This window comes from Streptomyces sp. NPDC013317, assembly GCF_055563155.1.
Genome location: NZ_JBVHDX010000005.1, coordinates 170,601 through 227,078 on the forward strand (window position 1 = coordinate 170,601; position 56,478 = coordinate 227,078).

Here is a 56,478-nt window from a genome sequence, read left to right on the forward strand (position 1 = left end):
CGGGAAGACCCCGGCCGGGAAGGCGGCCGCCACGAAGGCCCCGCCGAAGAAGGAGACCGCGGCGGCCGAGAAATCCCCCGCCGCCGGCGGGACGGTCGCGAGGAAGACCGCGGCCAAGAAGACCGCAGCCAAGAAGAAGGCCGCATCCGCGGCGCACGTGAAGCAGACAGGAGCCGCGACAGTGGCAGCTAAGAAGACCGCGGGTGGCGTCACGACGGCAGACGGCGAGGCCGCGGTCCCTCCGGCACGCGCCGGTGAGCTCGCCGTACGCCCCGGTGAGGACCCCTGGACGCCCGCGGAGGTCGCGGAGGCCCGGGCCGGGCTGGAGAGCGAGGTCCTCCGCCTGCGGGCCGAGCTGCTCCACTCCCAGGAGGAGCTGACCGGCCTCATGCGGGACTCCGGGGACGGCGCGGGGGACGACCAGGCCGACACCGGCACCAAGAACATCACCCGCGAGCACGAGCTCGCCCTGGCCGCCAACGCCCGCGAGATGCTGGAACAGTCCGAGCACGCCCTGGAGCGGCTCGACGCGGGCACGTACGGCCTCTGCGAGGTGTGCGGCAAGCCGATCGGCAAGGCACGCATGCAGGCGTTCCCGCGGGCCACCCTCTGCGTCGAGGACAAGCAGAAGCAGGAGCGCCGCGGCTGACGGCCCCGAAGGGGTGTGCCGTACCCTCGTGCACAGTCAGGGCACCTAGGTTGAGGGACTCACGTGGCAGAGGCGGAGCGCATCATCGGTACGCCGGATTCAGACGCGGACGGCTCGGGCGGCGAGGCCGCCGCCCCGGTCGCGGACGAGCGGCCGAAGGGCCGGCGCAAGATCGTCGCGCTGCTGGTCGTGGCGCTCTTCGCGTATCTGCTCGACCTCGGAAGCAAGATGCTCGTGGTCGCCGAGCTGGAGGGCCATGAGCCGATCCGGGTGATCGGCGACGTGCTGAGGTTCGAGGCGATCCGGAACCCGGGCGCCGCCTTCGGCATGGGTGAGGCCTTCACGATCATCTTCACCTTCATCGCGGCCGCGGTGATCGTGGTGATCATCCGGCTCGCGCGGAAGCTGTACAGCACGTGGTGGGCGGTCGCGCTCGGTCTGCTGCTCGGCGGTGCCCTGGGCAACCTGACCGACCGGATCTTCCGCTCGCCGGGCGTCTTCGAGGGCGCGGTCGTGGACTTCATCGCGCCCGCGCACTTCGCCGTCTTCAACCTCGCGGACTCGGCGATCGTCTGCGGCGGCTTCCTGATCGTCATCCTGTCGTTCCGGGGTCTGGACCCCGACGGCACCGTCCACAAGGACTGACAAGGCATACTCGACGGGTGAGTACGAGTCCCGAGATCCGCACCCTGCCCGTTCCCGATGGCCTGGAGGGCGAGCGCGTCGACGCCGCCATCGCCCGGATGTTCGGGTTCTCCCGCACGAAGGCGGCGGAGCTGGCCGCCTCCGGCAAGGTCCAGGTCGACGGCGCCGTCGTCGGCAAGTCCGAGCGGGTCAGCGGCGGCGCGTGGCTCGAGGTCGAGATGCCCGGGGCCCCGGCTCCGGTGCAGATCGTGGCCGAGCCGGTCGAGGGCATGGAGATCATCCACGACGACGACGACATCGTCGTGATCATGAAGCCGATCGGGGTCGCCGCGCACCCGAGCCCCGGCTGGACCGGGACGACGGTCATCGGCGGCCTCGCCGCCGCCGGGTACCGCATCTCCACCTCCGGCGCCGCCGAGCGCCAGGGGATCGTGCACCGCCTCGACGTCGGTACGTCGGGCCTCATGGTCGTCGCCAAGTCCGAGCGGGCGTACACGCTGCTCAAGGCGCAGTTCAAGGAGCGGGTCGTCGACAAGCGCTACCACGCGCTGGTCCAGGGGCACCCGGACCCGATGAGCGGCACGATCGACGCCCCGATCGGGCGGCACCCCCAGCACGACTACAAGTGGGCCGTCACCGCCGAGGGCAAGCCCTCCGTGACGCACTACGACCTGATCGAGGCCTACCGCGCGGCCTCGCTGCTGGACATCAAGCTGGAGACCGGCCGTACGCACCAGATCCGCGTGCACATGTCGGCCCACCGCCACCCCTGCGTCGGCGACCTCACCTACGGCGCGGACCCGACGATGGCCAAGCGGCTCGGACTGACGCGCCAGTGGCTGCACGCCGTGCGCCTGGGCTTCGAGCACCCGTCGGACGGGCGCTGGGTCGAGTTCGAGAGCACGTACCCGGCGGACCTGCAGAACGCCCTGGACCGGATCGCGGCGGAGAGCGCGTGAGCACCGGGTACGAGGTCCGCGAGGCGATCGGCCCGGACGACCGGGAGGCCTGCTTCACGGTGCGCCGCGAGGTCTTCGTCGTCGAGCAGAACGTGCCGCAGGAGATCGAGTACGACCGTTACGACGAGACCGCCGTCCACGTCCTCGCCGTGCGCGAGGACGGGCTGCCGCTGGGGACCGGCCGGCTGCTGCACGGAGCCGACGCGCTGGGCAAGACCGGCGGGGACGCCGCGGTCGGCTCGCTCGGCCGGCTCGCCGTCTCCAAGGCCGCGCGCGGCCTCGGGGTCGGCGCGGCGCTGGTCCGCGCGATCGAGGACGCGGCGCGCGAGCGTGGCCTGACCGCCGTCGACCTGCACGCCCAGACCCATGCGCTCGGCTTCTACGAGCGGCTCGGCTACGAGGTGTACGGCCCCGAGTTCCCGGACGCGGGCATCCCGCACCGCGCGATGCGGCGGGTGCTCCAGGGGCCGTAGCAGCCTCCTGCTCCTCGCGGTCCGGTCCGGCCGGACCGGACCGATGACGGGGCGCAGGGGCACATGTGGTGGTCCGGGGTGATTCGTCCCCCGGCGTGGCAGGGTTGAGGTCCGATCATCGACCGTGCCTGCCCGCCGCCAGGCCGGAAGGGCGCCCCCGTGGACCAATTGGCCCTGCTGTTCGTGCTGTTGCTCGGCGCCGTGCTCACGGTGCCGCTCGGGGACCGGCTCGGACTGCCCGCCCCGGTGCTCATGACCGTCGTCGGAGTCGTGTTCGCGTTCCTGCCCTTCGTACCGAACGTCGACATCCCGCCCGAGTACATCCTTCCGCTCGTCCTGCCACCGCTGCTCTACGCCTCGGTCCAGCGCACCTCCTGGCGGCAGTTCGCGGCCAACCGGCGGCCCATCTTCCTGCTGGCCGTCGCCCTGGTCTTCGTCACCACGGCCGCCGTCGCCGCCACCGCGAACGCGCTCGTCCCCGGGCTGCCCCTCGCCGCCGCCGTCGCGCTCGGCGCCCTCGTCGCCCCGCCCGACCCGGTCGCCGCGACCGCCGTCGCCGGGTCGCTCGGGCTGCCGCGGCGGCTGATCTCGATCCTGGAGGGGGAGGGGCTGTTCAACGACGTCACCGCGATCGTCCTGTACCACGTGGCGATCTCGGCGGTCGTCGGCGGCAGCTTCAGCTGGGAGGGCGCGGGCCTGGAACTGGTCCTCTCCGCCGTGGTGGCCGTCGCCGTCGGGCTCGTCCTCGGCTGGCTCAGCAACAAGCTCATGGGGATCCTCGGCGAGGCCACCCTGCAGACCGGGCTCACCCTCCTCGTCCCGTTCGTCGCCTACGTCCTCGCCGAGGAGCTGCGCGGCTCCGGCGTCCTCGCCGTGCTGGTCGTCGCCCTCTACCTCGCGGAGAACGCGCTCGACGCCGACGACGTGATGGGCCGGCTCGCCGGACAGACCTTCTGGGAGATCGTCGACACCCTCGTCACCGGCATCGCCTTCGGGCTCATCGGCCTGGAGCTCCACAACGTCTTCGGTACGGCCGACAACCGGCTCGGCGAGATGCTCGGCTGGGGCGCGGTCGTGGCCGGTGTCGTGATCGGCGTACGGCTGCTGTGGCTGCTGCCCGCCACCTGGCTGGCCAAGCGGCTGCACACCCGGCGCGACTACGCCGAGCAGATCCCCGTCAGCTGGCGGGAGACCGTCGTCATGTGGTGGGCCGGAATGCGCGGAGTGGCGTCCGTGGCGCTCGCGCTCGCCATTCCGTTCCGTACGGAGGAAGGCTCGCCGTTCCCCGCGCGGGACCAGATCATCTTCATCGCCTTCTGTGTGATCATGGTCACGCTCCTGCTCCAGGGGCTCACCCTGCCCTGGCTGGTCAGGCGGCTTGGCGTGCAGGCCGACACGGACGCCGAACGGGCCCTGGAACGCGAGCTGGCACTGCGCGCGGCCAAGGCGGCCCGGCGTCGGCTGAAGCAGATCGAGGAGCTGGAGGAGCTGCCGGAGGAGGTCCAGGAGCGGCTCCAGCGCGGGGCGTTCGACATCGGGGCGCGGATCAGCCCGGAGATGGTGGACGAGGAACGGCGGGCCGCCTTCGTCGAGCGCGCCGGGCGCCTCAAGGCCGTCCAGCGGATCCAGCGGGAGATGATGTCGGCCGCCCGGCACGAGGTGCTCGCGGCGCGCAGCGAGCCGGGCGCCGATCCCGAGGTGGTGGACCGGGTGCTGCGCCAGCTGGACGTCCGCAGCATGCGCTGACCCGGACCGACCGCGCCACGGTACCGAAACCCCGGCCGCTCCCGACCTCCGCCCTCAGCTCTCGTGCTCCCCGCTCTCCCGCTCTCAACCGCGGCCGGTCCGGGTGGGCTCGCCGCCGTTGGTGTACACGGCCGGATGGTCCGCCACACGCGGCGACGGCACCGCGGACGAAGTCGCGATCCGCGGCAGGGCGTGCGGCTGCTTCTCCGCCAGCCAGGCCACGAGGCCCTCTCGTACGGTGCACCGCACCGTCCAGAGGTCGTCCGCGTCCTTGGCGGTGACCACCACCCGTACCTGGATCGTGCTGGGCGTGGTGTCGGTGACCGCCAGGCTCCAGTCCCGGCCGTCCCAGGCCCGGCACTGCGCCAGGATCTCCTCGGTCCTCAGGCGCATCGCGTCGAGGGGCGCGGAGTGGTCGAGATGGAGCAGGACCGCTCCTGTCATCTGCGCCCCGCCGCGCGACCAGTTCTCGAAGGGCTTGCCGGTGAAGTACGAGACCGGCATGGTGATCCGGCGCTCGTCCCAGGTCCGTACCGCGAGGAACGTCAGCGTGACCTCCTCGACCACGCCCCACTCGCCGTCCACGACCACGGTGTCGCCGATCCGCACCATGTCGCCGAAGGCGATCTGGAAGCCGGCGAAGAGGTTGCCGAGGGTGGACTGGGCGGCGACGCCCGCGACGATGCCGATGATGCCGGCGGAGGCCAGCATCGAGGTCCCGACGGTGCTGAGAGCGGGGAAGGTCAGCAGCGCCGCTGCCACGGCGACCACGGCGACGACCGCCGTCACGATGCGGGTGATGAGCGTGACCTGGGTGCGCACCCGGCGGACCCGGGCGGGGTCGCGGGTGGCGGAGGCGTACCGGGCGAAGGTGGCCTCGACCACGGCCGAGGCGATGTGGATGACCAGCCACGCGCCGGAGCCGATGAGGATCAGGGAGAGGATCTGGCCGATGCCCGCCGCGTGTTCCTCGACCACGCTCCACTTCGTCTGGCGGTAGCTGCCGCGCAGGAGCGAGGCGAGCAGGACCGCCTGGAGCGGTGGCCGGCAGCGGCGCAGCAGCCCCCAGAGCGGGGTCTCGCGGTGATGGGCGTCGGCCCGTCGCAGCAGCACGTCGACGGCCCAGCCGACGAGCGCCGTGAGCAGGAGCGCCCCTCCGACGACGAGGAGCGGGCGCAGCGCGGTGTCCATGTGATCGAGACCTCCGTGTCTCCGGCTCGGTGGGCCCGGCTGGCAGGATGGACCGCATGGACATCATGCTTTTCCACTCGACCTACGGCTTGCGTCCGGCGGTGGAGTCCGCGGCCGAGCGGCTGCGGTCCGCCGGGCATCAGGTTCGGGTGCCCGACCTCTTCGGGGGCCAAACCGCGGAGACGGTCGAGGAGGGGATGGAGCTCCAGAAGTCGATCGGCAAGGACGAGCTGCTGCGGCGCGCCGTCCTCGCCGCCGCGCCCTACTCGGACCGCGGTCTCGTCTACGCCGGCTTCTCCTTCGGCGCCTCGGTGGCGCAGACCCTGGCTCTGGGGGACGAGAAGGCGCGTGGTCTGCTGCTGCTCCACGGCACCTCGGACATCGCCGAGAGCGCGGCCGTCGACGACCTTCCCGTACAGCTGCACATCGCCGACCCGGACCCCTTCGAGTCGCACGACTGGCTGACGTCCTGGTACCTGCGGATGGGGAAGGCGGGCGCGGACGTGGAGGTCTACCGCTACCCGGGCGCCGGGCACCTGTTCACCGACCCGGACCTGCCGGACTGGGACGAGGCGGCGGCCGAGCGGACCTGGGCGGTCGCGCTGGCGTTCATCGAGGGCCTGTAGGACCCGGGCTTCCGGACATACGGGAAGGGTGCGGCGGGGGCTCTCCCGCCGCACCCTTCACGTCCTGAGGTGTGTCAGCCCGCGCGGTACGCGGTCCACATGCTGCCCATCCGCGTGACCTGGCCCGCGGTGAACTGGTACATGCACGCATCGTACGTGTAGTCCATGAAGTTGTGGATCGGGTCCACACCGGTCTTGTTGGCGCAGCTGTCACGCCCGGTCGGGCACTCGTAGGCCGGGCTCTTCTCGGCCGGGGTGTCGCTCACCGAGTCGCCGCTGCCACTGCAGCCGCCCTGGAACGTGTGGTAGAGCCCCAGCCAGTGGCCGACCTCGTGGGTGGCGGTGTCGCCCTCGTTGTAGTTGGCCGCGGAGCCGCCCGGCAGCGAGGAGTCGAGGACGACCACACCGTCCATGGACGGGTTGGAGTTGTACGAGGACGGGAAGGTCGCCCAGCCGAGCAGACCGCCGCCGAGCTTGGCGGTGTAGAAGTTCAGCGCGCCGGCGCCGCCCTTGCGCAGCGTCTGCTTCATCTGCTTCTCGGCCGTGGAGCCGGACGACAGGTTGTACCAGGTGGCGTTGTCCGTGTAGTCCGTCGAGGCGAGCGTGAACTGGAAGTTGGTGTTCACGTTGCCGGTGCCCTGGCCGCCGTAGGCCGCGTTGAGCACGGCCATCTGGTTGTTGATCGCGGTGGCGCTCAGCTTGCCGGTGGTGCCGCTGTGGATGACGTGGAAGTAGACCGGGATGTTCACCACGGCGGCGGTGGCGTTCATGCCGCTCGCGCGGACCGACTCCAGTCTCTTCTTCAGGTCCGCGTCCATGGCCTTGGCCTGGGCGGCGGAGAGCTCGTTGGGCTCGTGGCCGTGGCTGTCGGCGCCACGGGACTTGCGGGCGCCGGAGAGGGCCTCCGTGCCGTCCTCGCACTCCTCGGCGGAGACGCCGGCGGCGGAGGTGGTGGTGGCCGGGGCGGCCGCCGGGGCGGAGAGCGGGGCCAGGGCCAGGGTTCCGGCCATGACCGCGGTGCCGAGCAGACGACGTGACATACGCGGCGATATACGAACAAGAGCACGCACAGGTGACTCCTCGCGGGGGGTTCGTGGAGAGGGGATTCCTCGCCACCGCGGGGAGATTACGGGTCCATGTCAGAAGCTGTTGAGCATGGAACAAGCCCAATCATCCGTGGGGCAAACCGGGTTATCAGGAAGAAGAACTTTCGCCGGTTCCGAAGTTTGAGACGTGGACGTAACGAGTCAGGGGACAGAGGCGGGTGGTGTGTCCGGATTCGATCGCCCCGGACTCGCCACCCGCCGTGCTGATGTGATCTCCCGTTAACAGGAGGGATCATGGCCGAAAATCGACCCTGCGGTCATCTCATCGGACCGGCTGGTACACGCGCTCGACGCGCTGCGTTCCGTTCCGCGTCCGGTACGAGCGCGCCCACGCGGTCGTCGCGTCCGCCTTCGTCTTGTCGGAGACCGTGTAGTAGTCCATCTGGGAGTGCTCGGCCGTGACGTCCAGGACGCCGTAGCCGTGGTTGTCCATGTCCACCCACTTCACATGGCGGTTGGCGGCCTTGATCGCCCCGGCGGCCACCAGGGAGAGCGTGCCCGGCGCCACGTGGAGCAGGTCGTCGATGTTGTCCGAGGTCACCGAGGTCACCACGAACTCGGTCGCCGCCGACTGCGACAGCGGGTAGGTCGCCGCCTTCACCGGCACGTCGGTGGCCCAGGCCATGTGGATGTCGCCGGTCAGGAAGACGGTGTTCCGTACGGACCGCTGCGTCAGGTGCGCGAGCAGCTCCTTGCGGTCGTCCGTGTAGCCGTCCCACTGGTCGACGTTGATCGCGAGCCCCTCCTTCGGCAGGCCGAGGAGTTCGGCGAGCGGACCGAGGAGCTGGGCCGGCAGCGAGCCGAAGGCGACCGGCGAGATCATCACCGAGGTGCCGACCAGCTTCCAGGTGGCGTCCGAGCTCGCGAGCCCCGACTTCAGCCAGTCGAGCTGCGCGCGGCCGGTGATCGTGCGCTCCGGGTCGTCGACCGAGCCGCTGCCGATCTTGGCCTGCTGGGAGCGGAACGACCGCAGGTCGAGCAGGTGCAGATCGGCCAGCTTGCCGAAGCGCAGCCGCCGGTAGACCGTGCCCTCGGTGGAGGCGCGGACCGGCATCCACTCGAAGTACGCCTGCTTCGCGGCGGCGACCCGTGCCGCCCACTCGCCCTCGGCGCCCGGCGTGTGGTTCTCCGCGCCGCCCGACCAGGCGTCGTTGGCCACCTCGTGGTCGTCCCAGATCGCGATCACCGGGTGGGCCGCGTGCAGCGCCCGGAGGTCGGGGTCCGTCTTGTACGTGGCGTGCCGGAGGCGGTAGTCGGCGAGCGAGACGATCTCGTGCTTCGGCTCGTGCTGCCGTACGGAGTACGCGGCGTCCGGGTAGGAACCGGCCGCGTACTCGTAGATGTAGTCGCCGAGATGGAGGATCGCGTCCAGGTCCGCGCGGGCCGCGAGATGGCGGTACGCGGAGAAGTGGCCGGCCTCCCAGTTGGCGCAGGAGACCACGCCGAACCGGACGCCCGGGGTGGCGGCGTCGGTCGCCGGAGTGGTGCGGGTTCGGGCCACGGGGGAGACGGTGCCGCCCGCCGTGAAGCGGAACCAGTGGGCGGTCGCGGGGCGCAGGCCCCGGACGTCCACCTTCACCGTGTGGTCCGAGGCGGCCGTCGCGGTCGTGGTGCCGCGGGCCACGGTCCGGGCGAACTCCCGGTCCTCGGCGACCTCCCAGCCGACCGTGACGTCGGGGCCTCTGCCGGAGCCGGGAGTGGCGTCGGAGGTGGGGGTGACGCGCGTCCAGAGCAGGACGCCGTCGGGCAGCGGGTCGCCGGAGGCGACACCGTGCAGGAAGGCGGGGGCCTCGGAGCCCGCGAGCGCGGGAGAGGCGGCGCCCACCAGGACCGGGGTGGCGACGGCCGTGACGGCGGCGGCCTTCACGACGGTGCGGCGGGTGGGCGCGGAGGATATGTGTCGACTGGTCACGGGCAGTCAGATTACTGACCGGTATGCCGAACAGGCAGGCGAAATCCGGAAAGTTCGCGCACTCGTCGCCCCGAGGTCGTGATCCCTCGGACACCTCGGGACCGACCGGACGGATCGGGAGGGTCCGGATGCCCCGGGACCCCCCGGACGAACGGCGGGTCCGCGGGAGCGAACTCCCGCGGACCCGTACCGTCGGCCGTGCGGACCGGCCGTCGCCCGATGTCAGCCCTTGAGCGCCGGGGCCAGCGCCGCGTTGAACTCCTCCACCGTCAGCGGCGGGTTCTTGCTGCCCGCGACCGTCAGCGCCTTGCCGTCCATCTTCAGCGTCGGAGTGCCGGTCACCCCGCTCTTGTCGAAGGCGGCGGACATCTTCATCGCCCAGGCGTCGAAGGTGCCGCTCTCCACGTTCTTCTTGAACTCCGCGTTCCCCTTCAGCGCCGGGACCGAGTCCGCGACCTCCAGGAGGTAGGAGTCCTTGGCGAACCTGTCCTGGCTCTCCTCCGGGTGGAACTGCGTGGAGTAGAGCGCCGCCTTGTACTTCATGAACGCCTCGGGGCTCACGTTCAGCGCCGCGCCCAGCGCCGAGAGGGCGTTCTTCGAGCCCTCCCCCTGGTCGGCGTTGTCGATGAAGGTGGCGCCGACGTACTTCAGCCGGTACTTGCCGGCCTCCACGTCCTTGTCGACGGTCGAGCCGACCTGCTGCTCGAACTGCGCGCACACCGGGCAGCGCGAGTCCTCGTAGATCTCCAGGGTCTTCTTCGCGGACGGCTTGCCGACGACGACCGTCGTGCCGTCCGTGCCCTCGGTGTTCTTGGGCGCGGTGACGTTCGACGCCTCGGCCGCCGCCTCCCAGTGGGACGGCTTGTTGGCCTGGACGACGGCGTAGCCGACACCGCCGGCGACCGCCAGGACGGCGACGGCCGACACGGCGACGGTCACCTGGCGGCGGACCTTCTCCTTCTTGGCCTGGCGTTCGCGCTCGACGCGCAGCCGCTCGCGGGCGGCGGCCTTGTTGGACTGGCTGTTGCGTGCGCTCATGATCGTGATCTCCGTGAAAGTCGAAAGCCCCGGAAAGGGCGAAGAGGGGACTGCGAGGGCTCAGGCGAGGACGAAGCCCGGGCGCGGCGGTCCCCGCCGTCCGACGGAGTGCACGAGAAGGCGGGTACGACGGGACCGGCGCGGCCGGTCCAGGGGGCGCCCGCCGCGCCCACGGGCCGCTCGCGGGGTGCCGAAGAGCGCGACGACGAGCATCAGGGGGCGGAACGCGAAGGCGGCCACCGCGGAGAGCAGCCGGGCGAGCGCCCGCTCGCCGTGCCGAAGCCAGGCCGCCGCGAACAGGCCGACCGACACATGGGCGGCGAGCAGCAGCCACGGCAGGGCCGGGGCGGGGGAGCTCAGCAGGGCGGCCGCGGTCCCGCCCTCGGGGGCGGCGACGCCCGGCAGCGGGGTGCCGAGGGCGCCGCCGCACAGCACGTCCACGCCCACCGAGCGCAGCGAACCGGCGACCGGACCGCCGGACGGGCCGTAACAGACCGTCTGACCGGCGGTGAAGACCGTGTCGGCCGCCAGCTCCAGCGGGACGAGCAGCCCGGCGATCGGCCAGAAGCGCCGCTCCCGGCCGGCCAGGGCGTACGCGACGGCGAAGACGCCGACCGTGAGCAGCCCCACGGTCAGGAGGGGCAGCGGCACCTGGGACAGCAGCACGTGCGAGCCGGCGGACAGCGTCACGACCAGTGCCGTGAAGAGCGCCGCCCGCAGCCCCCTGAGCCGCGTCCCTGATATGTCCATAGCGGAGGAAGTCTGCCACGCCCGCCCGTAAGAGGCCCCTAAGGGCGAGCTGTGAGAGGGGTCGCCGAGCCGGGGACCGGCCTACAGACCCGGGATCCGGCCGTTGCGGAACAGGTCCACGAAGATCTGGTGATCCGCACGCGCGCGTGCCCCGTAGCCGTGCGCGAAGTCGACCAGCAGCTCCGCGAAGCCGTTCTCGTCGGCCGCGATCGCCGCGTCGATGGCCCGCTCGGTGGAGAACGGCACCAGGGAGTGCCCGCTGGAGTCGTCGGCCGCCGCGTGCATCGTCGCCGTCGCCCGCCCCAGGTCGGCCACGGTCGCCGCGATCTCCGCCGGGTCGTCGATGTCCGACCAGTCCAGGTCCACCGCGTACGGCGAGACCTCGGCGACCAGCTGCCCGCAGCCGTCCAGCTCCGTCCAGCCCAGCCACGGGTCGGCGTGCGCCTGCAGGGCCCGCTGGGAGATGACCGTGCGGTGGCCCTCGTGCTGGAAGTACTCCCGCACCGCCGCGTCCGTGACGTGGCGGGACACCGCCGGCGTCTGCGCCTGCTTCATGTAGATCACGACGTCGTTCTCCAGGGCGTCGCTGTTGCCCTCCAGGAGGATGTTGTACGACGGGAGACCGGCCGAGCCGATGCCGATCCCGCGCCGCCCCACGACGTCCTTGACCCGGTACGAGTCGGGGCGCGCGAGCGAGGACTCCGGCAGGGTCTCCAGATAGCCGTCGAAGGCCGCCAGGACCTTGTAGCGGGTCGCCGCGTCCAGCTCGACCGAGCCGCCGCCGGAGGAGAAGCGGCGCTCGAACTCGCGGATCTCGGTCATCGAGTCCAGGAGCCCGAAACGGGTCAGCGAGCGGGCGACACGCAGGGCGTCCAGGAGGGGGCCCTCGGCGGTGTCCAGGGTGAAGGGCGGCAGCTCGTCGTCCTTGGCGCCGGTGGCCAGGGCGTGGATCCGCTCGCGGTAGGCGGCGGCGTATATCCGGACCAGGTCCGTGATCTGCTCGTCGCTGAGCGCCTTCGTGTAGCCGATCAGGGCGAGCGAGGCGGAGAGCCGCTTCAGGTCCCAGGTGAAGGGGCCGACGTACGCCTCGTCGAAGTCGTTGACGTTGAAGATCAGCCGGCCGTTGGCGTCCATGTACGTGCCGAAGTTCTCCGCGTGCAGATCGCCGTGGATCCACACCCGGCCGGTCCGCTCGTCCAGAAACGGCCCGCCGGGCATGCCCCCGTCCGCCCGCCCGGCGTGCTCCGCCTCCAGGTCCGCGTAGAAGAGGCACGCCGTGCCGCGGTAGAAGGCGAAGGCGGAGCCGGCCATCTTCCGGAACTTCACGCGGAAGGCGGCCGGATCGGCCGCGAGGAGCTCTCCGAAGGCGGTGTCGAAGACGGTGAGGATCTGCTCACCGCGCGCGGCGGCGGTGGGCTGGGGGACCGACATCGAGGGTGCCTCCTGGTGAAAGACTGTTCATGACAATTGGGACAGGGCGTCCCTGACGTCCAACGGGCGACGGTACCGCCGAGTGCCCGCGGCCTGTCAGTCCGGAGACGTAGACTTCCACGCTGTCCCCCCAGAATTTCATCGGAGGCATGCCGTCGTGACCAAGCCGCCCTTCACGCACCTTCACGTACACACCCAGTACTCGCTGCTGGACGGTGCCGCGCGGCTCAAGGACATGTTCGAGGCGTGCAACGAGATGGGCATGACCCATATCGCCATGTCCGACCACGGCAACCTCCACGGGGCGTACGACTTCTTCCACTCGGCCAAGAAGGCCGGCGTGACGCCGATCATCGGCATCGAGGCGTACGTCGCCCCGGAGTCCCGGCGGAACAAGCGGAAGATCCAGTGGGGCCAGCCGCACCAGAAGCGGGACGACGTCTCCGGTTCGGGTGGCTACACCCACAAGACGATCTGGGCGGCGAACAGCACCGGACTGCACAACCTCTTCCGCCTCTCCTCCGACGCGTACGCCGAGGGCTGGCTCCAGAAGTGGCCCCGGATGGACAAGGAGACCATCTCCCAGTGGTCCGAGGGGCTCATCGCCTCCACCGGCTGCCCCTCCGGCGAGCTGCAGACCCGGCTGCGCCTCGGCCAGTTCGACGAGGCCCTGAAGTCCGCCTCCGAGTACCAGGACATCTTCGGCAAGGACCGGTACTTCCTGGAGCTGATGGACCACGGCATCGAGATCGAGCGGCGCGTCCGCGACGGGCTCCTGGAGATCGGCAAGAAGCTCGGCATCCCGCCGCTGGTCACCAACGACTCGCACTACACGTACGCGCACGAGGCGACCGCCCACGACGCGCTGCTGTGCATCCAGACCGGCAAGAACCTCTCCGACCCGGACCGCTTCAAGTTCGACGGCACGGGCTACTACCTGAAGTCCACGGACGAGATGTACGCCGTCGACTCCTCGGACGCCTGGCAGGAGGGCTGCCGCAACACGCTGCTCGTCGCCGAGCAGGTCAGCACCGACGGCATGTTCGTCGAGAAGAACCTCATGCCGAAGTTCGACATCCCCGAGGGGTACACCGAGGTCTCCTGGTTCCGCGAGGAGACCATGCGCGGCATGCACCGCCGCTTCCCGGACGGTATCCCCGACGACCGCATGAAGCAGGTCGAGTACGAGATGGACACCATCATCTCGATGGGCTTCCCCGGCTACTTCCTCGTCGTCGCCGACTTCATCATGTGGGCCAAGAAGCAGGGCATCGCCGTCGGCCCCGGCCGAGGCTCCGCGGCCGGCTCGATCGTCGCGTACGCCATGGGCATCACCGACCTCGACCCGATCCCGCACGGACTGATCTTCGAGCGGTTCCTCAACCCCGAGCGCGTCTCCATGCCCGATGTCGACATCGACTTCGACGAGCGCCGGCGCGTCGAGGTGATCCGGTACGTGACGGAGAAGTACGGCTCCGACAAGGTCGCCATGATCGGCACGTACGGCAAGATCAAGGCGAAGAACGCCATCAAGGACTCGGCCCGAGTCCTCGGCTACCCGTACGCCATGGGCGACCGGCTCACCAAGGCGATGCCCGCCGACGTCCTCGGCAAGGGCATCGACCTCAACGGCATCACCGACCCCTCGCACCCGCGCTACAGCGAGGCTGGCGAGATCCGGGCGATGTACGAGAACGAGCCCGACGTGAAGAAGGTCATCGACACCGCCAAGGGTGTGGAGGGCCTCGTCCGGCAGATGGGTGTGCACGCGGCCGGCGTGATCATGTCCAGCGAGCCCATCGTCGACCACGCCCCGATCTGGGTGCGGCACACGGACGGCGTGACCATCACGCAGTGGGACTACCCCCAGTGCGAGTCGCTCGGCCTGCTGAAGATGGACTTCCTGGGCCTGCGGAACCTGACCATCATGGACGACGCCGTCAAGATGGTGAAGGCCAACAAGGGGCTCGACCTCGACCTCCTCGCCCTGCCGCTGGACGACCCGAAGACCTTCGAACTGCTCCAGCGGGGTGACACCCTCGGTGTCTTCCAGTTCGACGGCGGCCCGATGCGCTCGCTGCTGCGTCTGATGAAGCCCGACAACTTCGAAGACATCTCCGCCGTGTCCGCCCTGTACCGGCCGGGCCCGATGGGCATGAACTCGCACACGAACTACGCCCTGCGCAAGAACAAGCAGCAGGAGATCACCCCGATCCACCCCGAGCTGGAGAAGCCGCTCGAAGAGGTGCTCGCGGTCACCTACGGCCTGATCGTCTACCAGGAGCAGGTGCAGAAGGCCGCCCAGATCATCGCCGGGTACTCCCTCGGCGAGGCCGACATCCTCCGCCGTGTGATGGGCAAGAAGAAGCCCGAGGAACTGGCGAAGAACTTCGTCCTCTTCCAGAAGGGCGCCCGGGAGAAGGGCTACAGCGACGAGGCCATCCAGGCCCTGTGGGACGTCCTGGTCCCCTTCGCCGGCTACGCCTTCAACAAGGCTCACTCCGCCGCGTACGGCCTGGTCTCCTACTGGACGGCGTACCTCAAGGCCAACTACCCGGCCGAGTACATGGCCGGTCTGCTGACCTCGGTCAAGGACGACAAGGACAAGTCCGCGGTCTATCTGAACGAGTGCCGCCGCATGGGCATCAAGGTCCTGCCGCCGAACGTCAACGAGTCCGAGTCGAACTTCGCCGCCCAGGGCGACGACGTGATCCTCTTCGGCCTCTCCGCCGTCCGTAACGTCGGTACCAACGTCGTCGAGTCGATCATCAAGTCGCGCAAGGCCAAGGGGAAGTACTCCACGTTCCCCGACTTCCTCGACAAGGTCGAGGCGGTCGTCTGCAACAAGCGGACCATCGAGTCGCTGATCAAGGCCGGCGCCTTCGACGAGATGGGCCACACCCGCAAGAGCCTGGTCGCCCACCACGAGCCGATGATCGACAACGTGGTGGCGGTCAAGCGCAAGGAGGCCGAGGGGCAGTTCGACCTCTTCGGCGGCATGGGCGACGAGGCGAGCGACGAGCCCGGCTTCGGCCTGGACGTGGAGTTCTCCGACCTCGAGTGGGAGAAGTCCTACCTGCTTGCCCAGGAGCGCGAGATGCTCGGCCTCTACGTCTCCGACCACCCGCTCTTCGGCATCGAGCACGTCCTCTCGGACAAGACGGACGCGGCGATCTCCCAGCTGACCGGCGGCGAGCACTCCGACGGCGCGGTCGTCACCATCGGCGGCATCATCTCCGGCCTCCAGCGCAAGATGACCAAGCAGGGCAACGCCTGGGCCATCGCCACCGTCGAGGACCTGGCCGGCTCCATCGAGTGCATGTTCTTCCCGGCCACGTACCAGCTGGTGTCCACCCAGCTCGTCGAGGACACGGTCGTCTTCGTCAAGGGACGTCTCGACAAGCGCGAGGACGTGCCCCGACTGGTCGCCATGGAGCTGATGGTCCCCGACCTGTCGAACGCCGGGACCAACGCGCCCGTGATCCTCACCATCCCCACCGTGAAGGTCACCCCGCCGATGGTCAGCCGGCTCGGCGAGATCCTCGGCCACCACAAGGGCAACACCGAGGTACGGATCAGGCTCCAGGGCCCGCGCAAGACGACCGTCCTGCGGCTCGACCGGCACCGGGTCCAGCCCGACCCCGCACTCTTCGGCGACCTGAAGGTGCTGCTCGGCCCGTCCTGTCTGGCCGGCTGACGCCCGGAACCCGGCGGTGACGCCGGGGCCACACGCGCGGAAGGGGCGCGCCCGTCGTCACGGGTGCGCCCCTTCCGGGGTGTACGCGCGTTCAGTTGTGACCGAAGCGCTTCTGCCGGCCCTTGCGGGCCATGTCGCCGGGAGTCACCTGGGAGGCGCGCTGCTCGGCCTGCGACTCCATCGAGGACTGCTGCGCCTGCTGGGCGCCGCGCTCGGCCTGCGAGGACTGCTGACTGCGGTTCTGCTTTCGATTCTTGGCCATGGTGATGCCTCCTCAAGGGGATCTCGGGGCCAGGGCCGCTGTCAGACTCACACATGGGGTGAACCGTCGCATTTTGGATCATTACCGACAGTGAGTGGAGTGCCGGAAGGTCGCGGAGTGATATTCGCCACGCCGATGATCCAGTTCCGACGGTCTACCTCCCCACGTTCGGGCAGACTCGAAGGAAATCCGAAGCAACTTCCGATCCCGAGGTTCCCGAAAGAGGGTGGAACACGTGGACCGCTGCGTCGTTCTGGTGGACGCCGGCTATCTGCTGGGCGCCGCCGCGAGCCTTCTCGCCGGGGAACCGGCCCGCTCCCGGATCACGGTCGACCACGCCGCCCTCATCCAGGGACTGCGCGAACGGGCCGAGGCGGACACCGAACAGCCCCTGCTCCGTATCTACTGGTTCGACGGCGCACCCGACCGCGTGCCCCAGCCGGAGCACCGCAGGCTGCGCGTGATGCCCCGGGTCACCGTCCGGCTCGGCGCCCTGACCCGCAGCGACGGCCGCTGGGCGCAGAAGGGCGTCGACGCCGCGATGCACGCCGAGCTCACCGAGCTGGCCAGGAACCGGGCCTGCTCCGACGTGGTCCTGGTGACCGGCGACGGGGATCTGCTGCCGGGCCTGATGTCCGCCAAGGAGCACGGCGTCGCCGTCCACCTCTGGGCGGTGCAGGCCGCCGACGGCGACTACAACCAGTCCGAGGACCTCGTCGCCGAGGCCGACGAACGCCGCGTCCTCGACCGGGCCTGGATCACCCGGGCCGTCCGTGCCAAGGACCTCAGCGGGCTCTGCGCGCCCCCGCCGGCCCCGCGCCCCGAGATCGCCGCCATCCTCTCCGCCCCGCTGCCCGAGTCTGCGCTCGCCGCCTCCGCCGAGCGGGCCGCCGCGGCGGCGGCCGCGGGAGCCGCCTCCGTGCACAACGGGGCGTCGGCCCCCGCCGACTCCGCACCCGCGGACACCGAGGGCGGACCGGCGTCCGCCGTTCCCGCCCCCGCCGCGGGCCGGGGCGTCCCCACGCCCAAGGACCTCGCCGGACTGCGCGCGCCCGGCGGCCCGGCCACCCCGCCGGCCACCAACGCCACGCTCCGCTGGTCCTCCGACAAGGGCTGGATCGAGCGCCCCGGCGGCGCGCTCGGCGAGCCGCCCGAGACGGCCTCCCTGCCCACCCTTGCCCAGCTCACCAGCGCCGAGCAGCGCTGGGCCGACCGCGAGGAGGACATCACCACCGTGGGCGGCGACCCCTTCGAGGTCGGGCAGGTGTTCGCCCGTCGCTGGATGGAGCGGCTTCCCGAGCAGAGCCACGTCCAGAAGCTCTCCGTGATGTACCCGCGGATCCCGCACCGCATCGACGGCGAACTGCTCCGCTACGCGGCCAGGTTCGGCCTGCTCGCGCACAAGGACGACCAGATCGACGAGCACGACCGGTACGCGATCCGGGCGGGGTTCTGGCGCGAGATCGACGTCCGGGCCGCCGCGGAACGCGCCCCCGCGGGGGAGTAGGCCGGGGGACCCCGTAGGCTCATCCCTCGTGAGTACGGTGTGCGTGGTGCGGGATCTGGTCAAGACGTACCCCGCCGCGCGCGCCCGCAGGGGGACGCCCGCGACCCCCGAGATCCGCGCCACCGACGGCATCAGCCTCGATGTCCACGGCGGCGAGATCTTCGGTCTGCTCGGGCCGAACGGCGCCGGGAAGTCGACGCTGGTCCGCCAGCTGACCGGGCTGATGCGCCCCGACTCCGGAACGGTCGAGCTGCTCGGCCACGATCTGGTACGCCACCCGGAACGCGCCGCGCGCCTGCTCGCCTACCTCGGACAGGAGTCGACCGCGCTCGACGAGCTGACGGTCGCGCTCGCCGCCGAGACCACCGGGCGGCTGCGCGGGCTGACCGCACGGGACGCGCGCGCCGCGACGGACGCCGTCCTGGAGGAGCTGGGCCTCACCGAGCTCGCCGGCCGCGCGCTGAAGAAGCTCTCGGGCGGACAGCGGCGGCTCGCCTGCGTCGCGACCGCCCTGGTCGGCGAGCGGCCGGTCCTGGTCCTCGACGAACCCACCACGGGCATGGACCCGATCGCCCGGCGGGCCGTGTGGTCCGCCGTCGACCGGCGGCGCGCCGAGCACGGCACCACCGTGCTGCTCGTCACCCACAACGTGATCGAGGCCGAGACCGTACTGGACCGGGTCGCCGTCCTGGAGCGGGGCCGGGTCATCGCCTGCGACACGCCGGCCGGGCTCAAGGAACGCGTCGCGGGCGAGATCCGGGTCGATCTGGTGTGGCGCGAGCGCGCCCCGCTGGACGTGCCCGAGGTCGCCGCGCTGCGCGGACTCGCCCAGGAGTCGGGCCGGCGCTGGACGCTGCGGCTCGCCCCGGACGAGGCGCGGGCGACGGTGGCGGCCGTGACGGGCGGGGCGGCGTTCGCAGCCCTGGACGACTTCACACTGGCCACGCCGAGCCTGGAGGACGTGTATCTGGCGCTGGGCGGCGAGACGCAGGGGCTGGTCAAGGCGTGAGGAGCTGTAGGGAGTGAGTATCGTGCCCGCCCAGGCCGCGTCGGCGTCGGGACCGGCGCCGGGACAGGCATCGGCCGAGGGCCCGGGGGCCCGGGCCGCCGGAGCGGCGGCCGGGAATTCGGTCACCGCCGCGCCGCTGGCGCCGCGCGCCCGGCTGCTGCCCGCACTCGCCGCCGTCTACCGCGCACAGCTCTCGCGTGCCCGGGTCTCCCGGATACCGCTGCTCTTCGTGGCGACCTTCCAGTCCGTGGGGATCATGGTCCTGATGCGGGGCGTCGTCGACGGCGGGTCGGAGGCGCGCGCCGTCGTGGCGGGCTCGTCGGTGCTCGTGGTCGCGTTCGTCGCGCTCAACCTGCTCGCCCAGTACTTCGGGCAGCTGCGAGCGACCGGCGGCCTCGACCACTACGCCACGCTGCCGGTGCCGCCCGCCGCGGTCGTCCTCGGAGCGGCGGGGGCGTACGCCTCCTTCACGGTGCCGGGGACCGTGGTGACCGCGGTCATCGGCTCGCTGCTCTTCGGGCTGCCGCTCGGCCACCTGTGGATCATCGCGGCGGTCGTGCCGCTGGCGGGAGCCGCGCTGGCCGGTCTCGGGGCGGCGCTCGGGCTGCTCGCACCGCGTCAGGAGCTCGCGACGCTGCTCGGCCAGCTGGGCATGTCGGCCGCGCTGCTGCTCGGTGTGCTGCCGGCGGACCGGCTGCCGGGACCCATCGGCTGGGCACGGGACCTGCTGCCGTCGACGTACGGCGTGGAGGCGCTGGCCCGGACGTTCGACGCGCACCCGGACTGGGCGGCGGTCGGGCTCGACCTCGCGGTCTGCGGGGCGGTCGGGGTGGTCTCGCTCGCGGTGGCGACCTGGGCGTACCGGCGGGCGGCGGTCCGCTGAGGCGGGTCGTTCCCGTACCTGGCACGATGGCGGGGTGACCGCACCTCTGACACCGCCTCACCAGCCGCCGAACGATGCCGTGCCGCCGCACGGCTGGCCGGCGCACCATCCGCCGACGCACTCCGGGGACGGTGCCCCGAGCGTGGCCAGGGAGCTCCGGCAGGCCGCGGTGGTGGCCGCGGTCTCGGCGGTCGCCGGGGCGGCGCTGGGACTGCTGTGGCTGTGGCTGGCGCCGCGCGTTCCGCTGATCTCGGACGGCAAGGCGGTGTTCCTGCGGAACAGCGAGGGCGAGTCGGCGGTCGGGGCGGACGGGACGTTCGTCCTGCTGGCGCTCGGTTTCGGCGCGGTGGCGGCGGCGCTCGTCTTCCTGTTCCACCGGCACGGCGGCGTGGCGCTGGTGCTCGCGCTGGCGGCGGGCGGGGTGCTCGGGTCACTGCTCGGCTGGGGTGTGGGCACGGCCCTGGGGCCGACGCACGACGTGGTCGCGCACGCGCGCGAGGTGGGGGCCGGGGTGCAGTTCGACGCTCCGCTGAAGCTGGAGATGTGGGCGGGGGCGATGCTCGCGTGGCCGCTCGCGGCGATGGTCGTCCACCTCTCCCTGACCGCGCTCTTCGGCCCGAGGGACCCGGAACCGGACTGGCCCGAGGAGTCCTGACCTCCTGACCCGCCCGGCCCGGAGTTTCGGGCCGGGCTCGGACCGGTCGCTACGCGCGGCCGATGGGGGCGAGGACGGCCGTGGTGAGACCGGTCAGGGCCTCGGGGGTGAGTTCGACCTCCAGGCCACGGCGGCCCGCCGAGACGCAGATCGTGGCGTGCGTCGTGGCCGAGGCGTCCAGGACCGTGCGCAGGCGCTTGCGCTGGCCGAGCGGGGAGATGCCGCCACGGACGTAGCCCGTCGTGCGTTCCGCCAGGGCGGGGTCCGCCATCGCCGCGCGTTTGCCGCCGACCGCCGAGGCCAGGGCCTTCAGGTCCAGCTGTCCGGCGACCGGGACGACCGCGACCGTCAGTTCGCCGTCGACGTCCGCGACCAGCGTCTTGAAGACCCGGTCGGGCGAGACGCCGAGGGCCTCCGCCGCCTCCTCGCCGTACGAGGGCGACGCCGGGTCGTGGTCGTAGGAGTGGACGGTGAACGGCACGCCGGCCGTCGTCAGGGCCACCGTCGCCGGGGTGCCGCCCGTCTGCTTCTTCTGCTTCTTCGCCACCGCGCTCCTCCGTCAGTTCGGGCTCGTCGGCGCCCGGGTCAGCTCCACCGCCGGCAGCGACGGCAGATGCCGCAGCACGGCGGTCTCCGAGCGGAGCAGCGTCAGCTCCTCCCGCAGCCGCGTCGCCGTGTCCGGTGCCTGCAGCAGCCGCTGCTTCGACGGGATGTCGAGCACCGCGGCCGCCGCGACCAGGTAGGACACCACCGACGGGTCGTCCGGCAGTTCGCTCGTCGTCAGCGATCGCTCCCGCGCCCCCGCCAGCCGCTTCTGGTAGCTCCGGAACGCCCGCAGCACACCCTCCGCGAGCGTGCCCGCCTCGTCGCCCTGCTCCTCCGGGATCTCCTCGACCTCGGCGACCAGGAACGGCCCCGTCGCGTCCACCGACAGCAGCTTCACCCGGGTCGTCCCCGTCGCCATCACCTCGAAGCTGCCGTTCGACCGCTCCCGGATCGTCGCCGCGTCGGCGATGCAGCCGACCCGGTGGAAGGCCTGGATCGGGTCGGGGCCGAAGCCCGCGGCGGGCCCCTTCTCCGGCAGCGCCGTCTGGTCCGGCATCCCCGGCGCCGTCGGCGCGACCTCACGGCCGTCGCGGATCGCGACGACGGCGAACCGGCGCGGTTCGGACTCGTCGGTCGTGAGCAGCTCGCGCATCATGGCGCGATACCGGTCCTCGAACACGTTCAGGGGCAGCACGAGGCCCGGGAACAGCACCGCGTTGAGCGGGAAGAGTGGCAGGCTGGCGGTGGTCACAGCGGTCAAGAGTAATGGCCGTCGGGCGCACCCCGTCAGGCCCGTCCGGCTCCGGCTCCGCGCAGTGACCTCGCGCGGCCGGCCTCGGCCCGCACCAGGTCCCTCGTCTCCAGGAAGGCCGCGAGCGGATCCTCCTCGACGAGCCCCCACGGAAAGGTCGTCGCGTACGGACCGATCTTTCGGAACTCCTCCAGCGCGTCCGCCCAGCGTCCCCGTCTGACCAGCACGTACGCCAGCAGATTGCGGACCTCGGCCGCCCACGGGTCGCCCTCGGGGAACTCCGCGGACAGTGCGATGCCCCGGTCCGCCGCGGCGTCCGTCCGGTCGTCGTGGACCGGGCCGTCACCGGCGAGGAGCCGGGCGAAGGCCGCGTTGACCGGGAGCGCCCGGGCCAGGGAGCCCGGCGGCGCGTCCTCGGCGGCCTCCTCCGCGAAGTCGAAGCACTCGTGGTGCGAGCCGTACCACTGGGCGGACAGATACCGCAGCGCGGCGACATGGCAGCCGTAGTGGTGCGGTGAGCGCCGCACGGCCTGCTCCCACAGCGCCTCGAAGGCCGTGTGCCCCGCATGGGTGCCCCGCGCGTGGTCCAGGGCGAGCCGCCACGGCACCGGGTCGCGCGGCGAGGCCTCGGCGGCCGCGTCGATCAGCGGTCCGAGTTCACGCAGCCGCTCGGAGCGGGCCGGCGACTCCCAGGCCCTGCGCACCGCCAGCTCCGCCTTGACGAGCAGCGCGTCCGGGTCCCGGGGCGAGACCGCCAGCCAGTGGGCCAGCCACCCGTCACGGCTGTACGCGAAGGTGGCGAGCCGGGCCACGTACCGGTCGCGCTTCTCCCATTCGGCCGCGTCCCGGGTCGTCGCGAGCAGCTTCGCGGCGGGTTCGGGGTCGGCGAGCGCCGCCGCCACCAGGGCCGGGGCGAGCCTGTCGTCCGGCGCGTCGAGCAGCACGTCGTCGCCCGGCGGCAGGGCGGCGTCGAGCCGCGGTGCAAGCCGGACCATCCGGGCGGTGCCGATCAGGGCGCGGAACAGAGACATCGTGCGGACCATTCAAAAACCGCAGGTGGGGGCGGCGCCAGTGGGGGACTGTGAAGCTTTGGTAGCGGCAGGAAAGTTGTCCTGTGGGAGGTCAAGACAGCGTAAAGAAAGGGGTGGGAGTCGGCACAATCCGCCCCCCACGCCCCATCCGTCACCCCCGTCGCAACAGCCTCGACGCTCCCGCCGCCACCGTCGTCGCCAGCACCCAGCCGAGCAGGATGAGCGCCGTCGCGACCCACTGCCAGAGGCCTTCCAGCCGCCAGTAGCCGTCCTGACCGAGGTTGATCACCGGCAGCAGCAGATCCAGCGCGTACAGCGTGGCGCTCCAGTGGGGCGACTCCTCCGCCTTCAGCGGCACCGGGTCGTGCCGCGAGAACGCCAGCGCCCCGGCCGCCCAGAGCACCGCCATCCACAGCGCCGCCCGGCCCGGCCGGTAGCCGTACGCCACCGTCCAGTCCTGGAGATAGCCCCAGAGCTTCCCGGCCACCGGCAGCGTCTCCCGGCGCCGCCGCTGCTTGGCGAGCAGCACGACCCGGGCGTCCGCGTCCTCCCCGCTGTTGCGCAGCACCGTCGCCAGCCGCTCGTACGGCTCCGGGGCGTACTCCGGGGTCGCCGCCGCCACCCACTCCAGACGGCGTGTCAGCGGGAAGTGTCCGTACGGCACGAGGTTCTCGTAGACGAAGCCGTTCATGGAGAGGCCGCCCGGGCCCGGCCAGCTCGTGGAAAGGTCGATCAGCGTCACCACCCGGGCTCCGTTGAGCACCACCCGCCCCTCCTCCGGGCGCTCGCCGTTGAACCGCAGCTCCGGCGTGGCGATCCGGCGCAGCGACACCTCCTCCCGGCTCGCACCGTTCAGCATGAACCGCGCGTAGTGCAGGTCCACCGCGTCGCCGAACCGTCCGTCGTCGAGGCGCACCCCGCCATGGCACTCCACCGGTTTTCGCCGGGCGCCGCGCACCGGGGTGTACCCCACGCCGTACGGGGGAGTGGCCGTCGAGTCCCCCGAGCCCTCGTACACCCACGCCGCGTTCAGATAGAGCGAGCGCTCCACCGTCAGCTGCGGAGCGTTCAGCGCGCGGCGCTGCTGCGCGCCGCGCAGCACGCTGCCCCGCAGGCTCAGCGACACGCCCACCTTCGCCCCGCGCAGGCTCAGCTCGCCGTACGTCTCGATCAGCTCGGCCTGGAGGTCCTGCGCCACCACCAGCCCGTCCGCCGTGATCGCCCGGCCGCGCCGGTCGGGCCACACCCGGATCTGGTTGATCAGCAGATCGGTGCCTATCTGCGCGTCCGTCAGCCGGATCCCGCGCTGCACGCGGCAGCGCGGCAGATGCAGATCCCCCTCCGTGTGCAGCCGCGCCGCCTCGAGCCGCGGTATCGCGCACTCCACCATCCGCACCGTGCCGAAACGCGCCTCCGGCAGCACGATCTCCTGGTCGAAGCGGCAGCGGTTCCACTCCACGTACGGGTCGATCGTCCCGCCGGCCAGATTGAGCACGCCGGTGATCCGCACGCCGCGCAGCTTCAGCGCCGCGACCCGCCCGGCCCGCGCCTGCGGGCCGTCGAGCAGCAGCAGCGCCACCACCTCGGCCCGGACACTGCGCTGCTCGCCCCACGCCTCCGCCCCGAACGGGTCGTCCCGTGCCGCGTCCCCCTCGCTCAGATCACAGCTCCTGCCGATCCGGAAAGCCCGCCACATGGCCCGCTCCGGGCCCGTCAGACCGTCCGGCATTCCGTCCTCGTGCGGCTCGGTCACTGCCGCCCCCTCGCTTTCCACGAACCCGCTTCCCTGGATTCGTACAGCCGTTCTTCCCGCTGAGTGACGGACTGAACGCTAACGGTCAGCTGTGGCGACTAGACGCCACTGTGGCTCGTATCAGTCAGTGATACGGACGTCCGGCGCTTGTGGGGCGTCTGCGAGAATTGACCCGTGATCTCTCGTATCGACCTGCGCGGCGACGCCCTCCCCGAGGGTGGCGCACTGCGCGACCTGCTGCCCCGTGCCGAGTTCGACGTGGAAGCCGCCCTGGACAAGGTGCGGCCCATCTGCGAGGACGTCCATCATCGGGGCGACGCGGCGCTGGTCGAGTACGCGGAGAAGTTCGACGGTGTGCGGCTGGAGCACGTCCGCGTGCCGGCCGAGGCGCTCGCCGCGGCCCTGGAGCAGCTCGACCCGGCCGTCCGCGCGGCCCTGGAGGAGTCCATCCGGCGGACCAGGATCGTCCACCGCGCCCAGCGCCGTACGACGCACACCACCCAGGTCGTGCCCGGCGGCACGGTCACCGAGAAGTGGATCCCCGTCCAGCGCGTCGGCCTCTACGCGCCCGGCGGCCGCTCCGTGTACCCCTCCTCCGTGATCATGAACATCGTCCCGGCGCAGGAAGCGGGCGTGGAGTCCGTCGCGCTCGCCTCCCCGCCGCAGAAGGAGTTCGGAGGGCTGCCGCACCCCACGATCCTCGCCGCCTGCGCACTGCTCGGCGTCGACGAGGTGTACGCGGCCGGAGGCGCCCAGGCCGTCGCGATGTTCGCCTACGGCACCGAGTCCTGCGCCCCCGCCAACATGGTCACCGGCCCCGGCAACATCTGGGTCGCCGCCGCCAAGCGGTACTTCACCGGCCGGATCGGCATCGACGCCGAGGCCGGGCCGACCGAGATCGCGATCCTCGCGGACTCCACGGCCGACCCGGTGCACGTCGCCGCCGACCTCATCAGTCAGGCCGAGCACGACCCGATGGCCGCCGCCGTCCTCGTCACCGACTCCGAGGAGCTGGCCGAGGCCACCGAGGCCGAGCTGAAGACCCAGGTCGCGGCCACCAAGCACATCGACGACCGGGTCGTCCCCGCCCTCGCCGGCAAGCAGTCCGCGATCGTCCTCGTCAGGGACCTGGAGGACGGCCTCAAGGTCGTCGACGCGTACGGCGCCGAGCACCTGGAGATCCAGACCGCCGACGCCGCCGCGCGCGCCGAGCGCGTCCGCAACGCGGGCGCGATCTTCGTCGGCCCCTGGGCCCCGGTCTCCCTCGGCGACTACTGCGCCGGCTCCAACCACGTACTGCCCACCGGCGGGTGCGCCTGCCACTCCTCGGGCCTGTCCGTGCAGTCCTTCCTGCGCGGCGTCCACATCGTGGACTACACCCGGGACGCCCTCGCCGAGGTCACCCACCACGTGGTCACCCTCGCCGAGGCCGAGGACCTGCCCGCGCACGGTGCCGCGCTCAAGGCCCGGTTCGGTTGGAAGGTGCCAGAAAGCAAGTGACCGCGAACGACACCATCCGGATCGACGACCTTCCGATCCGCGACGAGCTGAAGGGCAAGTCCCCCTACGGCGCGCCCCAGCTCGACGTCCCCGTGCAGCTGAACACCAACGAGAACCCGTACCCGCTGCCCGAGGCCCTCGTGGCCCGGATCGCGGAGCGGGTCGCCGAAGCCGCCCGCGGCCTCAACCGCTACCCCGACCGGGACGCGATCGAGCTGCGCACCGAGCTCGCCCGTTACCTCACCCGTACCGGAAAGCACCCCGTCGCCGTCGGGAACGTCTGGGCCGCCAACGGCTCCAACGAGGTCCTCCAGCAGCTGCTGCAGACCTTCGGCGGCCCCGGCCGTACCGCCATCGGCTTCGAGCCCTCGTACTCGATGCACGCCCTGATCGCGCGCGGCACCGGCACCGGCTGGATCTCCGGGCCGCGCAACGAGGACTTCACCATCGACGTCGAGGCGGCCGAGAAGGCGATCGCCGAGAACCGGCCCGACGTCGTCTTCGTCACCTCTCCCAACAACCCCACCGGCACGGCGGTGGGGGCCGAGACGGTCCTCGCCCTCTACGAGGCCGCCCAGGCGGCCAAGCCCTCGCTCGTCGTCGTCGACGAGGCGTACGTCGAGTTCAGCCACCGGGACTCACTCCTGCCGCTGATCGAGGGCCGTCCGAACCTGGTCGTCTCCCGCACCATGTCCAAGGCCTTCGGCGCGGCCGGTCTGCGCCTGGGCTACCTCGCCGCGCACCCGGCCGTGGTCGACGCCGTGCAGCTCGTACGGCTGCCGTACCACCTCTCCGCCGTCACCCAGGCCACCGCCCTCGCGGCCCTGGAGCACACCGATACGCTCCTCGGGTACGTCGAGCAGCTCAAGACCGAGCGGGACCGCCTCGTCACCGAGCTGCGGGCGATCGGCTACGAGGTCACCGAGTCCGACGCCAACTTCGTCCAGTTCGGCCACTTCGACGGAGCCGAGGGCTCCCACGAGGCCTGGGCGAAGATCCTCGACCGGGGTGTCCTGGTCCGGGACAACGGCGTACCCGGCTGGCTGCGGGTCACCGCCGGCACCCCCGAAGAGAATGACGCGTTCCTCGATGCGGTTCGCGCACTGAAGAAGGAGCAGAGCTCATGAGCCGCGTTGGCAGAGTCGAGCGCACCACCAAGGAGACCTCCGTCGTCGTCGAGATCGACCTCGACGGAACCGGCAAGGTCGATGTCGCCACCGGCGTCGGCTTCTACGACCACATGCTCGACCAGCTCGGCCGCCACGGGCTCTTCGACCTCACCGTCAAGACCGACGGCGACCTGCACATCGACTCGCACCACACCATCGAGGACACCGCCCTCGCCCTCGGCGCCGCCTTCAAGCAGGCGCTCGGCGACAAGGTCGGCATCTACCGCTTCGGCAACTGCACCGTCCCGCTGGACGAGTCGCTCGCCCAGGTGACCGTCGACCTCTCCGGCCGCCCGTACCTGGTGCACACCGAGCCCGAGAACATGGCGCCGATGATCGGCTCCTACGACACGACCATGACCCGGCACATCTTCGAGTCCTTCGTGGCGCAGGCGCAGATCGCGCTCCACATCCACGTGCCGTACGGGCGCAACGCCCACCACATCGTGGAGTGCCAGTTCAAGGCGCTGGCGCGGGCCCTGCGCTACGCCTCCGAGCGCGACCCGCGCGCGGCCGGCATCCTGCCTTCCACGAAGGGCGCGCTCTAACTCCATGACCGGCCTCTCCACCATCCTCATCGTCGTCGGTCTCTTCCTCGCCGGCGGTGTGTACTCCTTCTCCAAGCAGGAGCTGCCCAAGGGCGTGATCGTCCTCCTCGCCGTCGCCTCCGCGATGTGCCTGGTCGCGGGCGTCCTGCGGATTCAGGGGATCTGGGAATGAGCACTGCGCGTACTTCCAAGAAGGTCGTCGTCTTCGACTACGGCTTCGGCAACGTCCGCTCCGCCGAGCGGGCCCTCGCCCATGTCGGTGCCGACGTCGAGATCACCCGCGACTACGACAGGGCGATGAACGCCGACGGACTCCTCGTCCCCGGCGTCGGCGCCTTCTCCGCCTGCATGAAGGGCCTCAAGGAGGCCCGCGGGGAGTGGGTCGTCGACCGCCGCCTCTCCGGCGGCCGCCCCGTCATGGGGATCTGCGTCGGCATGCAGATCCTCTTCGCCCGGGGCATCGAGCACGGCGTGGAGACCGAGGGCCTCGACGAGTGGCCCGGTACGGTCGAGCCGCTGAAGGCCCCGGTCGTGCCCCACATGGGTTGGAACACCGTCGAGGCGCCCGAGGACAGCGAGCTGTTCGCGGGCCTGGACGCCGACGCCCGGTTCTACTTCGTGCACTCCTACGGAGTGCGGGAGTGGACCCTGGAGGTCGGCAACCCGAACATGCGCGCCCCCAAGGTCACCTGGGCCACCCACGGCGAGCCGTTCGTCGCGGCCGTCGAGAACGGCGCCCTGTGGGCGACCCAGTTCCACCCCGAGAAGTCCGGCGACGCCGGAGCGCAGCTGCTCACCAACTGGATCGGAACCCTGTGACTGTGTCTTCTGACAGCGTGCTCGAACTCCTCCCCGCCGTCGACGTCCGCGACGGCCAGGCCGTCCGCCTCGTGCACGGGGAGTCCGGTACGGAGACCTCCTACGGCTCCCCGCTGGAGGCCGCCCTCGCCTGGCAGCGCTCCGGCGCCGAGTGGCTGCACCTGGTCGACCTGGACGCCGCCTTCGGCACCGGCGACAACCGTGAGCTGATCGCCGAGGTCGCCAAGGCGATGGACATCAAGGTCGAGCTCTCCGGCGGCATCCGCGACGACGCCTCGCTCGCCGCCGCCCTCGCCACCGGCTGCACCCGCGTCAACCTGGGCACCGCCGCGCTGGAGACCCCCGAGTGGGTCGCCAAGGTCATCGCCGAGCACGGCGACAAGATCGCCGTCGGCCTCGACGTGCGCGGCACGACCCTGCGCGGCCGCGGCTGGACCCGCGACGGCGGCGACCTCTACGAGACGCTCGCCCGCCTCGACTCCGAGGGCTGCTCCCGCTACGTCGTCACCGACATCGCCAAGGACGGCACGCTCCAGGGCCCGAACCTGGAGCTCCTGAAGAACGTCTGCGCCGCCACCGACAAGCCCGTCGTCGCCTCCGGCGGCGTGTCGTCCCTGGACGACCTGCGCGCCCTTTCCGGGCTCGTCCCGCTGGGCGTCGAGGGCGCGATCGTCGGCAAGGCGCTCTACGCCAAGGCGTTCACCCTGGAGGAGGCGCTGGAGGCGGTGGCTTCCGTATGAGCGACGGCGTGAAGAAGGTCGTCACCGGCGCACCCTGGGAGGAGCAGTTCGGTTACTCCCGCGCGGTGGAGCTGCCGAACGGCCTGGTCCTCGTCGCCGGCTGTACGTCTGTGGTCGGCGGCCAGATCGCCGGCGGAGGCCCGTACGAGCAGGCCGTCAACTCCTTCAACGTGGCCTTCGACGCCCTCAGGAAGCTCGGTCTGGGCCCGGAGGACGTCGTACGAACCCGGATGTACATCACGCACGCCCGGGACGTGGAGGAGGTCGGCCGCGCCCACAAGGAGCTGTTCGACGCCGTCCGCCCGGCCGCTTCGATGATCATCGTCTCCGGCTTCGTCGACCCGAGCCTCGTCGTCGAGGTCGAGGTCGAGGCCTACCGGAGTGGTGCGGAATGAGCCTCGCCGTACGGGTGATCCCCTGCCTGGACGTGGACAACGGCCGCGTCGTGAAGGGCGTCAACTTCCAGAACCTGCGCGACGCGGGCGACCCCGTCGAGATGGCGAAGCTGTACGACGCCGAGGGCGCCGACGAGCTGACCTTCCTCGACATCACCGCCTCCTCCGGCAACCGGGAGACGACCTACGACGTGGTGCGCCGCACCGCCGAGCAGGTCTTCATCCCGCTGACCGTGGGCGGCGGGGTGCGTGCGGCGGAGGACGTCGACAAGCTGCTGCGCGCCGGTGCCGACAAGGTGGGCGTGAACACGGCCGCCATCGCCCGGCCCGAGCTGATCCGCGAGATCGCGGAGCGCTTCGGCCGCCAGGTGCTCGTCCTCTCCGTGGACGCCCGGCGCACGGCCTCCGGGTCGTTCGAGGTGACGACGCACGGCGGCCGCAAGGGCACCGGCATCGACGCCGTCGAGTGGGCGCACCGGGCCGCCGAGCTGGGCGCGGGCGAGATCCTGCTCAACTCGATGGACGCGGACGGCACGAAGGACGGCTACGACACCGAGATGATCGCGGCCGTGCGCAGGCACGTGACCGTGCCGGTGATCGCTTCCGGCGGCGCCGGCCGGCTGTCCGACTTCCCGCCGGCCATCGAGGCGGGCGCGGACGCGGTGCTGGCCGCCTCGGTGTTCCACTTCGGCGACCTGCGGATCTCCGAGGTCAAGGGCGCACTGCGGGACGCGGGCCACGCGGTCCGCTGAGCAGCGCTTCCAGGAAGGCCCCCGACCGGGGGCCTTTCTTCTCGGCAGATGTGCAGGATTATTTGTGCAATTTCAGTTGTGCAATGTTTCTTTCGCACCTACGGTCGTGGGCATGACCTCGCAGGAGAACCGCCGGATCACCGATCTCGGCACCCTCAAGGCCCTCTCGCACCCGCTGCGGATGCGCCTCTACCGCGCCCTCTTCGTCGCCCGCACCGCCACCGCCTCCCAGCTCGCCGACCAGGTCGACGAGGCGGTCTCCCTCGTCAGCTATCACCTGCGCAAACTGGCCGAGCACGACCTCATCGAAGAGGCGCCGGGACACTCCGCCGACGGCCGCGAGCGCTGGTGGCAGCCCAGCTCGTACGGCGTCTCCATCCGGGACGAGGACGTCCGGAGCACACCCGAGCTGGTCGCCGCCGGAGACGCCCTCGGACGCACGATCAACGAGCAGCGGTCCGAACTCCACCGCCGCTTCCTCGACGAGCGGCTCACCTGGTCCGACGAATGGCGCTCCGCCTCCATCAGCTCCGAGTGGCTGCCCCGCCTGACCGCGGCCGAACTCGCCGCGCTGGGCGGGGAGCTCGACGCGCTGCTCAAGAGGTACGACCAGGCCGCCCGCGCCGCCGAGCGGGCCGGCGACACCGAAGGCCGCGAGAACGTCGCCATCCACCTCCACGGCTTCCCCTACCGCTCATGACGGCGCCCACCGCCGTCCGAGCCGCCCGGCCCGCCCACCGCGACCCGAACGTCCTGCGCTGGCTCGGCGCCTACAGCGCCTCCACCCTCGGCGACAGCGTCTACCACCTCGCCCTCTCCTGGTCCGCCGTACGCGGCGGCACCCCCGCCGAGGCCGGGCTCGTCATGGCCGTCAGCGCCGTGCCGCGAGCCCTGCTGATGCTCGGCGGGGGAGTGATCGCCGACCGCTTCGGGCCGCGCCGGGTCGTGGTCCTGTCCGACACCGTCCGCTGCCTGGTCGTCCTCGGTGTGGCCGCCCTCGTGCTCCTCACGAGCCCGGCCCTCTGGGTGCTGGCCGCCGCCGCCCTCGTCTTCGGCGCCCTCGACGCCCTCTTCCTGCCGGCCGTCGGCGCGCTGCCGCCCCGGATCGCCCCCCGCGAGGAGCTCGCCCGCGTCCAGGGGATGCGCGGGCTCGCCTATCGCGCCGGGATCGTCCTCGGCGCCCCGTTCGGCGGCCTCGCCGTCGCCCTCGGCGGACCGGCGGCCGCCTTCGGAGCCGCGGGGCTCCTCTTCGCCCTTTCGCTGCCCCTCCTCCTGAAGCTCCGGATCGCCCCGCTGCCCGGCGACGAGCCCGCCCGCGACGGCACCGGACTGCGCGACCTCGCCGACGGACTGCGCTACATCCGCCGGCACCGGGTCCTCGGCCCGCTGATGATCGTCGTCGCGCTGAGCGACCTCGGCTTCGTCGGCCCCCTCAACGTCGGCCTCGCGCTCCTGGCCGACCGGCGCGACTGGGGCGCCGCGGGCATCGGCTGGGTCCTCGCCGGATTCGGCGTCGGAGCGGCCGCCGCCTCGCTGCTGCTGACCGTGCGGGGCCGGATACCCCGCGCCGGGGCCGTCATGGCCTGGACGATCACCCTCGGGGCAGGCTCGATCGGCGCCCTCGCCTACGTACCGCAGCTGCCCGTCGCCGTCGCCGTGTCCGTCTCCGTCGGCCTGCTCGCGGGCCTCAGCGGCGCGCTCTGCGGAGCGCTCACCCAGACGGAGTGCGACCCCGCGTACCTCGGGCGGGTGACAGCCGTCTCCAGCTTCTTCAGCCTCGGCGTCGCCCCGCTGAGCTTCCCGCTCACCGGGGCGGCGATCGGCCTGTGGGGACTCGCCCCGGTGTACACCGCCAGCGCAGCGGTCTGCGCGCTCGGCGGCGTGTACGGACTCTCCGTACGGGCCCTGCGCCGCGCGGAACTGCCACGACGGGACTTTCGCAACACGCCCTAGGGCGTGTTGCGCCCTAGATGCCCAGCTGCTTCGTCTCGTGCAGACGGTCGATCGCGTCCTGGTCCCCGTCCAGCTCCACCTTCGCCTGGTCCTGGCGGCCGAAGACGAACATCGTCAGCTCGCCCGGCTCCCCGGAGACCGTCACCACCGGGGTGCCGCGGTTGGCCACCGCCGTCTGGCCGTTCGGGCGGCGCAGCACCAGGCCCACCGGGGCCCTGCGGCCCAGCAGCTTCGCGCCCTTCTCCAGACGGGACCAGAGGGCGTCCGAGAAGACCGGGTCCAGCTCGCGCGCCGACCACTCCGGCTGGGCGCGCCGCACGTCCTCCGCGTGGACGTAGAACTCGACGATGTTCGCCCCCTCGTCCACCTGCTTGATCGTGAACGGGGACATCCGGGGCGGCCCCGTTCGGATGAGCCGGATCAGCTCCTCGTACGGCTTCTCCGCGAACTCCGCCTGCACCCGGTCGAGCCGCGCCTTCAACGCCGGTACGACCGTTCCGGCGGCCGCGTCCGGACGGCGCTCGCGCACGACCACATGGGCCGCGAGGTCACGGGTCAGCCAGCCCTCGCAGAGCGTCGGGGCATCGGGCCCGGCCGCCTCCAACAGGTCGGCGAGCAGAAGGCGTTCACGCTTCGCATGGGTCGACATGCTCGCCAGCGTACGGCCGCCGCCCGCGGTCCGCCCAGTGGACGGTCATCCGGACGCACCCGCCGGTCACGGCACAATGGCCCCATGAGCAGCAATCTCGACCCGGCCATCGCCGCCCGCCTCAAGCGCAGCCCGGACGGACTCGTCCCGGCCATCGCCCAGCAGTACGACACCGGCGAGGTGCTGATGCTCGGGTGGATGGACGACGAGGCCCTCCACCGCACCCTCACCACCGGCCGCTGCACCTACTGGTCGCGCAGCCGCCAGGAGTACTGGGTCAAGGGCGACACCTCCGGCCACGTCCAGCACGTCAAGTCCGTCGCGCTCGACTGCGACGCCGACACCGTGCTCGTCAGGGTCGACCAGATCGGCGCCGCCTGCCACACCGGCGCGCGGACCTGTTTCGACGCCGACGTCCTGCCCCTGGGCAAGTAGGGTCTGGCGCCATGGATCTCGAGACCTTCCGCAAGCTGGCGGCAGACCGCCGTGTCATCCCCGTCAGCCGCCGCCTCCTCGCGGACGGCGACACCCCGGTCGCGCTCTACCGGAAGCTCGCCGCCGAGCGCCCCGGCACGTTCCTCCTCGAATCCGCCGAGAACGGCCGCTCCTGGTCGCGCTACTCCTTCATCGGGGTCCGCAGCGACGCCACCCTCACCGTCCGCGACGGCCGCGCGCACTGGCTGGGCACCCCGCCCGTCGGCGTCCCCACGGACGGCGACCCGCTCGCCGCGCTCCGCGCCACCGTCGAGGCCCTCCACACTCCGCGCGACCTGGCCTCCGGCATGCCGCCCTTCACCGGCGGCATGGTCGGCTACCTCGGCTACGACGTCGTCCGCCGCCTGGAGCGCATCGGCGACTCCACCCGGGACGACCTGGAGCTCCCCGAGCTGACCATGCTGCTCACCAGCGACCTCGCCGTCCTGGACCACTGGGACGGCACGGTCCTGCTGATCGCCAACGCGATCAACCACAACGACCTGGAGACCGGTGTCGACGAGGCGTACGCCGGCGCCGTCGCCCGGCTCGACGCCATGCAGGCCGACCTGGCCCGCCCCGTCGCCTCCGTGCCCGCCGCGCTCCCGCCGTCCGAGCTGCCGGAGTTCTCCGCGCTCTGGGGCGGCCGGGCCTACCAGGACGCCGTCGAGGACATCAAGGAGCGGATCCGGGCCGGCGAGGCCTTCCAGGTGGTCCCCTCGCAGCGCTTCGAGACCCCCTGCCACGCCTCGGCGCTCGACGTCTACCGGGTCCTGCGGGCCACCAACCCGTCGCCGTACATGTACCTCTTCCGCTTCGAGAACGGCTTCGACGTCGTCGGATCCAGCCCCGAGGCGCTGGTGAAGGTCGAGGACGGGCAGGCGATGGTGCATCCCATCGCCGGCACCCGGCACCGCGGCGCGACCCCGCAGGAGGACCACGACCTCGCCGAGGAGCTGCTCGCCGACCCCAAGGAGAGGGCCGAGCACCTGATGCTCGTCGACCTCGGCCGCAACGACCTGGGCCGGGTCTGCGAGCCGGGTTCGGTGGAGGTCGTCGACTTCATGTCGATCGAGCGGTACTCGCACGTCATGCACATCGTCTCGACGGTGACCGGACGGGTCGCCGAGGGGCGGACCGCCTTCGACGTCCTCACCGCCTGCTTCCCGGCCGGCACGCTGTCCGGCGCGCCGAAGCCGCGCGCCATGCAGATCATCGAGGAGCTCGAACCCTCCCGGCGCGGACTGTACGGCGGCTGCGTCGGCTACCTCGACTTCGCCGGCGACTCCGACACCGCGATCGCCATCCGTACGGCCCTGCTGCGTGACGGCACCGCGTACGTGCAGGCGGGAGCGGGTGTCGTCGCCGATTCCGACCCGGTCGCGGAGGACAACGAGTGCCGCAACAAGGCCGCCGCCGTGCTCCGCGCCGTGCACACCGCCAACCGGATGAACGGCGCGTGACGGCGTAAGGGATAGTGGGGTACGTGAGTGCTGTTCCCGTACCCCAGCCCCGAGCCGCTCGCGCGGACGGCGCCGCCGCCGCGTCCGGCGGCCGCCGCAGCCTGGCCGCGGCTCTCCTGCTCGGCGCCCTCGGTGCCACCGTCGTGCTGCTGTCCGCGGGCCAGATCTGGGCCGAGGGCACGGCGTCGGTCGGTGGCGGCACGGTGCCCGTCGAGGCCGACGGCGGCGCCGTCACCGGCGTACCGACGGCGCTCGCGATCGTCGGCCTCGCCGCGCTCGTCGCCGTCTTCGCCGTCCGCCGCGCCGGCCGCGCCCTGGTCTCCGGCCTCCTCGCGCTGAGCGGCGCGGGAGCGGCGGCCGCCGCGTTCCTCGGCGCGTCCGACGGCGCCGCGCTGGACGCCGAGGCGGCCCGGATCTCCGGCGACACCGCGGCGACGGTCGCGGGTCTCACGCACACCGCGTGGCCGTACGTCACGGCCGGCGGCGCGCTGCTGATCCTCGTCGCGGGGCTGCTCGCGCTGCGGTTCGGCACGCGCTGGCCGACGATGGGCGGACGGTACGAGCGGACCGGCACGCCCCGTGCGGCGCGCCGGGCCCCGGCCGCGTCGCCGGACCGGCCCGAGGACCTGTGGAAGGCCCTGGACCGCGGCGAGGACCCGACGCGCGAGGGATGATCGCGGAGGCCGGACGCGACGCGTGATCGTCGCACCACCCCGATTCATCCTCGCGCCCCCGTGTGCGGGACAATGAACCACGAGTGTCCGCGCACGCGAGACCTCACCATCGAGCCACCGAGCAACAGCAACGAGGAGCAACTCATGGCGGGCAGCGCCCACGGACACACCCCGGCCGCCTGGACCGGTGTCATCATCTCCTTCATCGGCTTCTGCATCGCCGGAGTCTTCATGGTGGCCGCCAACGTGGCCGGCTTCTGGGCCGGCATGGCCGTCGTCCTGCTGGGCGGTGTGATCGGCCTGGCGATGAAGGTGGCGGGTCTGGGCATGCCGAAGGAGTCGGCGGCGGTCGCCGCGGCCCGCGAGACGGCGACGGCGAAGGCGCGCGCCGTCTGACGGACGACGTACGCGACGCGACCAGCGACACGCGCGAAGGCGCAGTCCGGCGGGGCCGGGCTGCGCCTTCGCGCGTGAGGCGCGAGAATCACCGCGTGGACGCCAACCCCGAGCCCTTCTCGCACGCAGAGCCCGCGACCGCTTCGGCGGCGCCCCCTGCGGCAGCCGGCTCCGGCAGAGCCGTGCCGGCTCCTGCCGCCGGATCTCCGGACGAGCCCGGGGCCCCGTCCCGGCCGCGCGCGGCGGGCCGGTCGGGGGCCGTGCCTGCGGCGCCCCACCCGCCGCGCGCGAACCCGGTCGAGCCCGTGCACGGGGCGGCCGCGGCGGGTCCGGCCGGGGACTTCCGGAGTCCGGGAAGCCCGCCGTTCCACGGCGTGCTCGACGCGGCCGGGGCCCCGGGGCACGTCCCCGGGCAACCCGGCGGCCGGGCCGGGCGGGCCGTGGCGCGGCGTCTGCTGGTGCCGGTCGGGGTGCTCGGCGGGGTCGCCGTCGCCTTCGCGTACGTCGGGGCCGTCGATCCCAACGAGCCCGGGCACTATCCCGTCTGCCCGCTGCTCCGCTTCACCGGGCTGTACTGCCCCGGCTGCGGCGGCCTGCGCAGTGCCCACGCCTTCGTCCACGGCGACCTCGCCGCCGCGTTCGGCGCCAACGCCCTCGCCGTCGTCGGCTACGGCCTCTTCGCCCTCGTCATGGTCCTGTGGCTGGTTCGCGCCGTACGCGGCGTGCCCATGAGGGTCGGCGTCACCCCCGCCTGGGGGTGGGCGGTCGGCGCCCTCCTCGCCCTCTTCACCCTGGTGCGGAACCTTCCGTTCGGCTCCGCGCTCGCCCCCTGACCCCGCACCGGAAGTCCCAGTAGGTGGGACGCATCTCGGCCGGATGCGAGTCCGGACCCTCGGTGCGGATACCATCGACATGGCTGAACCTGGTTCATCTGCACCACCGCCACCATCACCGTCCCGGAAGGGGGCCTCTCGCGTGAGTGTGCTCGACGAGATCATCGAAGGCGTGCGCGCCGACCTCGCAGAGCGGCAGGCGCGGGTCTCCCTCGACGAGCTCAAGGAGCGCGCCGCCAAGGCGCCGCAGGCCAAGGACGGCGTCGCCGCACTGCGCGGCGAGGGCGTCACCGTGATCTGCGAGGTCAAGCGCTCCAGCCCGTCCAAGGGCGCGCTCGCCGCGATCGCCGACCCGGCCGGTCTGGCCGCGGACTACGAGGCGGGCGGCGCCGCCGTCATCTCCGTGCTGACCGAGGAGCGCCGCTTCGGTGGCTCGCTCGCCGACCTGGAGGCCGTACGTGCCCGGGTCGACATCCCGGTCCTGCGCAAGGACTTCATCGTCACGGCGTACCAGCTGTGGGAGGCCCGTGCCTACGGCGCCGACCTCGCCCTCCTGATCGTCGCCGCCCTCGAGCAGGAGGCCCTCGTCTCCCTGATCGAGCGCGCCGAGTCCATCGGCCTGACGCCGCTGGTCGAGGTCCACGACGAGGACGAGGTCGAGCGTGCCGTCGACGCCGGCGCCCGGATCATCGGCGTCAACGCGCGGAACCTCAAGACCCTCAAGGTCGACCGCTCCACCTTCGAGCGCGTCGCCCCCGAGATCCCGGCCGGCATCGTCAAGGTCGCCGAGTCCGGCGTCCGCGGGCCGCACGACCTCATCGCGTACGCCAACGCCGGCGCCGACGCGGTCCTGGTCGGCGAGTCCCTCGTGACCGGCCGCGACCCGAAGGCCGCCGTCGCCGACCTCGTCGCCGCCGGCGCCCACCCGGCCCTGCGCCACGGGCGGGGCTGACCCCGCCATGACCCCGCACCGCGCCACGCCGACCACCCAGGGCCTCACCGCCCCGGGTGGGTCCGGCGCGGGCGCGGTGATCGCGGTGCCCAGCCGTGCGCTGCGCACCCGCCTCCGTACCGCCGCCGCGCCCGCCCACGCCCCGCTGGCCCGGGGCTGCCGGCCGCGCGGCTGCCGCGCACCCGCCCGCCGTGTCCACGGCCGCCGGGTGCGGTATGTGATCGGTGACGAGCCGGGGCAGGTCAACGGCATGCGATGGCGCCCGCACCCCGCGCGCACCTTCACGACGGCCTGACTCCGGGCCCGCTCACGTTGTGGGCATTCGTTCCGCACGGCGGAACGGGTGGGCACAACGGAACGGCGCCCTGGCGGGCGCGTCCGCCCCGTGCCTGCCCCGCCCCGTGACCGTTCCGCCCTCGTGGGCGCCGGGCACCTGGAGCGGGCGCACCCGCAGGGGTGCCGTCCCGTGTGCCCACCCGTCCCGCCGTGCGGGACGATCGCCCACACGCAGGGTGCGGGGGTCGCGCGCAGTACGTGACCACCGTCGAGCACGTCATCGGGGCATCCGCCCCGCGAGGAGCAGCCGCATGTCCAGCGAGTTCTTCATTCCGGACCCGGAGGGTCAGGTTCCGAACGCCGAGGGTTACTTCGGCGCCTTCGGCGGCAAGTTCATCCCGGAGGCGCTCGTCGCCGCCGTGGACGAGGTCGCCGTCGAGTACGACAAGGCCAAGGCCGACCCCGAGTTCGCCCGTGAGCTCAACGACCTGATGGTCGACTACACCGGCCGTCCGAGCGCCCTCACCGAGGTGCCCCGGTTCGCCGAGCACGCCGGTGGTGCCCGGGTGTTCCTCAAGCGCGAGGACCTCAACCACACCGGCTCGCACAAGATCAACAACGTCCTCGGCCAGGCCCTGCTCACCAAGCGCATGGGCAAGACCCGCGTCATCGCCGAGACCGGCGCCGGTCAGCACGGTGTCGCCACCGCCACGGCCTGCGCCCTCTTCGGGCTCGAGTGCACCATCTACATGGGCGAGATCGACACCCAGCGCCAGGCGCTGAACGTCGCCCGGATGCGCATGCTCGGCGCCGAGGTCGTGCCGGTGAAGTCCGGCAGCCGCACCCTCAAGGACGCCATCAACGAGGCGTTCCGCGACTGGGTCGCCAACGTCGACCGCACGCACTACCTCTTCGGCACCGTCGCCGGGCCGCACCCGTTCCCCGCCATGGTCCGCGACTTCCACCGCGTCATCGGCGTCGAGGCCCGCCGGCAGATCCTGGAGCGCGCGGGCCGCCTCCCGGACGCGGCCATCGCCTGTGTCGGCGGAGGATCGAACGCGATCGGCCTCTTCCACGCCTTCATCCCCGACGCCGACGTGCGCCTCATCGGCTGCGAGCCGGCCGGCCACGGCGTCGAGACCGGCGAGCACGCCGCCACGCTCACCGCCGGTGAGCCCGGCATCCTGCACGGCTCGCGGTCGTACGTCCTCCAGGACGACGAGGGCCAGATCACCGAGCCGTACTCCATCTCCGCCGGTCTGGACTACCCGGGCATCGGCCCGGAGCACTCGTACCTCAAGGACAGCGGCCGCGGCGAGTACCGCGCCGTCACCGACGACGCGGCCATGCAGGCCCTGCGGCTGCTCTCCCGTACCGAGGGCATCATCCCGGCCATCGAGTCCGCGCACGCGCTCGCCGGAGCCCTCGAGGTCGGCAGGGAGCTGGGCCCCGAGGGGCTGCTCGTCGTCAACCTCTCCGGACGTGGCGACAAGGACATGGACACCGCCGCCCGCTACTTCGGGCTGTACGACACCGACGCGGCCCCCGTCGAGGCCGACGCCGCCGCCGAGGACGGCGCGGGCGAGATCCGGAGGGACACCAAGTGAGCGGCAACATCCAGCTCCTCAGCGACACCCTGGCCAAGGCGAAGGCCGAGAACCGCGCCGCTCTCATCGCCTACCTCCCGGCCGGATTCCCCACCGTGGACGGCGGCATCGAGGCGATCAAGGCCGTCTTCGACGGCGGCGCCGACATCGTCGAGGTCGGCCTCCCGCACAGCGACCCGGTCCTGGACGGCCCCGTCATCCAGACCGCCGACGACATCGCCCTGCGCGGCGGTGTCAGGATCGCCGACGTGATGCGCACGGTCCGCGAGGCCTTCGAGGCCACCGGGAAGCCCGTCCTGGTCATGACGTACTGGAACCCGATCGACCGCTACGGCGTCGAGCGCTTCACCGAGGAGCTGGCCGCGGCCGGCGGCGCGGGCTGCATCCTGCCCGACCTGCCGGTCCAGGAGTCCGCCCAGTGGCGTGAGCACGCCGAGAAGCACGGGCTCGCGACCGTCTTCGTGGTCGCCCCGAGCAGCCAGGACGCCCGGCTCGCCACCATCACCGCCGCCGGCTCCGGCTTCGTCTACGCCGCCTCGCTCATGGGCGTCACCGGTACCCGGGAGTCCGTCGGCGCCGAGGCGGCCGACCTCGTCCGCCGCACCCGCGCCACCGCCGACCTGCCCGTCTGCGTCGGTCTCGGCGTCTCCAACGCCGAGCAGGCCAAGGAGGTCGCGGGCTTCGCCGACGGCGTCATCGTCGGCTCCGCCTTCGTCAAGCGGATGCTCGACGCCGACGGCGAGGCCGCCGGGCTCACCGCCGTAAGGGAACTGGCGGCCGAACTCGCCGAGGGCGTCCGTCGCGTTTCGTAACCCGTACGGGTGGATCTGTGACCGGGGAGGCGCGGACGCGCCTCCCCGGTTCGTTGCTGAGGGCGTGAGCCAGAAGAACAGTGACGGTAATCGGAGCGCGCGGGAGCGCCTCCAGCAGCAGCGTGAGCGCGAGAAGGCACGGGAGAAGCAGCGGCGCGTCCTGATCGTGTCGGCCGCGGTCGTCGGCGTCCTCGGCCTGGCCGCGGTCGCCGGGGTGATCGCCGCCAACACCGGGGGCGACGACGGCGGCTCGGACAAGGCGGGGCCGGTCGTCGCCCCGACGGGTTCGATCGAGGGGGACAAGCCCGCGATCCCCACGGGGGCGGAGGACGCCCCGTCCACGCTCGCGATCTGGGAGGACTTCCGCTGCCCGGCCTGCGCCTCCTTCGAGAACGCGTTCCGGGACACGATCCACGAGCTGGAGGCCTCGGGCGCGCTCAAGACCGACTACCACCTCGCGACCCTCATCGACCGGAACATGGGCGGCCAGGGCTCGCTCCGGGCGGCGAACGCGGCGGCCTGCGCCCAGGACGCCGGGAAGTTCACCGCGTACCACGACACGCTGTACATCAACCAGCCGCAGGAGACGGACGACGCCTTCGGCGACAACGCCAAGCTGATCGAGCTCGCGGCGAAGGTGCCGGGGCTCGACACGCCGGCCTTCCGCAGCTGCGTCGAGGACGGTACGCACGACAGCTGGGTCGGGAAGTCGAACGAGGCCTTCCAGAAGGGCGACTTCCAGGGCACGCCGTCGGTGCTGCTCAACGGAGAATCGATCTTCCCGTCGAAGGGGAGCGAGCAGATCTCCCCGGAGAACCTGAAGAAGTGGGTCGCCGAGGCCAACAAGGGCAAGAAGCCCGGCACGGCCTCGCCCTCGGCGGGCTGACGTCCACGGGGATGATCCCCTTAGTTACGCCCCCGGGATGATCCCCTTAGTTACGCAGACGTTGCCGGGTGGGCTGCCGCCACGCCCGCCCGGCAAGGTAGCGTCGGTTCTGCCATGGACCTTGCCTACATTCCCAGCCCGTCGACCGGTGTCCTCCATCTCGGACCGGTCCCGCTGCGCGCCTACGCCTTCTGCATCATCATCGGTGTCTTCGTCGCCGTCTGGATCGGCAACAAGCGCTGGATCGCCCGGGGCGGCAAAGCCGGCACCGTGGCCGACATCGCCGTCTGGGCCGTGCCCTTCGGCCTCGTCGGCGGCCGGCTCTACCACGTCATCACCGACTACCAGCTCTACTTCAGCGAGGGCGAGAACTGGGTCGACGCCTTCAAGATCTGGGAGGGCGGCCTCGGTATCTGGGGCGCCATCGCGCTCGGCGCGGTGGGCGCCTGGATCGGCGCCCGCCGGCGTGGCATCCCGCTGCCCGCGTACGCGGACGCGATCGCTCCCGGCATCGCCCTCGCCCAGGCCATCGGCCGCTGGGGCAACTGGTTCAACCAGGAGCTGTACGGCAAGGAGACCACGCTCCCCTGGGGCCTGGAGATCTCCGCCGGCACGAACCGCGAGGCGGGGATCTTCCACCCGACCTTCCTGTACGAGTCGCTGTGGTGCATCGGTGTCGCGCTCCTGGTCATCTGGGCCGACCGCCGGTTCCGGATGGGCCACGGCCGGGCGTTCGCGCTGTACGTCGCCGCGTACTGCGCGGGCCGCGGCTGGATCGAGTACATGCGGGTCGACGAGGCGCACCACATCCTCGGCCTCCGGCTGAACGTCTGGACCGCGATCGTCGTCTTCGTCCTCGCCGTGGCGTACATCGTGATCTCGTCGCGGCTCCGCCCGGGCCGGGAGGAGATCGTGGAGCCCGAGAAGGACAAGCCCCACGGCGACGGCAAGGGAGCGGCCGCGACCGAGACCTCCCCGCCGGAGGGCGAGGGCGACGGCGGGACCGAGGGCGGGACCGCCCGGCGCGAGGCCGTGACCGACGAGCCGGACGACGCGCCCGCGAACGGCACGGAGTCCGCCGCCAAGGGCTGACCGGGCAGAATCGCGCCACAGGGCCGCCGGGACCGATGGGTTCCGGCGGCCCTGTGGCGTTCGGGCGGAAACCCGGGCCGTGGTCAGGAGCTCCGCGCCGACAGGGTCAGCACGCGGCGGGCGCCCTCGACGACCGCCGCGTCGACGAAACGGCCGTCCGGGAGGGCCAGGGCGCCCTCCTCCGTCTGGGAGGCCTTCACGACCTCCTCGGCCGCGGCGACCTCGTCGGGTGTGGGGAGGTAGGCCTGCTCGATGACCGGGAGCTGGCGGGGGTGGATCGCCGCCCGGCCGAGGAAGCCCATGGCACGGCCGCGCGCGCAGCCGGCCGCCAGCGAGTCCAGGTCGCGGATGTCGGGGTGGACCGACTGGATCGGCGGAGGGAGGGCCGCCGCGCGGGCGGCGACCACGAGACGGCCGCGCGACCAGTCGAGGCCGCAGTCGTCGCGTACCCCCAGATCGGCGCGGAGGTCCGCCTCGCCGAGGGCGATGCCGTGGACGGAGGGATGGGCGGTGGCGATCGTGTACGCCCGCTCGACGGCGAGCGCGTTCTCCAGGAGCGCGTAGAGCGGCAGGCCGGAGGTGACCTCGGCGATCCGGTGGATGTCAGTGGCGTGTGTCACCTTGGGGACACGGAGACCACGGAGGCCGGGGAGGGGGGCCAGGGACGGGATGTCACGGGGGGAGTGGATGCGGACATGGATCGGTACGGGGTGGGGATCGGCGAGCAGATCGGCCGTGGCGGCCAGCGCGTACGCCTTGCGGTCCGGGGCCACCGCGTCCTCCAGATCGACGATCACCACGTCCGCGCCGGAGACCAGGGCCTTCTGGACGACGGCGGGGCGGTCCCCGGGGGCGTACAGCCACGTGAGGGGGAAGTGCGTTCCACTCATACGGCTCCTTCACCGCGTAGGGCGCCGATCTCGGCCGGGGTGAGACCGAGCTCGGCGAGGACCTCGGTCGTGTCCGCGCCGTGCGGGCGTCCGGCCCAGCGGATCCCGCCCGGGGTCTCGGAGAGCCGGAAGAGGACGTTCTGCATACGGATCGGCCCCAGCTCGGGGTCGGGGACCTCCGTGACGGTGTCCAGGGCGCGGAACTGCGGATCCTCCATCACGTCCCGGACGTCGTAGACGGGCGCGATCGCCGCCTCCGCCTTCTCGAAGGCGGCCATCGCCTCTTCGCGGGTGTGGCGGGCGATCCAGGTGCCGACCGCCTCGTCGAGCTCGTCCGCGTGGGCGGCCCGGCCGGCTCCGTCGGCGAACCAGGGCTCGTCGATCAGCTCGGGGCGGCCGACCAGCCGGAGCACGCGCTCGGCGATCGACTGGGCGGAGGTGGAGACGGCGACCCAGGAGTCGTCGGACGTGCGGTACGTGTTGCGGGGGGCGTTGTTGCGGGAGCGGTTTCCGGTGCGGGGCTGGACATAGCCGAGCTGGTCGTACCAGAGGGGGTGGGGGCCGATGACGGCGAGCATCGGTTCGATGATGGCCATGTCGACGACCTGGCCGCGGCCGGTGGCCGTCCTGGCGGTGAGCGCGGTCATCACCGCGTACGCGGTGGCCAGGGCGGCGATCGAGTCGGCGAGGCCGAAGGGGGGCAGGGTGGGCGGACCGTCGGGTTCGCCGGTGATGGCGGCGAAGCCGCTCATCGCCTCGGCCAGGGTGCCGAAGCCGGGACGGTGGGAGTACGGGCCGGACTGGCCGAAGCCGGTGACCCGGGCGAGGACGAGCCCGGGGTTGGCGGTGGACAGCTTCTCCCAGCCCAGACCCCAGCGCTCCAGGGTGCCGGGGCGGAAGTTCTCCACGATCACGTCCGCGTCGGCGGCCAGCCGCAGCAGGGTGTCCCGGCCGCCGGGGGAGGAGAGATCGAGGGTGATGGTCCGCTTGTTGCGGCCGAGGACCTTCCACCAGAGACCGACCCCGTCCTTGGCGGGTCCGTGACCGCGGGACGGATCGGGCTTGCGGGGGTGCTCGACCTTGATCACGTCGGCCCCGAAGTCGCCGAGCATCATCGCCGCGAGCGGGCCGGCGAAGAGGGTGGCGAGATCCAGGACGCGCAGCCCGTCGAGAGGAGGCGCGGTGTCGGGGGTACGGGCGGTCATACGGCGTCGACCTCCTGGCCGTCGGGGGAGTCGTGGGCCGCGTCGATCTCGGGGCGGTACGGCATCGAGGACGAGGCGCCTTCGTGCTGGACGGAGAGCGCCGCCGCGGTCGAGGCCCAGGCCATGGCCTCGCGGACGGGCCGCCCCTCGCCGAGGGCGACGGCGAGCGCGCCCACGAAGGTGTCGCCCGCGGCGGTGGTGTCCACGGCGCGGACGCGGGGCGCGGGGACCGTGAACGGCTCGGTGTCGCGGGACGCGTAGAGGGAGCCGGCCTTGCCGAGGGTGATGACCACCTCGGGGACCTGGGCGAGCAGGGCGACGGCGGCGGAGCGCGGGTCGGCGACCCCGGTGAGCGCGGCGGCCTCGTGCTCGTTGGGGACCAGGAGGTCGGTGGCGGCGAGGAGTTCGGGAGGCAGGGGCTGCGCCGGGGCGGGGGTGAGGACGGTGCGGACGCCGAGGCGACGGGCGGTGACGGCGCATTCGACGACCACGGGGAGGGGGAGTTCGAGCTGGAGGAGCAGGGTTCCGGCGTTGGCGATCAGGGCCTCGTCGCCGTGGTCGAGGGAGGCGACGGTGCCGTTGGCGCCGGGGACGACCACGATCGCGTTGCCGCCCTCGTCGTCGACGACGATGTGCGCGGTGCCGGAGGGGCCCTCGACGGTGCGCAGGAGGTCGGTGTCGACCCCGGATGCTTCGAGCGCCGCCCGGAGCCGTACACCGAAGTCGTCGGTGCCGACCGCGCCGATCATCGACACGTCGGCGCCGGCCCTGGCCGCGGCGACCGCCTGGTTGGCGCCCTTGCCGCCGGGGATCGTGCGGAACTCCCGTCCGGTGACGGTCTCGCCGAGCGCGGGGGCCCGGGGGACGAAGGCGACGAGGTCCATGTTGGTGCTGCCGAGCACCACGATGCTGGTCATGGGCGTACTGCCTCCAGATACGTCAGTTCGGCCAGGGTGTCGAAGCCGGTCCCGTCGAAGGACGGGATCGAGGTGGAGAGCCGGTTCTTGAGCGGGGCGGTCCAGCGCTCGGGCAGCCGGTCGGGGTGGCCGGCGAGGAGACCGGCGACGGAACCGGCGGTGGCGCCGTTGGAGTCGGTGTCCCAGCCGCCGGAGACCGCCGCGCCGATGGTGCGCGAGAAGTCGCCGTCGCCGTGGGTGAGGGCGGCGGCGAGGAGGGCGGAGTTCGGGACGGCATGGACCCAGTGATACCCGCCGAGGGCGGCGTGGAGCCGGTCCACGACGGTGTCGAAGTCGGGGGTCGCGCGGGCCGTCTCGATGCCGAGGCGGACGGCGCGCGCCAGCCGCGAGCGAGGCGGGATCACGGCGAGACCCGCGGTCAGGGCCTGGTGGACGTCGGCGGTGCCGTCCGCGGCGGCGGCGATCGTCGCGGCGACGAACCGGGCGCCGTGGACGCCGTTCCCTGTGTGGGTGAGCGCCGCGTCCCGGTACGCCTGCTCGGCGGCGGCCCCGGGGTCGCCGGGGTTCGTCCAGCCGTGGACGTCGGCGCGGATCTGGGCGCCGATCCACTCGCGGAAGGGGTTGCGGTGGACGGCGGTCAGCGGGGGTTCGATGCCGTCGAGGAGGTTGCGGTAGGCGACGCGCTCGGCGGTGAAGGTACGGCCGGCGGGGAGTTCGTCGAGCCAGAGGCGGGCGACGTCGGCGGTGGAGAAGCCGCGGCCGTACCGCCGGAGGAGCAGCAGGTTGAGGAGGGGGTAGTTGAGGTCGTCGTCCTCGGGCATGCCGTCGATGTTCTCGGCGAGCGAGGTGGCCGCGGAGCGGCGGTTCCACGGGTGGGCGGCGAGCAGTTCCGCGGGAACGCCGGTCGCGGTGAACCAGGTGGTGAGGGGCCAGTTTCCGGCTGCGCGGGCGAGGGCGCGGATGGCGGGGAGGGGGAGCTTCTCGACGGGCTTGCCGAGGAGACAGCCGACGGCGCGGCCGAGCCAGGCGGCGTGCAGCCGGTCGACCTGGCGGCGGTCACCCGCTGCCCCGAGCCTTCCCGGGTCCCCGGCCGGTCCGTCGGCTCCGGACCCGGCTCCCCGGGCTCGCGGGGCCTCGCGCACGGGGATCGCCCCGTTGTCGAGGGTGCGCGGAGGCGGGCTACCGGGGGTGGGGCGGAGCCGGTCGTCGCGCGGGGTGCCGGGGGTGGGTCGGAGGCGGTCGTCGCGCGGGGCGGCGGGGGCGGAGGGCCCTGGCTCGTCGGGGGCGGGTGAAGGCAGGGCGGCGAGTTCGCAGAGAAGGGTCTCGGCCAGCGCACGGAGGTCCGGGCGCGGGGTCGGGGAGGCGCCGGCCGTCAGGGGGGCGGGGTGGCCGCCCGCCCGATGCCAGCGGGCGGCGATGGCCGTCGCGTCGCGGCCGTCCTCCGCGGCCTGGCGGAGTTCGTGGCCGACGAGGTCCTCCGGCTGGACCCAGGTGACGCGCAGGGTCATCGGACGGCCGCGTTCGTGAGGGTCGCGTACGCGGACTCGTGGGCCCGGCGGCGGGCCGTGTCGCGGGCGAAGACCTCGTGGGCGACGGCCGTCAGCGCCCGCGCCGGGGCGTGCAGGTCCAGTCGGCTCGCCTCGGCGACCTGCTTCGCCCAGGCGGCCGGTACCGCGGCCTCGCCGGCCAGGGCGCCGGCGATCGCGCCCGCCATCGTGGCGATCGAGTCGCAGTCCCGCCCGTAGTTGACCGCGCCCAGGACCGTACGACGGTAGTCTCCGCCGCCGACGAGCAGCATCCCCAGAGCGATCGGGAGCTCCTCGATCGCGTGCAGGCGTGACGGGCGGCGCGCCCCGAGCGACGGTGCGCGGTAGTCGGGGCCGACCGTGTCGAACGGCGCCACCGCCTGGCGCAGGGGCACGAGGGCGGACTCGAAGTCCGGTTGCCGCGCGGCGACTTCGGCGACCGACTCGATCGCCGCGCGGGTGCCGTCCTTCGCCAGGGCGCCGGCGGCGGTCACGACCGACTCGGGGGTCGCGCCCGGTGCGCACGCCGCCGCCACCGCCGCCGCGAACACCCCCGCCGCCTCGCGGCCGTACGAGGACTGGTGCGGCGCCGAGATGTCCAGCGCCTCCGCGTACGCCGCCTCCGGGTGCGCCGCGTTGATCAGACCCACGGGCGCCATGTACATCGCCGCACCGCAGTTGACGATGTTGCCGCTGCCGGCCTCGCGTGGATCGACATGGCCGTAGTGGAGCCGGGTCACCAGCCACTTCTCCGCCAGGAAGATCCGCTGGAGGGGGAGCGCCTCCGCCTCGAGTTCGGGGATCCAGACCGGGTTGCCGATGAGTTCGGGGACGAGGTGGTCCGCCACCGCGTACGCGTCGAGGTGGTCACGCACCTTCGCGTACACCCTGATCAGGGCGTGGGTCATCAAGGTGTCGTCGGTGACGTGCCCGTCGCCCTTGTGGTACGGCGCGATGGGGCGGGCCGTGCGCCAGGCGTCCCCGTTCCAGGGGCCGACGACGCCGGTGACCCGGCCGCCGTGGCGCTCGACGATCTGCTCGGGGGTGTAGCCCTCCACGGGGCCGCCGAGGGCGTCGCCGACGGCGGCCCCGAGGAGACTTCCGGTGATCCGGTCATCCAGTGTGGGAGTCATGTCGGAATTGTCCACCCGGGGTGGCCAGTTCCGTGTCTCCGAGCAGCCCGGCGAGTTCGACGAGATCCGTGCCCGCGAGGCGGGGGAGCGCGCAGCCCGCGAGCCTGCGGCAGGCCTCCCGCCAGGTGACGGGGAGGGCGTCGGCGCCGCCGAGCGCACCGGTGAGCGCGCCCGCGAGTGCGGGGGCGGAGTCCGCGACACGCGAGAGGCAGGCGGCGGCGGGTACGGCCCCGGCCGCCTCGCCGCGCGCCGCGAGCGCGAGGGCCAGCGCGACCGGGACGGTCTCGGCGGCGGCGATGCCGTAGCTGTAGACGTGGTCGACGATCTGGTGCTCCAGGAGGGGGACCAGCTCGAAGGCGCTCGTGACGTTCTGCGCCATCTTCACGGCCTGCTGGGCGTTGCGGCCGATCTCGGTGGTCGGCGGGAGTTGGGCGAGCGCCGCCGCCACGGCCTCGTCGACGGTGTCGCCGCCGAGGGCGGCGGCTACGGCGGCGGCCATCGCGCGGGCGCCGTGGACGCCGTCGCCGTCCTGGGTGTACCGGGCGTCGAACTCGGCGAGTTCGGCGGCCGCGACCGGGTCTCCCGGGTGGACGATCGCGAGCACGGCGGCGCGGACGCAGGCGGCGTCGTCGAAGTAGTGCGGATTGTCATGGCCGGTGGCGGGGGGACGCAGCCCGGTGGCGAGGTTGCCGAGCCCGGCGCGCACGGAGATCCGGGCCCGCAGCGGCAGGACGGCGGACTCCACCTCGGGGGCGCGGTCGGCGGCGGCCGCGACCTGGCTCGCGAGGGAGTTCCAGGCGAGATCGACGGCGGCGCGCAGACGGCGCTCCGGCGGAAGGGTGGCGAAGAGCGGGCCGGACGCGGCGAGGACGGCCTCGGCGGTGAAGACCGCCCATTCGGCGTCGTCCGAGGGGCCGAGACGGAGGGGCTCGGGGGGCTGGTTGAGGGCGATGGGGACGGGGAGGGTGGTGGTGGCGTTCTGTTCGGCGAAGGTGTCGAGTTCGCGGGTGAGGCGGCGGGTCCACTCGGGCATGCGGGCGGCGCGGTGGCGGGCGGCGGGCCAGCCGGCGGCGTCACCCGCGGCGAGGCCGAGGAGGAGGCCGGCGATCCTGGCGGGGCCGGGGCGTCCGTCCTGGGGGCCTGCCCCGGGCCCGCCCTCGGGGCTTCCGTGGGCGCCGGCCCTGTCCTGGGGGCCGCGCTCGTGGCCCGTGCCCACCCTCACCCGGACTTCGTCCAGGGGGACCCCCACCGCCCCGGCGGAACGAACGTCCACAGTCGGCGGGGCGGGGTGGGCGCCGAGCGAGAGGGTCGAGCCGGAGCCGTAGGTGCGGTGGGTGGGGTCCGTGGTCGTCATGCCGCCTCCTCCTCGTCCGCCGTCAGCAGGTCCGCGATGTCCAGCACGTGGTAGCCCCGCATCGACGGGAGGCAGCTGCCCGTCACCGGGGCGATCGCCGTCGCCCATTCCTCGGGGATCGCCGAGACGCCCGACGCGGCGCCCGCGAGCGCGCCCGCCACGGCCGCCGTCGTGTCGGCGTCGCGGCCCATGTTCACCGCCATGAGCACCGCCGTACGGAAGTCGCCGCGGGCCGCCGCGAAGGCGCCGAACGCCAGGCCCACCGCCTCCGGGGCCAGGTCCGTCCACGGGTAGCCGCCGATGACCACCGCCGAGCGGACCGCCCGTTCGCGGACCAGCGGATCGGGGTCCACCCGTTGGGCCGCCACCACCGCGCGGCGCATCGAGCGGGCCGTCCAGGAGTCCATCGGGACCACCGAGAGCGCCGCCGCGATGACCGAGGTCACCGACGCGCCGCCCATCGCCGCCGCGACACCCGCCGCGACCGCCTGGCCGCCGTAGATGCCCTCGCCGTCGTGGCTCACCGTGCCGTCGATGGCGACCAGCCGGGCCGCCTCCGCCGGCCGGCCCGCGGCGAAGACCCCGAACGGCGCCGCCCGCATCGCCAGACCGTCCGACCACGCGTGCCGGTGCTGGGCCGAGATGGGCGCGGCGAGGCCCCGCCGGAGGTTCTCCAGGGTGCCGCGCTCGCTGAAGCCCGCCCCGCGGAACGGGCCCTCGTCCAGGTCCGCGATCCAGTGGTGCCAGGCCCGTTCCACGTGCCGGACGGTCAGCGCCGAGCCGTGCCGGGCGAGCAGCAGCCCCGAGAAGATCGCGTACTCGGTGTCGTCCGTGCCGGACGGACGGTCCGTCACGAAGCCCTCGATCCGGCCCCAGCGGCGGCGGATCTCCGACGGGCGCATGTTCTCGGCCGGCGCGCCGAGCGCGTCACCGACCGCGAGGCCGAGCAGGGCGCCCCGCGCGCGCTCGCGCGTGTCGCATCCCGTCGTTGCCGTCTCGCTCACCATCTCGCACCCCTTTCACGGTTCCTGAATCTGTGCCACATCGGGAGGCGATGACGTCGCAGAAACGTCTCTGTCACCCGGCTGACACCCCGCCAGAAGAGCAAGGTCAGCCTTACTAAGTACGGCCTGCCTTGCTGGCGCGCCCCTTACATCGGGCGTATTTTCGAGGGTGTTGGGGGCGGCGGGTGCAGCCCGGCCCGCCGGAGAAGACAGGGGAGAAGCATGTCCATCATCGAAGTCCAGGCACCACTGCACGAGGCCCACCGCGACAACCACACGCACCGCGATGTGAACGGCGGCTGGCTCCGCCCGGCGGTGTTCGGAGCCATGGACGGACTGGTCTCCAACCTCGCGCTGATGACCGGTGTCGCGGGCGGCGCGGTCTCGCAGCAGACCATCGTCATCACCGGCCTCGCCGGACTCGCGGCAGGCGCCTTCTCCATGGCGGCCGGCGAGTACACCTCCGTCGCCTCGCAGCGCGAACTGGTCCAGGCGGAACTGGACGTCGAGCGGCGCCAGTTGCGCAAGCACCCGGTCGACGAGATGGAGGAGCTCGCCGCGCTGTACGTGTCCCGCGGTGTCGAGCCCGCGCTCGCCCGCGAGGTCGCGATGCAGCTCTCCCGCGACCCGGAGCAGGCGCTGGAGATCCACGCCCGCGAGGAGCTGGGCATCGACCCCGACGACCTTCCGTCGCCGATGACCGCCGCCGTCTCGTCCTTCGCCTCGTTCGCGCTCGGTGCCCTGCTTCCCGTACTGCCCTATCTGCTCGGCGCGAGCGCGCTCTGGCCGGCCGTGCTGCTGGCGCTCCTCGGGCTCTTCGGCTGCGGCGCGCTGGTCGCCCGGGTGACGGCGCGCAGCTGGTGGTTCAGCGGACTGCGTCAGCTCGTGCTCGGTGGCGCGGCCGCGGCCCTCACGTACGGACTCGGCATGCTCTTCGGGGCGGCGCTCTGACCTCGCAGCCCCGCTCCTGCGTACCCCCTTGGAAGGCCCTCGCCCTGCGGTGAGGGCCTTCCGCGTGCATGCTTGCTGTGACGTATATCCCCTGGGCGGATCGGCCGCCCGGTGAGACACTATGCACAGCGCGACATATGTAGCCGTTACTCGGCGGTTTCGAATCCATGACCACCGGGCATGAGGCGTAAGCGCCGCGGGCAATGAGGCTCGCTCCGCGTCGGGTCTGCCGACCCCCTTGAGACGGGTCTGCCGACCCCCTCGAGAACCACCCCTGGACCCCACGCTTCACGCGTGAACCATCATCACCGCTCCGTGTCAGCGGTGTCCGCATGTTGGAATGAGCTATCCACTTCGCGAGAAGCCAGCCATCATGTAACCTGCACGAAATTTCGCGGAGGGCCAACGTCGTCCCTCGGCAGCTGCATATGCCACGACGACGACGGGAGAGCCGATGCGTTCCGACGCCTGGTCGCCCATGGACGGTCGCCCCGCTCCGCAGGGGATGTACGACCCCCGTAACGAACACGACGCCTGTGGTGTCGGGTTCGTGGCCACCCTGACCGGTGTTGCCAGCCACGCCCTGGTCGAGCAGGCGCTGACCGTACTGCGCAACCTCGAGCACCGCGGCGCCACCGGCTCCGAGCCCGACTCCGGAGACGGCGCCGGCATCCTGCTCCAGGTTCCCGACGCCTTCCTGCGCGAGGTCACCGACTTCGACCTCCCCGCCGTCGGCGCCTACGCCGTCGGCATCGCCTTCCTCCCTGCCGACGGCTCCGCACAGGCCGTCTCGCAGATCGAGACGATCGCGTCCGAGGAGGGTCTGAACGTCCTCGGCTGGCGCGAGGTCCCCGTCGCCCCCGAGCTGCTCGGCGCCTCCGCCCGCTCCACCATGCCGGTCTTCCGTCAGCTCTTCGTCGCCGACGGGACCAGCGAGGGCATCGCGCTGGACCGCAAGGCGTTCGTGCTGCGCAAGCGCGCCGAGCGTGAGGCCGGGACGTACTTCCCGTCGCTCTCCGCCCGCACCGTCGTCTACAAGGGCATGCTGACCACCGGACAGCTGGAGCCCTTCTTCCCGGACCTGTCGGACCGCCGCTGCGCCACCGCCGTGGCCCTGGTCCACTCCCGGTTCTCCACCAACACCTTCCCGAGCTGGCCGCTGGCCCACCCGTACCGCTTCGTCGCCCACAACGGTGAGATCAACACCGTCAAGGGCAACCGGAACTGGATGACCGCCCGCGAGGCCCAGCTCGACTCCACCGTCTTCGGCGAGGGCTCGCTGGACCGGATCTTCCCGATCTGCACCCCGGACGCCTCCGACTCCGCCTCCTTCGACGAGGTCCTCGAGCTGCTCCACCTCGGCGGCCGCTCCCTGCCCCACGCGGTCCTGATGATGGTCCCGGAGGCGTGGGAGAACCACGAGTCCATGGACCCGGCCCGGCGCGCCTTCTACCAGTACCACTCCACGATGATGGAGCCCTGGGACGGCCCGGCCTGCGTCACCTTCACCGACGGCGTCCAGGTCGGCGCGGTCCTGGACCGCAACGGTCTGCGCCCCGGCCGCTACTGGGTCACCGACGAGGGCCTCGTCGTCCTCTCCTCCGAGGTCGGCGTCCTCGACATCGACCCCGCCAAGGTCGTCCGCAAGGGCCGCCTCCAGCCCGGCAAGATGTTCCTCGTCGACACCGCCGAGCACCGGATCGTCGAGGACGACGAGATCAAGGCCGGCCTCGCCGCCGAGAAGCCGTACGCCGAGTGGCTGGAGACCGGGGAGATCGAGCTCTCCGACCTGCCCGAGCGCGAGCACATCGTGCACACCCACGCCTCGGTCACCCGCCGCCAGCAGACCTTCGGCTACACCGAGGAGGAGCTGCGCGTCATCCTCGCCCCGATGGCCCGCACCGGTGGCGAGCCGCTCGGCTCCATGGGCACGGACTCGCCGATCGCGGCCCTGTCCGAGCGCCCCCGGCTGCTCTTCGACTACTTCACCCAGCTCTTCGCGCAGGTCACCAACCCGCCGCTGGACGCCATCCGCGAGGAGCTCGTCACCTCGCTGCACTCCTCGCTGGGCCCGCAGGGCAACCTGCTCGACCCGACCGCCGCGTCGTGCCGCAGCGTCACGCTGCCCTTCCCGGTGATCGACAACGACGAGCTGGCCAAGCTCATCCACATCAACGCCGACGGCGACATGCCCGGCATGAAGGCCGCGACCCTCTCCGGCCTGTACCGGGTCTCCGGCGGGGGCGACGCGCTCGCCGCCCGCATCGAGGAGATCTGCGCCGAGACAGACGCGGCGATCGAGGGCGGCGCCCACCTGCTCGTCCTCTCGGACCGGCACTCCGACGCCGAGCACGCGCCGATCCCGTCGCTGCTGCTCACCGCGGCCGTCCACCACCACCTGATCCGCACCAAGCAGCGCACCAGGGTGGGCCTGCTGGTCGAGGCCGGCGACGTCCGCGAGGTCCACCACGTGGCCCTCCTCATCGGCTACGGCGCCGCCGCCGTCAACCCGTACCTGGCGATGGAGTCGGTCGAGGACCTGGTCCGCGCCGGCACCTTCATCGAGGGCCTCGAGCCCGAGCAGGCCATCCGGAACCTGATCTACGCCCTCGGCAAGGGCGTCCTCAAGGTCATGTCCAAGATGGGCATCTCGACCGTCGCCTCCTACCGCGGCGCCCAGGTCTTCGAGGCCGTCGGCCTCGACACCGCCTTCGTCGAGAAGTACTTCAACGGCACGGCCACCAAGATCGGCGGCGCCGGTCTCGACGTCGTCGCCAAGGAGGTCGCCGCCCGCCACGCCAAGGCGTACCCCGCCTCCGGCGTCCCCTCCGCGCACCGCGCGCTGGAGATCGGCGGCGAGTACCAGTGGCGTCGCGAGGGCGAGCCGCACCTGTTCGACCCGGAGACCGTCTTCCGCCTGCAGCACGCCACGCGCAACAAGCGGTACGACATCTTCAAGAAGTACACGGACCGGGTGAACGAGCAGTCCGAGCGTCTGATGACGCTCCGCGGTCTCTTCGGCTTCGCCGAGGGCCGGGAAGCGATCTCCATCGACGAGGTCGAGCCGGTCTCCGAGATCGTCAAGCGGTTCTCGACGGGCGCCATGTCGTACGGCTCCATCTCCCGCGAGGCGCACGAGACCCTCGCCATCGCCATGAACCAGCTGGGCGGCAAGTCCAACACCGGTGAGGGCGGCGAGGACCCGGAGCGCCTGTACGACCCGGCGCGCCGCTCCTCCATCAAGCAGGTCGCCTCCGGCCGCTTCGGCGTGACGAGCGAGTACCTGGTCAACGCGGACGACATCCAGATCAAGATGGCCCAGGGCGCCAAGCCCGGCGAGGGCGGCCAGCTGCCCGGCCACAAGGTCTACCCGTGGGTCGCCAAGACCCGGCACTCCACCCCGGGCGTCGGTCTGATCTCCCCGCCGCCGCACCACGACATCTACTCCATCGAGGACCTGGCTCAGCTGATCCACGACCTCAAGAACGCCAACCCGGCCGCGCGTATCCACGTGAAGCTGGTGTCGGAGGTCGGTGTCGGCACGGTCGCCGCCGGTGTCTCCAAGGCGCACGCGGACGTCGTCCTGATCTCCGGCCACGACGGCGGCACGGGCGCCTCCCCGCTCACCTCGCTGAAGCACGCGGGCGGCCCCTGGGAGCTCGGCCTCGCCGAGACCCAGCAGACGCTGCTGCTCAACGGCCTGCGCGACCGGATCGTGGTGCAGACCGACGGCCAGCTCAAGACCGGCCGTGACGTCGTCATCGCCGCACTGCTCGGTGCCGAGGAGTTCGGTTTCGCGACCGCGCCGCTCGTCGTCTCCGGCTGCGTCATGATGCGCGTCTGCCACCTGGACACCTGCCCGGTCGGCATCGCCACGCAGAACCCGGTCCTGCGCGACCGCTTCTCCGGCAAGGCCGAGTTCGTCGTGAACTTCTTCGAGTTCATCGCCGAGGAGGTCCGCGAGATCCTCGCCGAGCTGGGCTTCCGTACGCTCGAAGAGGCCGTCGGCCACGCCGAGCTGCTCGACACCAGCCGCGCCGTGACGCACTGGAAGGCGCAGGGCCTGGACCTGGCCCCGCTCTTCCACGTGCCCGAGCTGCCGGAGGGCGCGGTCCGCCACGCCCTGATCGAGCAGGACCACGGTCTGGAGAAGGCCCTCGACAACGAGCTGATCGAGCTCGCCGCCGAGGCGCTGGGCGCGGCGACGGCCGAGGAGGCCCAGCCGGTCCGGGCCCAGGTCGCGATCCGCAACATCAACCGGACGGTCGGCACCATGCTCGGCCACGAGGTGACGAAGAAGTTCGGCGGCGCGGGTCTCCCGGCCGACACCATCGACATCACCTTCACCGGCTCCGCCGGCCAGTCGTTCGGCGCGTTCCTGCCGGCCGGTGTCACGCTCCGCCTGGAGGGCGACGCCAACGACTACGTCGGCAAGGGCCTCTCCGGCGGCCGTGTCGTCGTCCGCCCGGACCGCGGCGCCGACCACCTGGCCGAGTACTCGACCATCGCGGGCAACACCATCGCGTACGGCGCGACCGGCGGCGAGCTGTTCCTGCGCGGCCGCACCGGCGAGCGCTTCTGCGTCCGCAACTCGGGCGCGCTGGTCGTCTCGGAGGGCGTGGGCGACCACGGCTGCGAGTACATGACCGGCGGCAGCGCGGTCGTCCTCGGCGAGACGGGCCGCAACTTCGCGGCCGGCATGTCGGGCGGCGTCGCGTACGTCGTCGACCTCGACCGGGACAACGTCAACTCCGGGAACCTGTCCGCCGTGGAGGCGCTGACCGACTCCGACAAGCAGTGGCTGCACGACGTCGTGCGCCGCCACCACGAGGAGACCGGCTCGACGGTCGCGGAGAAGCTCCTGGCCGACTGGACCGCGAACGCGGAC

Annotated in this window: 53 protein-coding genes (2 of these 53 running past the window's edge); 34 read left to right on the plus strand and 19 right to left on the minus strand. The window is 72.3% G+C overall.

Features of this window, described 5'->3' with window-relative positions; genetic code table 11:
* The 5 genes from ACZ3IJ_RS16355 to ACZ3IJ_RS16375 form a co-directional block, all read left to right on the plus strand.
* Positions 1 to 649 carry the 3' portion of a TraR/DksA family transcriptional regulator gene (locus tag ACZ3IJ_RS16355; RefSeq protein ID WP_467468664.1) on the plus strand. Its footprint begins 224 nt before the window's first position, so 649 of the gene's 873 nt are visible here — the last part of the coding sequence; its start codon lies beyond the left edge, outside the window; its stop codon occupies positions 647 to 649.
* A gap of 63 nt (positions 650 to 712) precedes the next feature.
* Positions 713 to 1,294: a signal peptidase II gene (gene lspA, locus ACZ3IJ_RS16360; protein ID WP_467468666.1), complete on the plus strand. Its 582-nt coding sequence runs from the start codon at positions 713 to 715 to the stop codon at positions 1,292 to 1,294.
* A gap of 17 nt (positions 1,295 to 1,311) precedes the next feature.
* Entirely contained in the window at positions 1,312 to 2,253 is a 942-nt protein-coding gene (locus ACZ3IJ_RS16365) for an RluA family pseudouridine synthase (protein WP_352190513.1), read from the plus strand.
* Complete coding sequence (locus ACZ3IJ_RS16370) at positions 2,250 to 2,726, plus strand: GNAT family N-acetyltransferase (protein ID WP_467468669.1); 477 nt, start codon at positions 2,250 to 2,252, stop codon at positions 2,724 to 2,726. The genes ACZ3IJ_RS16365 and ACZ3IJ_RS16370 overlap by 4 nt, the downstream gene beginning before the upstream one ends.
* 159 nt (positions 2,727 to 2,885) lie before the next feature.
* Positions 2,886 to 4,472 carry a Na+/H+ antiporter gene (locus tag ACZ3IJ_RS16375; RefSeq protein WP_467468671.1) on the plus strand — a complete coding sequence of 529 codons (1,587 nt, stop codon included), beginning with the start codon at positions 2,886 to 2,888 and terminating at the stop codon, positions 4,470 to 4,472.
* 84 nt (positions 4,473 to 4,556) lie between these two features.
* On the opposite strand, the gene ACZ3IJ_RS16380 is transcribed toward ACZ3IJ_RS16375, so the two are convergent.
* Positions 4,557 to 5,663, minus strand: a complete 1,107-nt coding sequence (locus tag ACZ3IJ_RS16380; RefSeq protein WP_467468673.1) for a mechanosensitive ion channel family protein — start codon at positions 5,661 to 5,663, stop codon at positions 4,557 to 4,559.
* A 47-nt stretch (positions 5,664 to 5,710) separates the two neighbouring features.
* On the opposite strand from ACZ3IJ_RS16380, the gene ACZ3IJ_RS16385 reads away from it, so the two are divergent.
* Positions 5,711 to 6,289, plus strand: a complete 579-nt coding sequence (locus ACZ3IJ_RS16385; RefSeq protein ID WP_467468675.1) for a dienelactone hydrolase family protein — start codon at positions 5,711 to 5,713, stop codon at positions 6,287 to 6,289.
* A gap of 74 nt (positions 6,290 to 6,363) precedes the next feature.
* Here the strand turns inward: ACZ3IJ_RS16385 and ACZ3IJ_RS16390 are convergent, their stop codons facing one another.
* The 5 genes from ACZ3IJ_RS16390 to ACZ3IJ_RS16410 all read right to left on the minus strand — a co-directional run bounded on the left by ACZ3IJ_RS16390 (position 6,364) and on the right by ACZ3IJ_RS16410 (position 12,526).
* A complete protein-coding gene (locus ACZ3IJ_RS16390) occupies positions 6,364 to 7,329 on the minus strand; it encodes a zinc metalloprotease (RefSeq protein ID WP_467468677.1) in 966 nt (321 codons plus the stop codon).
* A gap of 328 nt (positions 7,330 to 7,657) precedes the next feature.
* A complete protein-coding gene (locus ACZ3IJ_RS16395; protein ID WP_467468679.1) occupies positions 7,658 to 9,307 on the minus strand; it encodes an alkaline phosphatase D family protein in 1,650 nt (549 codons plus the stop codon).
* 222 nt (positions 9,308 to 9,529) lie between these two features.
* Entirely contained in the window at positions 9,530 to 10,345 is an 816-nt protein-coding gene (locus ACZ3IJ_RS16400) for a thioredoxin domain-containing protein (protein ID WP_467468681.1), read from the minus strand.
* A gap of 60 nt (positions 10,346 to 10,405) precedes the next feature.
* Positions 10,406 to 11,095: a hypothetical protein gene (locus ACZ3IJ_RS16405; RefSeq protein ID WP_467468683.1), complete on the minus strand. Its 690-nt coding sequence runs from the start codon at positions 11,093 to 11,095 to the stop codon at positions 10,406 to 10,408.
* An 81-nt stretch (positions 11,096 to 11,176) separates the two neighbouring features.
* Positions 11,177 to 12,526 carry a DUF2252 domain-containing protein gene (locus ACZ3IJ_RS16410; protein WP_467468685.1) on the minus strand — a complete coding sequence of 450 codons (1,350 nt, stop codon included), beginning with the start codon at positions 12,524 to 12,526 and terminating at the stop codon, positions 11,177 to 11,179.
* Positions 12,527 to 12,683: 157 nt separating this feature from the next.
* On the opposite strand from ACZ3IJ_RS16410, the gene dnaE reads away from it, so the two are divergent.
* Positions 12,684 to 16,223, plus strand: a complete 3,540-nt coding sequence (dnaE, locus tag ACZ3IJ_RS16415; RefSeq protein WP_467468687.1) for a DNA polymerase III subunit alpha — start codon at positions 12,684 to 12,686, stop codon at positions 16,221 to 16,223.
* A 91-nt stretch (positions 16,224 to 16,314) separates the two neighbouring features.
* On the opposite strand, the gene ACZ3IJ_RS16420 is transcribed toward dnaE, so the two are convergent.
* Complete coding sequence (locus ACZ3IJ_RS16420; protein WP_352190524.1) at positions 16,315 to 16,485, minus strand: hypothetical protein; 171 nt, start codon at positions 16,483 to 16,485, stop codon at positions 16,315 to 16,317.
* Positions 16,486 to 16,711: 226 nt separating this feature from the next.
* Here ACZ3IJ_RS16420 and ACZ3IJ_RS16425 point away from each other — a divergent pair, with 226 nt between their 5' ends.
* Genes ACZ3IJ_RS16425 through ACZ3IJ_RS16440 form a run of 4 tightly spaced genes read left to right on the plus strand, consistent with a single transcriptional unit; the run spans position 16,712 to position 20,539 of the window.
* Positions 16,712 to 17,992, plus strand: a complete 1,281-nt coding sequence (locus ACZ3IJ_RS16425; protein WP_467468689.1) for an NYN domain-containing protein — start codon at positions 16,712 to 16,714, stop codon at positions 17,990 to 17,992.
* Positions 17,993 to 18,029: 37 nt separating this feature from the next.
* Positions 18,030 to 19,001 (plus strand): ABC transporter ATP-binding protein, encoded by a 972-nt coding sequence (locus ACZ3IJ_RS16430; protein ID WP_467469072.1) that lies wholly within the window; start codon positions 18,030 to 18,032, stop codon positions 18,999 to 19,001.
* Between the two features lie 13 nt (positions 19,002 to 19,014).
* Positions 19,015 to 19,884, plus strand: a complete 870-nt coding sequence (locus tag ACZ3IJ_RS16435) for an ABC transporter permease (protein WP_467468691.1) — start codon at positions 19,015 to 19,017, stop codon at positions 19,882 to 19,884.
* Between the two features lie 34 nt (positions 19,885 to 19,918).
* Complete coding sequence (locus ACZ3IJ_RS16440) at positions 19,919 to 20,539, plus strand: DUF2567 domain-containing protein (protein WP_467468693.1); 621 nt, start codon at positions 19,919 to 19,921, stop codon at positions 20,537 to 20,539.
* Positions 20,540 to 20,588: 49 nt separating this feature from the next.
* Here ACZ3IJ_RS16440 and ybaK read toward each other — a convergent pair whose 3' ends face one another.
* The 4 genes from ybaK to ACZ3IJ_RS16460 all read right to left on the minus strand — a co-directional run bounded on the left by ybaK (position 20,589) and on the right by ACZ3IJ_RS16460 (position 24,620).
* Entirely contained in the window at positions 20,589 to 21,086 is a 498-nt protein-coding gene (gene ybaK / locus ACZ3IJ_RS16445; protein ID WP_467468695.1) for a Cys-tRNA(Pro) deacylase, read from the minus strand.
* 12 nt (positions 21,087 to 21,098) lie between these two features.
* Positions 21,099 to 21,836, minus strand: a complete 738-nt coding sequence (locus tag ACZ3IJ_RS16450) for an LON peptidase substrate-binding domain-containing protein (protein ID WP_467468697.1) — start codon at positions 21,834 to 21,836, stop codon at positions 21,099 to 21,101.
* Positions 21,837 to 21,871: 35 nt separating this feature from the next.
* Positions 21,872 to 22,879, minus strand: a complete 1,008-nt coding sequence (locus ACZ3IJ_RS16455) for a hypothetical protein (protein ID WP_467468699.1) — start codon at positions 22,877 to 22,879, stop codon at positions 21,872 to 21,874.
* Positions 22,880 to 23,018: 139 nt separating this feature from the next.
* A complete protein-coding gene (locus ACZ3IJ_RS16460) occupies positions 23,019 to 24,620 on the minus strand; it encodes an oxidoreductase (protein WP_467468701.1) in 1,602 nt (533 codons plus the stop codon).
* Positions 24,621 to 24,794: 174 nt separating this feature from the next.
* Between ACZ3IJ_RS16460 and hisD the strand changes: the two genes are divergently transcribed.
* From hisD to ACZ3IJ_RS16510, 10 genes are all read left to right on the plus strand, one after another.
* Positions 24,795 to 26,120 carry a histidinol dehydrogenase gene (gene hisD / locus ACZ3IJ_RS16465; RefSeq protein ID WP_467468703.1) on the plus strand — a complete coding sequence of 442 codons (1,326 nt, stop codon included), beginning with the start codon at positions 24,795 to 24,797 and terminating at the stop codon, positions 26,118 to 26,120.
* Entirely contained in the window at positions 26,117 to 27,247 is a 1,131-nt protein-coding gene (locus tag ACZ3IJ_RS16470) for a histidinol-phosphate transaminase (protein ID WP_467468705.1), read from the plus strand. The genes hisD and ACZ3IJ_RS16470 overlap by 4 nt, the downstream gene beginning before the upstream one ends.
* Positions 27,244 to 27,837: an imidazoleglycerol-phosphate dehydratase HisB gene (gene hisB, locus ACZ3IJ_RS16475; RefSeq protein WP_158986436.1), complete on the plus strand. Its 594-nt coding sequence runs from the start codon at positions 27,244 to 27,246 to the stop codon at positions 27,835 to 27,837. Before ACZ3IJ_RS16470 ends, hisB begins: the two co-directional genes overlap by 4 nt.
* A 4-nt stretch (positions 27,838 to 27,841) precedes the next feature.
* Positions 27,842 to 28,009, plus strand: a complete 168-nt coding sequence (locus tag ACZ3IJ_RS16480) for a hypothetical protein (protein ID WP_175439076.1) — start codon at positions 27,842 to 27,844, stop codon at positions 28,007 to 28,009.
* On the plus strand, positions 28,006 to 28,656 hold the full coding sequence (hisH, locus tag ACZ3IJ_RS16485) for an imidazole glycerol phosphate synthase subunit HisH (protein ID WP_467468708.1): 651 nt from the start codon (positions 28,006 to 28,008) through the stop codon (positions 28,654 to 28,656). The genes ACZ3IJ_RS16480 and hisH overlap by 4 nt, the downstream gene beginning before the upstream one ends.
* 2 nt (positions 28,657 to 28,658) lie before the next feature.
* On the plus strand, positions 28,659 to 29,396 hold the full coding sequence (gene priA, locus ACZ3IJ_RS16490; protein WP_467468710.1) for a bifunctional 1-(5-phosphoribosyl)-5-((5-phosphoribosylamino)methylideneamino)imidazole-4-carboxamide isomerase/phosphoribosylanthranilate isomerase PriA: 738 nt from the start codon (positions 28,659 to 28,661) through the stop codon (positions 29,394 to 29,396).
* On the plus strand, positions 29,393 to 29,791 hold the full coding sequence (locus ACZ3IJ_RS16495) for a RidA family protein (RefSeq protein WP_467468712.1): 399 nt from the start codon (positions 29,393 to 29,395) through the stop codon (positions 29,789 to 29,791). The genes priA and ACZ3IJ_RS16495 overlap by 4 nt, the downstream gene beginning before the upstream one ends.
* Positions 29,788 to 30,543: an imidazole glycerol phosphate synthase subunit HisF gene (gene hisF, locus ACZ3IJ_RS16500; RefSeq protein ID WP_352190536.1), complete on the plus strand. Its 756-nt coding sequence runs from the start codon at positions 29,788 to 29,790 to the stop codon at positions 30,541 to 30,543. The genes ACZ3IJ_RS16495 and hisF overlap by 4 nt, the downstream gene beginning before the upstream one ends.
* Positions 30,544 to 30,655: 112 nt before the next feature.
* On the plus strand, positions 30,656 to 31,243 hold the full coding sequence (locus ACZ3IJ_RS16505; RefSeq protein WP_467468715.1) for a helix-turn-helix domain-containing protein: 588 nt from the start codon (positions 30,656 to 30,658) through the stop codon (positions 31,241 to 31,243).
* A complete protein-coding gene (locus ACZ3IJ_RS16510) occupies positions 31,240 to 32,496 on the plus strand; it encodes an MFS transporter (RefSeq protein ID WP_467468717.1) in 1,257 nt (418 codons plus the stop codon). The genes ACZ3IJ_RS16505 and ACZ3IJ_RS16510 overlap by 4 nt, the downstream gene beginning before the upstream one ends.
* Positions 32,497 to 32,509: 13 nt before the next feature.
* Here ACZ3IJ_RS16510 and ACZ3IJ_RS16515 read toward each other — a convergent pair whose 3' ends face one another.
* Positions 32,510 to 33,145, minus strand: coding sequence for a TIGR03085 family metal-binding protein (locus tag ACZ3IJ_RS16515; RefSeq protein WP_467468718.1), 636 nt, complete (start codon positions 33,143 to 33,145; stop codon positions 32,510 to 32,512).
* Between the two features lie 84 nt (positions 33,146 to 33,229).
* Here ACZ3IJ_RS16515 and hisI point away from each other — a divergent pair, with 84 nt between their 5' ends.
* The 11 genes from hisI to lgt all read left to right on the plus strand — a co-directional run bounded on the left by hisI (position 33,230) and on the right by lgt (position 42,610).
* Positions 33,230 to 33,580, plus strand: coding sequence for a phosphoribosyl-AMP cyclohydrolase (gene hisI / locus ACZ3IJ_RS16520; RefSeq protein ID WP_467468720.1), 351 nt, complete (start codon positions 33,230 to 33,232; stop codon positions 33,578 to 33,580).
* Between the two features lie 11 nt (positions 33,581 to 33,591).
* Complete coding sequence (locus ACZ3IJ_RS16525) at positions 33,592 to 35,082, plus strand: anthranilate synthase component I (RefSeq protein WP_467468722.1); 1,491 nt, start codon at positions 33,592 to 33,594, stop codon at positions 35,080 to 35,082.
* Positions 35,083 to 35,096: 14 nt separating this feature from the next.
* Complete coding sequence (locus tag ACZ3IJ_RS16530) at positions 35,097 to 35,756, plus strand: TIGR02234 family membrane protein (RefSeq protein ID WP_467468724.1); 660 nt, start codon at positions 35,097 to 35,099, stop codon at positions 35,754 to 35,756.
* 144 nt (positions 35,757 to 35,900) lie between these two features.
* On the plus strand, positions 35,901 to 36,152 hold the full coding sequence (locus tag ACZ3IJ_RS16535) for an HGxxPAAW family protein (protein ID WP_467468726.1): 252 nt from the start codon (positions 35,901 to 35,903) through the stop codon (positions 36,150 to 36,152).
* Positions 36,153 to 36,526: 374 nt separating this feature from the next.
* Complete coding sequence (locus tag ACZ3IJ_RS16540) at positions 36,527 to 36,985, plus strand: DUF2752 domain-containing protein (protein ID WP_467469074.1); 459 nt, start codon at positions 36,527 to 36,529, stop codon at positions 36,983 to 36,985.
* Between the two features lie 142 nt (positions 36,986 to 37,127).
* Positions 37,128 to 37,937, plus strand: coding sequence for an indole-3-glycerol phosphate synthase TrpC (gene trpC / locus ACZ3IJ_RS16545; RefSeq protein WP_361432948.1), 810 nt, complete (start codon positions 37,128 to 37,130; stop codon positions 37,935 to 37,937).
* 85 nt (positions 37,938 to 38,022) lie between these two features.
* Positions 38,023 to 38,232, plus strand: a complete 210-nt coding sequence (trpM, locus tag ACZ3IJ_RS16550) for a tryptophan biosynthesis modulator TrpM (RefSeq protein ID WP_391798132.1) — start codon at positions 38,023 to 38,025, stop codon at positions 38,230 to 38,232.
* 292 nt (positions 38,233 to 38,524) lie between these two features.
* Entirely contained in the window at positions 38,525 to 39,820 is a 1,296-nt protein-coding gene (trpB, locus tag ACZ3IJ_RS16555; protein WP_383221290.1) for a tryptophan synthase subunit beta, read from the plus strand.
* Positions 39,817 to 40,632: a tryptophan synthase subunit alpha gene (gene trpA / locus ACZ3IJ_RS16560; RefSeq protein WP_391797890.1), complete on the plus strand. Its 816-nt coding sequence runs from the start codon at positions 39,817 to 39,819 to the stop codon at positions 40,630 to 40,632. The genes trpB and trpA overlap by 4 nt, the downstream gene beginning before the upstream one ends.
* 64 nt (positions 40,633 to 40,696) lie before the next feature.
* Positions 40,697 to 41,518: a DsbA family protein gene (locus ACZ3IJ_RS16565; protein ID WP_467468729.1), complete on the plus strand. Its 822-nt coding sequence runs from the start codon at positions 40,697 to 40,699 to the stop codon at positions 41,516 to 41,518.
* Positions 41,519 to 41,632: 114 nt separating this feature from the next.
* A complete protein-coding gene (gene lgt / locus ACZ3IJ_RS16570) occupies positions 41,633 to 42,610 on the plus strand; it encodes a prolipoprotein diacylglyceryl transferase (protein WP_467468731.1) in 978 nt (325 codons plus the stop codon).
* A gap of 83 nt (positions 42,611 to 42,693) precedes the next feature.
* Here the strand turns inward: lgt and ACZ3IJ_RS16575 are convergent, their stop codons facing one another.
* The 7 genes from ACZ3IJ_RS16575 to ACZ3IJ_RS16605 are packed head-to-tail and all read right to left on the minus strand — an operon-like array spanning position 42,694 to position 50,642.
* Complete coding sequence (locus ACZ3IJ_RS16575) at positions 42,694 to 43,500, minus strand: HpcH/HpaI aldolase/citrate lyase family protein (protein ID WP_467468733.1); 807 nt, start codon at positions 43,498 to 43,500, stop codon at positions 42,694 to 42,696.
* Entirely contained in the window at positions 43,497 to 44,705 is a 1,209-nt protein-coding gene (locus tag ACZ3IJ_RS16580) for a CaiB/BaiF CoA transferase family protein (RefSeq protein WP_467468735.1), read from the minus strand. Before ACZ3IJ_RS16580 ends, ACZ3IJ_RS16575 begins: the two co-directional genes overlap by 4 nt.
* A complete protein-coding gene (rbsK, locus tag ACZ3IJ_RS16585; protein WP_467468738.1) occupies positions 44,702 to 45,622 on the minus strand; it encodes a ribokinase in 921 nt (306 codons plus the stop codon). The genes ACZ3IJ_RS16580 and rbsK overlap by 4 nt, the downstream gene beginning before the upstream one ends.
* On the minus strand, positions 45,619 to 47,130 hold the full coding sequence (locus tag ACZ3IJ_RS16590; RefSeq protein ID WP_467468740.1) for an ADP-ribosylglycohydrolase family protein: 1,512 nt from the start codon (positions 47,128 to 47,130) through the stop codon (positions 45,619 to 45,621). The genes rbsK and ACZ3IJ_RS16590 overlap by 4 nt, the downstream gene beginning before the upstream one ends.
* The gene (locus ACZ3IJ_RS16595) at positions 47,127 to 48,281 is read right to left on the minus strand and encodes an ADP-ribosylglycohydrolase family protein (RefSeq protein WP_467468742.1); all 1,155 of its coding nucleotides are present in this window, start codon (positions 48,279 to 48,281) and stop codon (positions 47,127 to 47,129) included. Before ACZ3IJ_RS16595 ends, ACZ3IJ_RS16590 begins: the two co-directional genes overlap by 4 nt.
* Positions 48,262 to 49,635, minus strand: coding sequence for an ADP-ribosylglycohydrolase family protein (locus ACZ3IJ_RS16600; protein WP_467468744.1), 1,374 nt, complete (start codon positions 49,633 to 49,635; stop codon positions 48,262 to 48,264). Before ACZ3IJ_RS16600 ends, ACZ3IJ_RS16595 begins: the two co-directional genes overlap by 20 nt.
* Positions 49,632 to 50,642: an ADP-ribosylglycohydrolase family protein gene (locus ACZ3IJ_RS16605; RefSeq protein WP_467468746.1), complete on the minus strand. Its 1,011-nt coding sequence runs from the start codon at positions 50,640 to 50,642 to the stop codon at positions 49,632 to 49,634. The genes ACZ3IJ_RS16600 and ACZ3IJ_RS16605 overlap by 4 nt, the downstream gene beginning before the upstream one ends.
* A 219-nt stretch (positions 50,643 to 50,861) precedes the next feature.
* On the opposite strand from ACZ3IJ_RS16605, the gene ACZ3IJ_RS16610 reads away from it, so the two are divergent.
* Both ACZ3IJ_RS16610 and gltB read left to right on the plus strand, forming a co-directional pair.
* Positions 50,862 to 51,590, plus strand: a complete 729-nt coding sequence (locus tag ACZ3IJ_RS16610) for a VIT1/CCC1 transporter family protein (protein WP_352186392.1) — start codon at positions 50,862 to 50,864, stop codon at positions 51,588 to 51,590.
* Positions 51,591 to 52,044: 454 nt separating this feature from the next.
* On the plus strand, positions 52,045 to 56,478 hold the 5' portion of the coding sequence (gltB, locus tag ACZ3IJ_RS16615) for a glutamate synthase large subunit (RefSeq protein ID WP_467468749.1). It continues 126 nt past the right edge of the window; the window shows 4,434 of its 4,560 coding nt (coding positions 1-4,434); its start codon is at positions 52,045 to 52,047; the stop codon falls past the right edge of the window.

Excerpts from the sequence above, each read along its gene's own strand:
- ACZ3IJ_RS16380 (WP_467468673.1), bottom strand. The coding sequence starts at position 5,663 with ATGGACACCGCGCTGCGCCCGCTCCTCGTCGTCGGAGGGGCGCTCCTG.
- hisF (WP_352190536.1), top strand. The coding sequence starts at position 29,788 with ATGAGCCTCGCCGTACGGGTGATCCCCTGCCTGGACGTGGACAACGGC.
- ACZ3IJ_RS16495 (WP_467468712.1), top strand. The coding sequence starts at position 29,393 with ATGAGCGACGGCGTGAAGAAGGTCGTCACCGGCGCACCCTGGGAGGAG.
- ACZ3IJ_RS16590 (WP_467468740.1), bottom strand. The coding sequence starts at position 47,130 with ATGACCCTGCGCGTCACCTGGGTCCAGCCGGAGGACCTCGTCGGCCAC.
- ACZ3IJ_RS16480 (WP_175439076.1), top strand. The coding sequence starts at position 27,842 with ATGACCGGCCTCTCCACCATCCTCATCGTCGTCGGTCTCTTCCTCGCC.
- ACZ3IJ_RS16600 (WP_467468744.1), bottom strand. The coding sequence starts at position 49,635 with ATGACGACCACGGACCCCACCCACCGCACCTACGGCTCCGGCTCGACC.
- ACZ3IJ_RS16455 (WP_467468699.1), bottom strand. The coding sequence starts at position 22,879 with ATGGTCCGCACGATGTCTCTGTTCCGCGCCCTGATCGGCACCGCCCGG.
- ACZ3IJ_RS16505 (WP_467468715.1), top strand. The coding sequence starts at position 30,656 with ATGACCTCGCAGGAGAACCGCCGGATCACCGATCTCGGCACCCTCAAG.
- ACZ3IJ_RS16580 (WP_467468735.1), bottom strand. The coding sequence starts at position 44,705 with ATGACCGCCCGTACCCCCGACACCGCGCCTCCTCTCGACGGGCTGCGC.
- lgt (WP_467468731.1), top strand. The coding sequence starts at position 41,633 with ATGGACCTTGCCTACATTCCCAGCCCGTCGACCGGTGTCCTCCATCTC.
- ACZ3IJ_RS16400 (WP_467468681.1), bottom strand. The coding sequence starts at position 10,345 with ATGAGCGCACGCAACAGCCAGTCCAACAAGGCCGCCGCCCGCGAGCGG.
- ACZ3IJ_RS16605 (WP_467468746.1), bottom strand. The coding sequence starts at position 50,642 with ATGGTGAGCGAGACGGCAACGACGGGATGCGACACGCGCGAGCGCGCG.
- ACZ3IJ_RS16525 (WP_467468722.1), top strand. The coding sequence starts at position 33,592 with ATGGATCTCGAGACCTTCCGCAAGCTGGCGGCAGACCGCCGTGTCATC.
- ACZ3IJ_RS16510 (WP_467468717.1), top strand. The coding sequence starts at position 31,240 with ATGACGGCGCCCACCGCCGTCCGAGCCGCCCGGCCCGCCCACCGCGAC.
- hisB (WP_158986436.1), top strand. The coding sequence starts at position 27,244 with ATGAGCCGCGTTGGCAGAGTCGAGCGCACCACCAAGGAGACCTCCGTC.
- trpB (WP_383221290.1), top strand. The coding sequence starts at position 38,525 with ATGTCCAGCGAGTTCTTCATTCCGGACCCGGAGGGTCAGGTTCCGAAC.
- ACZ3IJ_RS16410 (WP_467468685.1), bottom strand. The coding sequence starts at position 12,526 with ATGTCGGTCCCCCAGCCCACCGCCGCCGCGCGCGGTGAGCAGATCCTC.
- ACZ3IJ_RS16595 (WP_467468742.1), bottom strand. The coding sequence starts at position 48,281 with ATGACTCCCACACTGGATGACCGGATCACCGGAAGTCTCCTCGGGGCC.
- ACZ3IJ_RS16390 (WP_467468677.1), bottom strand. The coding sequence starts at position 7,329 with ATGTCACGTCGTCTGCTCGGCACCGCGGTCATGGCCGGAACCCTGGCC.
- hisI (WP_467468720.1), top strand. The coding sequence starts at position 33,230 with ATGAGCAGCAATCTCGACCCGGCCATCGCCGCCCGCCTCAAGCGCAGC.
- ACZ3IJ_RS16515 (WP_467468718.1), bottom strand. The coding sequence starts at position 33,145 with ATGTCGACCCATGCGAAGCGTGAACGCCTTCTGCTCGCCGACCTGTTG.
- ACZ3IJ_RS16535 (WP_467468726.1), top strand. The coding sequence starts at position 35,901 with ATGGCGGGCAGCGCCCACGGACACACCCCGGCCGCCTGGACCGGTGTC.
- ACZ3IJ_RS16385 (WP_467468675.1), top strand. The coding sequence starts at position 5,711 with ATGGACCGCATGGACATCATGCTTTTCCACTCGACCTACGGCTTGCGT.
- ACZ3IJ_RS16405 (WP_467468683.1), bottom strand. The coding sequence starts at position 11,095 with ATGGACATATCAGGGACGCGGCTCAGGGGGCTGCGGGCGGCGCTCTTC.
- ACZ3IJ_RS16575 (WP_467468733.1), bottom strand. The coding sequence starts at position 43,500 with ATGAGTGGAACGCACTTCCCCCTCACGTGGCTGTACGCCCCCGGGGAC.
- ACZ3IJ_RS16610 (WP_352186392.1), top strand. The coding sequence starts at position 50,862 with ATGTCCATCATCGAAGTCCAGGCACCACTGCACGAGGCCCACCGCGAC.
- ACZ3IJ_RS16420 (WP_352190524.1), bottom strand. The coding sequence starts at position 16,485 with ATGGCCAAGAATCGAAAGCAGAACCGCAGTCAGCAGTCCTCGCAGGCC.
- hisH (WP_467468708.1), top strand. The coding sequence starts at position 28,006 with ATGAGCACTGCGCGTACTTCCAAGAAGGTCGTCGTCTTCGACTACGGC.
- rbsK (WP_467468738.1), bottom strand. The coding sequence starts at position 45,622 with ATGACCAGCATCGTGGTGCTCGGCAGCACCAACATGGACCTCGTCGCC.